The organism is Flagellimonas sp. 389 (genome assembly GCF_018449435.1).
GTDB lineage: Bacteria > Bacteroidota > Bacteroidia > Flavobacteriales > Flavobacteriaceae > Flagellimonas.
The window spans coordinates 57,672-115,342 of sequence record NZ_JAHCMU010000001.1; the positions used below are offsets into that span (position 1 = coordinate 57,672).

At 38.8% G+C, this 57,671-nt stretch carries 49 protein-coding genes and 1 tRNA gene (2 of these 50 cut by a window edge); 22 read left to right on the forward strand and 28 right to left on the reverse strand.

Translation table 11 applies throughout. From position 1 onward, the window contains the following. Window positions 1–843, forward strand: the 3' portion of a protein-coding gene (locus KIM67_RS00240) for an acyl-CoA dehydrogenase (protein WP_213829374.1). The gene continues 1,425 nt to the left of window position 1, outside the view; the window shows 843 of its 2,268 coding nt (coding positions 1,426–2,268); its start codon lies beyond the left edge, outside the window; the stop codon is at window positions 841–843. A gap of 78 nt (window positions 844–921) precedes the next feature. On the opposite strand, the gene KIM67_RS00245 is transcribed toward KIM67_RS00240, so the two are convergent. The 9 genes from KIM67_RS00245 to KIM67_RS00285 form a co-directional block, all read right to left on the reverse strand. After that, window positions 922–1,746, reverse strand: coding sequence for a GIN domain-containing protein (locus KIM67_RS00245; RefSeq protein WP_213829375.1), 825 nt, complete (start codon window positions 1,744–1,746; stop codon window positions 922–924). A gap of 125 nt (window positions 1,747–1,871) precedes the next feature. Then, the gene (locus KIM67_RS00250; protein WP_213829376.1) at window positions 1,872–3,701 is read right to left on the reverse strand and encodes a cbb3-type cytochrome c oxidase subunit I; all 1,830 of its coding nucleotides are present in this window, start codon (window positions 3,699–3,701) and stop codon (window positions 1,872–1,874) included. A 43-nt stretch (window positions 3,702–3,744) separates the two neighbouring features. After that, window positions 3,745–4,899, reverse strand: a complete 1,155-nt coding sequence (locus KIM67_RS00255; RefSeq protein ID WP_213829377.1) for a cytochrome c oxidase subunit II — start codon at window positions 4,897–4,899, stop codon at window positions 3,745–3,747. A gap of 27 nt (window positions 4,900–4,926) precedes the next feature. Then, window positions 4,927–6,270 carry a quinol:cytochrome C oxidoreductase gene (locus tag KIM67_RS00260; protein ID WP_213829378.1) on the reverse strand — a complete coding sequence of 448 codons (1,344 nt, stop codon included), beginning with the start codon at window positions 6,268–6,270 and terminating at the stop codon, window positions 4,927–4,929. 17 nt (window positions 6,271–6,287) lie between these two features. Further along, window positions 6,288–6,857 (reverse strand): c-type cytochrome, encoded by a 570-nt coding sequence (locus KIM67_RS00265; protein ID WP_213829379.1) that lies wholly within the window; start codon window positions 6,855–6,857, stop codon window positions 6,288–6,290. A gap of 4 nt (window positions 6,858–6,861) precedes the next feature. Further along, entirely contained in the window at window positions 6,862–7,389 is a 528-nt protein-coding gene (locus tag KIM67_RS00270) for a DUF3341 domain-containing protein (RefSeq protein ID WP_213829380.1), read from the reverse strand. A gap of 2 nt (window positions 7,390–7,391) precedes the next feature. Then, window positions 7,392–9,134: an NrfD/PsrC family molybdoenzyme membrane anchor subunit gene (nrfD, locus tag KIM67_RS00275; RefSeq protein ID WP_213829381.1), complete on the reverse strand. Its 1,743-nt coding sequence runs from the start codon at window positions 9,132–9,134 to the stop codon at window positions 7,392–7,394. Window positions 9,135–9,167: 33 nt separating this feature from the next. Further along, window positions 9,168–12,299 carry a TAT-variant-translocated molybdopterin oxidoreductase gene (locus tag KIM67_RS00280; protein ID WP_213829382.1) on the reverse strand — a complete coding sequence of 1,044 codons (3,132 nt, stop codon included), beginning with the start codon at window positions 12,297–12,299 and terminating at the stop codon, window positions 9,168–9,170. Between the two features lie 32 nt (window positions 12,300–12,331). Next, window positions 12,332–13,696 carry a cytochrome c3 family protein gene (locus KIM67_RS00285; protein WP_213829383.1) on the reverse strand — a complete coding sequence of 455 codons (1,365 nt, stop codon included), beginning with the start codon at window positions 13,694–13,696 and terminating at the stop codon, window positions 12,332–12,334. A 236-nt stretch (window positions 13,697–13,932) separates the two neighbouring features. Here KIM67_RS00285 and KIM67_RS00290 point away from each other — a divergent pair, with 236 nt between their 5' ends. Next, window positions 13,933–14,304 carry an SPOR domain-containing protein gene (locus tag KIM67_RS00290; protein WP_213829384.1) on the forward strand — a complete coding sequence of 124 codons (372 nt, stop codon included), beginning with the start codon at window positions 13,933–13,935 and terminating at the stop codon, window positions 14,302–14,304. Window positions 14,305–14,359: 55 nt separating this feature from the next. Here the strand turns inward: KIM67_RS00290 and infB are convergent, their stop codons facing one another. The 4 genes from infB to KIM67_RS00310 form a co-directional block, all read right to left on the reverse strand. Then, window positions 14,360–17,146 (reverse strand): translation initiation factor IF-2, encoded by a 2,787-nt coding sequence (gene infB, locus KIM67_RS00295; protein ID WP_213829385.1) that lies wholly within the window; start codon window positions 17,144–17,146, stop codon window positions 14,360–14,362. Between the two features lie 44 nt (window positions 17,147–17,190). Then, window positions 17,191–18,423, reverse strand: coding sequence for a transcription termination factor NusA (nusA, locus tag KIM67_RS00300; RefSeq protein ID WP_213829386.1), 1,233 nt, complete (start codon window positions 18,421–18,423; stop codon window positions 17,191–17,193). Window positions 18,424–18,436: 13 nt separating this feature from the next. Beyond that, entirely contained in the window at window positions 18,437–18,898 is a 462-nt protein-coding gene (gene rimP / locus KIM67_RS00305) for a ribosome assembly cofactor RimP (protein WP_213829387.1), read from the reverse strand. 159 nt (window positions 18,899–19,057) lie between these two features. After that, window positions 19,058–19,129 (reverse strand) — tRNA-Gln (locus KIM67_RS00310). Window positions 19,130–19,298: 169 nt separating this feature from the next. On the opposite strand from KIM67_RS00310, the gene KIM67_RS00315 reads away from it, so the two are divergent. Then, entirely contained in the window at window positions 19,299–22,625 is a 3,327-nt protein-coding gene (locus KIM67_RS00315) for a DUF2723 domain-containing protein (protein ID WP_213829388.1), read from the forward strand. Between the two features lie 166 nt (window positions 22,626–22,791). Continuing rightward, on the forward strand, window positions 22,792–23,271 hold the full coding sequence (locus KIM67_RS00320; RefSeq protein WP_250149107.1) for a peroxiredoxin-like family protein: 480 nt from the start codon (window positions 22,792–22,794) through the stop codon (window positions 23,269–23,271). 135 nt (window positions 23,272–23,406) lie between these two features. Here KIM67_RS00320 and KIM67_RS00325 read toward each other — a convergent pair whose 3' ends face one another. The 3 genes from KIM67_RS00325 to KIM67_RS00335 form a co-directional block, all read right to left on the reverse strand. Beyond that, window positions 23,407–23,703, reverse strand: coding sequence for a co-chaperone YbbN (locus tag KIM67_RS00325; RefSeq protein ID WP_097046517.1), 297 nt, complete (start codon window positions 23,701–23,703; stop codon window positions 23,407–23,409). A gap of 92 nt (window positions 23,704–23,795) precedes the next feature. Then, on the reverse strand, window positions 23,796–25,022 hold the full coding sequence (locus KIM67_RS00330) for a metallophosphoesterase (RefSeq protein WP_213829389.1): 1,227 nt from the start codon (window positions 25,020–25,022) through the stop codon (window positions 23,796–23,798). A gap of 49 nt (window positions 25,023–25,071) precedes the next feature. Continuing rightward, window positions 25,072–26,292, reverse strand: coding sequence for a metallophosphoesterase (locus KIM67_RS00335; protein ID WP_213829390.1), 1,221 nt, complete (start codon window positions 26,290–26,292; stop codon window positions 25,072–25,074). Window positions 26,293–26,440: 148 nt separating this feature from the next. On the opposite strand from KIM67_RS00335, the gene polA reads away from it, so the two are divergent. From polA to KIM67_RS00350, 3 genes are all read left to right on the forward strand, one after another. Then, window positions 26,441–29,275 (forward strand): DNA polymerase I, encoded by a 2,835-nt coding sequence (gene polA / locus KIM67_RS00340; RefSeq protein WP_213829391.1) that lies wholly within the window; start codon window positions 26,441–26,443, stop codon window positions 29,273–29,275. Between the two features lie 483 nt (window positions 29,276–29,758). Beyond that, on the forward strand, window positions 29,759–29,986 hold the full coding sequence (locus tag KIM67_RS00345; RefSeq protein WP_213829392.1) for a hypothetical protein: 228 nt from the start codon (window positions 29,759–29,761) through the stop codon (window positions 29,984–29,986). Continuing rightward, entirely contained in the window at window positions 29,986–30,783 is a 798-nt protein-coding gene (locus KIM67_RS00350; RefSeq protein ID WP_213829393.1) for a hypothetical protein, read from the forward strand. Before KIM67_RS00345 ends, KIM67_RS00350 begins: the two co-directional genes overlap by 1 nt. Before the next feature lies 1 nt (window position 30,784). Here KIM67_RS00350 and KIM67_RS00355 read toward each other — a convergent pair whose 3' ends face one another. After that, window positions 30,785–31,228, reverse strand: coding sequence for a MarR family winged helix-turn-helix transcriptional regulator (locus KIM67_RS00355; RefSeq protein ID WP_213829394.1), 444 nt, complete (start codon window positions 31,226–31,228; stop codon window positions 30,785–30,787). A gap of 176 nt (window positions 31,229–31,404) precedes the next feature. Between KIM67_RS00355 and hppD the strand changes: the two genes are divergently transcribed. The 5 genes from hppD (at window position 31,405) to hisC (ending at window position 37,129) form a co-directional block, all read left to right on the forward strand. Further along, window positions 31,405–32,538, forward strand: coding sequence for a 4-hydroxyphenylpyruvate dioxygenase (hppD, locus tag KIM67_RS00360; protein WP_163416540.1), 1,134 nt, complete (start codon window positions 31,405–31,407; stop codon window positions 32,536–32,538). Window positions 32,539–32,616: 78 nt separating this feature from the next. Further along, window positions 32,617–33,774 (forward strand): homogentisate 1,2-dioxygenase, encoded by a 1,158-nt coding sequence (locus KIM67_RS00365; RefSeq protein WP_213829395.1) that lies wholly within the window; start codon window positions 32,617–32,619, stop codon window positions 33,772–33,774. Between the two features lie 98 nt (window positions 33,775–33,872). Beyond that, the gene (gene fahA, locus KIM67_RS00370) at window positions 33,873–35,093 is read left to right on the forward strand and encodes a fumarylacetoacetase (protein WP_213829396.1); all 1,221 of its coding nucleotides are present in this window, start codon (window positions 33,873–33,875) and stop codon (window positions 35,091–35,093) included. Between the two features lie 33 nt (window positions 35,094–35,126). Beyond that, complete coding sequence (locus tag KIM67_RS00375) at window positions 35,127–36,038, forward strand: flavin reductase family protein (RefSeq protein ID WP_213829397.1); 912 nt, start codon at window positions 35,127–35,129, stop codon at window positions 36,036–36,038. Beyond that, window positions 36,038–37,129, forward strand: coding sequence for a histidinol-phosphate transaminase (gene hisC / locus KIM67_RS00380; RefSeq protein ID WP_213829398.1), 1,092 nt, complete (start codon window positions 36,038–36,040; stop codon window positions 37,127–37,129). The genes KIM67_RS00375 and hisC overlap by 1 nt, the downstream gene beginning before the upstream one ends. 61 nt (window positions 37,130–37,190) lie before the next feature. Here hisC and KIM67_RS00385 read toward each other — a convergent pair whose 3' ends face one another. Together KIM67_RS00385 and KIM67_RS00390 are read right to left on the reverse strand one after the other, a co-directional pair. After that, window positions 37,191–37,703, reverse strand: a complete 513-nt coding sequence (locus KIM67_RS00385) for a lipocalin family protein (protein ID WP_213829399.1) — start codon at window positions 37,701–37,703, stop codon at window positions 37,191–37,193. Between the two features lie 75 nt (window positions 37,704–37,778). After that, window positions 37,779–40,430, reverse strand: coding sequence for a DUF5916 domain-containing protein (locus KIM67_RS00390; protein WP_298866309.1), 2,652 nt, complete (start codon window positions 40,428–40,430; stop codon window positions 37,779–37,781). A 249-nt stretch (window positions 40,431–40,679) separates the two neighbouring features. Here KIM67_RS00390 and rplM point away from each other — a divergent pair, with 249 nt between their 5' ends. From rplM to tsf, 4 genes are all read left to right on the forward strand, one after another. Further along, window positions 40,680–41,135, forward strand: a complete 456-nt coding sequence (rplM, locus tag KIM67_RS00395; RefSeq protein ID WP_213829400.1) for a 50S ribosomal protein L13 — start codon at window positions 40,680–40,682, stop codon at window positions 41,133–41,135. Further along, window positions 41,135–41,521, forward strand: a complete 387-nt coding sequence (gene rpsI, locus KIM67_RS00400; protein ID WP_213829401.1) for a 30S ribosomal protein S9 — start codon at window positions 41,135–41,137, stop codon at window positions 41,519–41,521. The genes rplM and rpsI overlap by 1 nt, the downstream gene beginning before the upstream one ends. A 241-nt stretch (window positions 41,522–41,762) precedes the next feature. Beyond that, window positions 41,763–42,953 (forward strand): 30S ribosomal protein S2, encoded by a 1,191-nt coding sequence (gene rpsB, locus KIM67_RS00405; protein WP_213829402.1) that lies wholly within the window; start codon window positions 41,763–41,765, stop codon window positions 42,951–42,953. A gap of 83 nt (window positions 42,954–43,036) precedes the next feature. Beyond that, window positions 43,037–44,002 carry a translation elongation factor Ts gene (gene tsf / locus KIM67_RS00410; RefSeq protein ID WP_213829403.1) on the forward strand — a complete coding sequence of 322 codons (966 nt, stop codon included), beginning with the start codon at window positions 43,037–43,039 and terminating at the stop codon, window positions 44,000–44,002. Between the two features lie 77 nt (window positions 44,003–44,079). Here the strand turns inward: tsf and KIM67_RS00415 are convergent, their stop codons facing one another. From KIM67_RS00415 to KIM67_RS00430, 4 genes are all read right to left on the reverse strand, one after another. Next, a complete protein-coding gene (locus KIM67_RS00415; protein ID WP_213829404.1) occupies window positions 44,080–44,895 on the reverse strand; it encodes a DUF4097 family beta strand repeat-containing protein in 816 nt (271 codons plus the stop codon). A 4-nt stretch (window positions 44,896–44,899) separates the two neighbouring features. Next, window positions 44,900–45,757: a DUF4097 family beta strand repeat-containing protein gene (locus tag KIM67_RS00420; protein ID WP_213829405.1), complete on the reverse strand. Its 858-nt coding sequence runs from the start codon at window positions 45,755–45,757 to the stop codon at window positions 44,900–44,902. Between the two features lie 88 nt (window positions 45,758–45,845). After that, the gene (locus KIM67_RS00425) at window positions 45,846–46,643 is read right to left on the reverse strand and encodes a HEAT repeat domain-containing protein (RefSeq protein ID WP_213829406.1); all 798 of its coding nucleotides are present in this window, start codon (window positions 46,641–46,643) and stop codon (window positions 45,846–45,848) included. Between the two features lies 1 nt (window position 46,644). Continuing rightward, the gene (locus KIM67_RS00430; RefSeq protein WP_213829407.1) at window positions 46,645–47,199 is read right to left on the reverse strand and encodes an RNA polymerase sigma factor; all 555 of its coding nucleotides are present in this window, start codon (window positions 47,197–47,199) and stop codon (window positions 46,645–46,647) included. Window positions 47,200–47,367: 168 nt separating this feature from the next. On the opposite strand from KIM67_RS00430, the gene pyrH reads away from it, so the two are divergent. From pyrH to KIM67_RS00460, 6 genes are all read left to right on the forward strand, one after another. Further along, a complete protein-coding gene (gene pyrH / locus KIM67_RS00435) occupies window positions 47,368–48,075 on the forward strand; it encodes a UMP kinase (RefSeq protein WP_213829408.1) in 708 nt (235 codons plus the stop codon). 41 nt (window positions 48,076–48,116) lie between these two features. Beyond that, on the forward strand, window positions 48,117–48,671 hold the full coding sequence (gene frr / locus KIM67_RS00440) for a ribosome recycling factor (protein WP_213829409.1): 555 nt from the start codon (window positions 48,117–48,119) through the stop codon (window positions 48,669–48,671). A gap of 77 nt (window positions 48,672–48,748) precedes the next feature. Then, complete coding sequence (locus KIM67_RS00445) at window positions 48,749–51,145, forward strand: RND family transporter (RefSeq protein WP_213829410.1); 2,397 nt, start codon at window positions 48,749–48,751, stop codon at window positions 51,143–51,145. 90 nt (window positions 51,146–51,235) lie between these two features. Further along, a complete protein-coding gene (asnS, locus tag KIM67_RS00450) occupies window positions 51,236–52,669 on the forward strand; it encodes an asparagine--tRNA ligase (protein WP_213829411.1) in 1,434 nt (477 codons plus the stop codon). A 43-nt stretch (window positions 52,670–52,712) separates the two neighbouring features. After that, complete coding sequence (gene rpoN / locus KIM67_RS00455; RefSeq protein WP_213829412.1) at window positions 52,713–54,170, forward strand: RNA polymerase factor sigma-54; 1,458 nt, start codon at window positions 52,713–52,715, stop codon at window positions 54,168–54,170. Next, window positions 54,170–54,775 carry a hypothetical protein gene (locus KIM67_RS00460; RefSeq protein WP_213829413.1) on the forward strand — a complete coding sequence of 202 codons (606 nt, stop codon included), beginning with the start codon at window positions 54,170–54,172 and terminating at the stop codon, window positions 54,773–54,775. Before rpoN ends, KIM67_RS00460 begins: the two co-directional genes overlap by 1 nt. On the opposite strand, the gene KIM67_RS00465 is transcribed toward KIM67_RS00460, so the two are convergent. The 5 genes from KIM67_RS00465 to KIM67_RS00485 form a co-directional block, all read right to left on the reverse strand. Then, window positions 54,770–55,444, reverse strand: a complete 675-nt coding sequence (locus KIM67_RS00465; protein WP_213829414.1) for a porin family protein — start codon at window positions 55,442–55,444, stop codon at window positions 54,770–54,772. The two genes, KIM67_RS00460 and KIM67_RS00465, sit on opposite strands and share 6 nt — an antisense overlap. 110 nt (window positions 55,445–55,554) lie before the next feature. Next, window positions 55,555–56,037: a biopolymer transporter ExbD gene (locus KIM67_RS00470; RefSeq protein WP_213829415.1), complete on the reverse strand. Its 483-nt coding sequence runs from the start codon at window positions 56,035–56,037 to the stop codon at window positions 55,555–55,557. 12 nt (window positions 56,038–56,049) lie between these two features. Continuing rightward, on the reverse strand, window positions 56,050–56,655 hold the full coding sequence (locus KIM67_RS00475) for a biopolymer transporter ExbD (protein ID WP_213829416.1): 606 nt from the start codon (window positions 56,653–56,655) through the stop codon (window positions 56,050–56,052). A gap of 11 nt (window positions 56,656–56,666) precedes the next feature. After that, on the reverse strand, window positions 56,667–57,113 hold the full coding sequence (locus tag KIM67_RS00480; protein ID WP_213829417.1) for a hypothetical protein: 447 nt from the start codon (window positions 57,111–57,113) through the stop codon (window positions 56,667–56,669). Between the two features lie 27 nt (window positions 57,114–57,140). Next, on the reverse strand, window positions 57,141–57,671 hold the 3' portion of the coding sequence (locus KIM67_RS00485) for a MotA/TolQ/ExbB proton channel family protein (RefSeq protein WP_213829418.1). The gene runs 204 nt beyond the window's last position; only the last 531 of its 735 coding nucleotides appear in the window; its start codon lies off the right edge, out of view — the gene reads right to left on this strand; the stop codon is at window positions 57,141–57,143.

A 57,671-nucleotide genomic window follows, 5' to 3' on the forward strand; every position in this document is an offset into this window, starting at 1 on the left:
GTCTACCACGTTACTTTAGAGGAACTCATGAAGCGCTATAGTGATACTTCCCAACTGGATAAAAGAGAAATAGAAACTCAGGTAGCTGGTTTAAAATCGGTGATTACTTGGTTTGCCAGTAATACGATTCAAGAATGTAGGGAGGCTTGTGGCGGAAAAGGGTATTTGCTAGAAAATAGAATCGCTGATTTAAAAGGCGATGTGGACATTTTTACCACTTTTGAAGGTGATAACAACGTTCTTTTACAATTGGCCGCAAAAGGAGTTCTTTCAGACTTTAAAGCTGAATTCAATAGTGCTGGTTTTACCTCGGTACTTAAATTGTTGCGAAGCCAACTTGCGGATAAATTAAGTACAATCAATCCTGCATACTCTAACAAAGTCGATAAGGAACATCTATACAACCCAAAATTTCACAAGCACGCTTTTAGTTACAGAACCAGAAGGCTCACATACACTTTAGCTATGCGAATTCGCAATTATATTAAAAAGGGGATTCCATCGTACCAAGCCTTTTTAAAAGTACAGACCCATTTGTTGGGATTAGGGAAAGCGTACAGTGTGGAATTGGCTTATGAAATATTCAACGAGTTTTGTACTACTGTTTCCGATGAAGAACATAGGACGCTATTGGAAAAATTGGGAACGCTGTATGCACTACACGAAATTAGAACAAACGCAGAATGGTATTTAGAGCAGGGATATATTGGCGGAACAAAGTCTAAAGCGATACGACAACGGGTAGAACGTTTATCCACAGAGCTCAGACCACATATTGAGGTTCTTGTAGATGGATTTGGGATTCCAAAACACTGCTTGACAGCTCCTATCGCTAAACAGTAGTTCGGATTTTTGGATAATTAGATTTTTGGGCTCTTGGAGTGTCAGACTGTATTGGTTTTCCTAATTAAAATCAACAACTCACTCTACTTTTTTAATTAGCTGAGTGGTATCCGTAAATTCCGTTATGGTAATTTTTGGATTTCCAAAGAGATAAATCCTCGAACTACCTTTTGCCGATAGTTCTAAATCACGATAAGCATATAGTCTTGCGTTTGCAGTACCTTTCAGGCTTGCTTTTATTGAAGCTGCTTCCATTTTTTCACCCTTAAATTTTGTATTGGAAGTTAGATTGATTACCATACGCTCAGCTGTTCCTTCGAGTGTCAATGAAGAATTTCCTTCCAAATCCACCATACTTGTTTCATTTACCGCATACATATAAACTTCTGCCCTATTGTTTATACTAATGTTCAACGAATCTACATCTACGTTAAAATCACCCCTACTATTATCTTCCAAGTTGATGTCCATTATGGCTGCACTTGCCTTTAAGTTCAACTTGGCATCTTCAAAGGCATCTACAAACAATTCGTCACTGTTTATGATATCGTTTGTCATAATGCTACCTTCTTTTAAAGTAATTGCCTTTAGCTCGGTATAATTCACCGTAATATCCAGTTGCTTTTTCGCTGTAATATCATAAAAAGAACTTACTATTAAGGTACTGTCCTTTACTTCAAATTTTAAAACATCGATGAGGTTATCGTCGGCCACTATTTCATAACCAGGACCAAATGATTTTTTTAATACAATGTTCAAATTGTCATTGAGCTGTACTGCATTAAAGCCTGGAAGCTCCTCGTTGACTTCCGTTACTATTCGACTTCCCTTTATTTTGGGTTTACGCTGTGCCAGCAAACCAAGGTGACACAATACTAAGAGGAGTAGGATACAATTTCTCACGACATTTCTTTAAAAGATGATTAAAGATATTACAATTACGGCAAATACTGTTTTAAGCAAAATGCAATGAAACAAAAAACCCATCCTGTCAGGATGGGTTTTCTATAGTTCTATTTAAACACCCATTAATGATTGAGCTCTTCTTCGTTCTCCTGCAATGGCGTATTCTGTGGAACAAAATCCTGTCCGGGAATAATGTATTCTCCGTTTTCATACGTTTTGCTATAATCATAGGCCCACCTGTGCACATGTGGTATTTCACCAGGCCAGTTACCATGCATATGCTTTTGTGGCGTAGTCCATTCCAACGTATTCGATTTCCATGGATTTACTTCTCCCCTTTTTCCGTAGAATATACTTCTTATAAAATTGTATACAAATACTAGTTGAGCCGCTCCTGCAATAATCGCAAAAACCGTCATTAAGATTTGTACATTGGTCAGCTCATCAAACATTGGGAAGGCTGTATTTTGGTAATAACGCCTTGGCACTCCTGCCATACCTACAAAGTGCATGGGGAAGAAAACACCATAAGCACATATTGCAGTTATCCAAAAGTGCACATAGCCTAGATTTTTATTCATCATTCTACCCTGGAACATTTTTGGGAACCAGTGGTATACCCCGGCAAATAGTCCGTACAATGCGGAAATACCCATAACCAAGTGGAAGTGAGCTACCACAAAATACGTGTCATGTACATTGATATCGAGCGTACTATCTCCAAGAATAATACCTGTAAGACCCCCTGTTATAAATGTTGAAACCAAACCTATGGAAAACAACATCGCAGGATTCAGTTGCAGGTTTCCTTTCCAGAGTGTCGTTATATAATTAAATGCTTTTACCGCTGATGGGATGGCAATCAATAGTGTTGTAAATGTAAATACAGAGCCCAAGAATGGATTCATCCCTGAAATGAACATATGGTGACCCCATACGATAGTTGATAGAAATGCAATTGCCAAAATGGAAGCTACCATAGCTCGATAACCAAAAATTGGTTTTCTTGCATTGGTAGACATTACTTCAGATGTAATCCCTAGTGCTGGTAATAATACGATATAAACTTCAGGGTGACCCAAGAACCAAAATAAATGCTCATATAATACTGGAGAACCACCTTGGTAATGCAGTACTTCCCCTTGAATAAAAATATCAGAAAGGAAGAAAGAAGTTCCAAAACTTCTATCCATTATCAACAAAAGTGCTGCAGACAACAATACTGGAAAAGAAATTACACCAATGATAGCAGTAACAAAAAACGCCCAAATCGTTAAAGGTAAGCGAGTCATTGACATCCCTTTTGTTCTTAGATTGATTACTGTTACAATATAGTTTAACGAACCTAAAAGCGATGATGCAATAAATATTGCCATGGATACCAACCACAGTGTCATACCAGCTCCTGAACCTGGCTGTGCCATAGGAAGTGCACTTAATGGAGGATATATCGTCCAACCCGCTGCTGCCGGCCCTGCCTCAACAAATAATGAAACAATCATTATAAATGAAGAAATAAAGAACATCCAGTAGGATAACATGTTCAAAAATCCTGATGCCATATCCCTTGCCCCAATTTGCAAAGGAATCAAAAGGTTACTAAATGTTCCGCTCAAACCAGCTGTTAGAACAAAAAACACCATTATGGTTCCGTGAATGGTAACCAACGCCAAATAAATATCCGCATCCATTACACCATCAGGAGCCCACTTCCCTAGTACTGCTTCAAAAATTGGAAAGGATTCTCCCGGCCATGCCAGTTGCATCCTGAATAATAGGGACATAGCAATCCCTATGAATCCCATAATAAGGCCAGTGATAAGATATTGCTTGGCAATCATCTTATGGTCTTGGCTAAAGATATACTTGGTTACAAATGTTTCTTTGTGGTGGTGTCCATGGTCATGGGCATGATCATCTACGTTTGCTGGTGCATGTGCTGTTACAGACATAACCTTAATTTTTAATATTTATATTTCTTTTTTATAGCCTATTTTATTCCATCGGATTATCTTCAACAGCAACTTCTGTTTCAGTTTTCAATGCTTCTTCTACAACAACATCAACAGTATTTGGTTCCTGCTCCATAGTATCCCCAGACATTACAGTCTCTTTGAACGTTGTTTGTTCTGCAATCCATTTATTGTATTCTTCTTCTGTTTCTACGATAATTTTCATCTGCATATTGTAATGCGACTTTCCACAAATCTTATTACAAAGTAACACATAATCAAATTCCCATGGGTCCGAATTTGGTTCACCCGCTGCAGCTTTTTTTGCTCTTATTTTATTGGTCCGCTTTACTTTATCCACAACATCCGGATTCAAACGTATCTCTTCAGTGGTAATTGTGGGTGTAAAAGAAAACTGAGTAATCATTCCCGGCACACAGTTCATTTGTGCTCTAAAATGAGGCATGTAAGCAGAATGTAAAACGTCTTGCGAACGCATCATAAAGTTAACCTTACGTCCTACCGGCAAATGCAACTCCTTTACAATTATATCATCCGAAGCATTTGGGTCGGATTCATCCAGACCAAGTACATTGGCACGGTTTATATCGATCAAACGTACACTTGCATCTCCAAGAACATTATCCTCTCCTCCGTAACGCGCAGTCCAATTGAACTGTTGTGCATACAACTCCACAATAAGAGGGTCATCTTCATCATTAACATCCATTATGTTTGTCCAGGTGTAGAGACCCCAAAGAATCAATCCTGCAAGAACGATTACCGGGATTATAGTCCAAATAAATTCCAATCGATCATTGTCTGCAAAGAACAACGCTTTCTTACCTTTTTCACCACGGTACTTGTATCCAAAATAATGTAAAAGTGCTTGGGTAATGGTTTGAACAAAAAAGATAATGGCGAAAGAAACCCACATTAATTGATCATACTCTCCACCATGTTCAGAAGCAGCTTCTGGCAAAAGTACTTTTGTGTATTTAGCAAAACTGAAAATAGTTATACCGTATATAAAAATAAGGAATGCGAACAGCAGGTATCCGTTGTACTTGTTATCAGAGTCAGTCGCGACCTCAGAGGAGCTTTCCGTTTTTAACTGGGACAATTCGAAAATCTTGGTCATCTGCCAGATTGCGATTGCTACCAGTACTAAAACAGTCAATGTTAATAATGCAGTCATTGTATATCTTTCTAAGACTTAATCGTATTAATAATGAAATTGTCTACTTTCTTCAATAAATGGGTTACGCTTTGGTTGTAATGGTGCTTTTGTAAGGGCATTGAACACCCAGTACACAAACAATCCTCCAAAGAATAGTATTCCTCCAATCTCTGGCAACCCAATATACCATTGATCACCCACAGTAGCTGGCATAATCATATTGAAAACATCTAGATAATGCCCTAGAAGTACTACAATACCTGCCATTATAACAAACCAGTTCACCCTTTTGTAATCGCTGTTCATGAGCACCAACAACGGGAATATAAAATTCATGGCAAGCATTCCAAAGAATGGCAACTTGTAATCTTCTATTCTTGTAACAAAGTACGTTACTTCTTCAGGGATATTGGCATACCAAATCAACATAAACTGTGCAAACCAAAGATAAGTCCAGAAAATGCTGATACCAAACATAAATTTGGCCAAATCATGCAAGTGGCTATCATTAACATCTTCTAAATATCCTCTTGATTTCAAATAGATAGTAATCATAGCGATTACCGTTATTCCTGAAACGAACATACTTGCAAATACATACCAGCCAAACAGTGTACTGAACCAGTGTGGATCAACACTCATAATCCAATCCCAAGACATCATGGATTCTGTTATTAGATAGAATACCAAAAATGCAGCGGACCATCTAAAGTTTTTGATAAAGTTTGAATTATCGTCGGATTCATCTTGCGCCAAGGATAACTTTCTTGAGTATTGTCTATAGAAAATCCATCCGCCTAAAAAGATAGCTGCTCTTATTAAAAAGAAGGTAGGATTCAAATATCCCGCTTTTCCTTGAAGCAATTTGTCATGGGCCACAACATCGGCATCCATCCAAACAAACATATGGTTCATATGTAGTACACAAAGTACCAAGATAACGAACACTATAATTCCTCCAGGCACTAAGTAAGAGGTGATTCCTTCCATAACACGGAACAGTAATGGCGACCATCCCGCCTGTGCGGCGCGTTGTATTGCATAAAATGCCAAAACACCAAGTGATATCATAAAAAAGAAAAAAGCAGCTACATAAAGTGCAGACCAAGGTCTATTTTGCAACTGATGCAATACATGCTCATCATGCGATGCATCGTGCTCTCCTACATGTGCAGCGGCTTCTCCATGGGTGTCTTTTTCAGCATGCCCGCTAGCCTTATCGCCGTGTGCAACTTCTCCTCCATGGTCATCACCGTGTGCAGAAGCAACCATAGCTTTAGCTTCTTCCACTGTGCTGGGAGCACTTAAAAAACCTGTTGCTAAACAAATCAATCCAACTGCCATTGCAATGAAAGATCCTATTCTAAGTTTATTTGAAAACGTGTACATAGTATACTCTTATCCAATTATTTTGTTAGGTCTTCCTTTAATTTCATAACGTACTCGGCCACTTGCCAAAGTTCTTCCTCATTATTCATCTGTGACGCATAAGAACCCATTGAGTTTAATCCATAGTACATTGTATGATAGGTGCTTCCTACTGTAATATTACGCGCTGCATCATCGTAGCTAGGAACTCCCAATATTTTTTCTCGCTTTACCAAAGTGCCTTGACCTTTACCGTTTGCACCGTGACATATAGCACAGTATATATCATAAAGTTCTTTACCTGTAGCCAAATTAGCTCCACTCTGAAGAGAATCTAGGGGACTTGGTTGTAATCTTGCCAATTCTTTCCCCTCAGGAGTGTTTTCAAAATCATAAGGCATGTACCCTCTTGAAATTGTATTTTCTACAGGAAGCATAGCTTCAGTTCCACTGGGGAACAATCCGTTATCTACTTTTTCGTATGTTTCATAACCCACAGACTCATACATGTTTGGCATGTATTGATAGTTTGGGCTGTTCTTATCTGCGCATGCTGCAACGGACAGAACCAAAACCAAAACGACAACTATTTTACCTAAATGCTTCATATTTTTATGACTCCTTTTCTGTAACATTTATCTCTACTGCTCCCGTATCCCACAACAATTCTTTCAATTCTTTTTCATTGTCATGAACACCTATTTCCATTAAAAAATGGTCGTCAGTTGTTCTTACATCAGGGTTTTCAGCTTTTTTGAAGGGCCACATCCTACTTCTTAAATAAAATGTGATAACCATTAAATGCGCTGCAAAAAATACCGTCAATTCAAACATAATAGGTACAAAAGCGGGCATGTTTTCCAAATAACTGAAACTTGGTTTTCCACCTATATCTTGCGGCCAGTCTTCAATCATGATGTAATTCATCATAACTATGGCAACCGTAAGGCCCAAACAGCCATACATGAAAGAAGTTATCGCTATCCTGGTATCTGCCAATCCCATCGCTTTATCCAATCCGTGAACGGGAAAAGGTGTATACACTTCTTCGATATGATGGTGCTCTGCCCTTACTTTTTTAACGGCATGCATCAATATATCATCGTCTGTGTAAAGTGCCTGTATTACTTTTGATGCCATTATTACTTTTTATCGTTTAATACTTTAGCTTGTCCGGCCCAATCGTCTCTTTGCGCACGACCGGGGAATTTTCCAGTTATTGAATCCAATAAATCATATTCCTTACTGGTCATTCGACTAACCTGTGCAAATGTGTAAATTCCTATTTCATTCAAGACACGTTCCATTTCTGGTCCAACACCTTTTATCTTTTTCAGATCATCCGGTGTTTCTTTGGTTGCATCAAATGTTCCAATAGCACTCAGTAACTCATTTACACCCACCTTATCGTCAACAGCTGGAACAACTTCATCCATAAGAACGTCATCAGTAACCGATTCTTCAACTACTTTTCCCCGTTTGGGCATTTCATATAAAGGTTTTCCAGCCTCACGTAGTTTCTTATATTTTGATCCGGAAGCCTTTAAAATAGACTTTACTTCTGCCTGTGCTATTACAGGGAAGGTTCTAGAGTACAATAAGAACAATACAAAGAAGAATCCTATGGTTCCTATAAAAATTCCGATATCTACAAATGTAGGAGAGAACATTGTCCAGGAAGATGGCAAATAATCCCTGTGCAATGAGGTAACAATAATTACAAAACGTTCAAACCACATTCCAATATTTACCACAATAGAAATTATAAAAGATACCATAATACTGGTTCTCACTTTTTTAAACCACATTACTTGTGGAGTAATGACGTTGCAGGTCATCATGGACCAATAAGCCCACCAATATGGCCCAGTAGCTCTATTTAAGAAAGCATACTGTTCATATTCCACACCAGAATACCAAGCTACAAACAACTCTGTAATGTAAGCACAGCCTACAATAGAACCCGTAATCATGATTACAATATTCATTAACTCGATATGCTGTACCGTAATGTAGGCTTCAAGACTACAAACCTTTCGCATAATGATAAGCAGTGTGTTTACCATTGCAAATCCAGAGAAAATAGCCCCTGCAACAAAATATGGAGGAAAAATGGTCGTGTGCCATCCCGGAATTACTGAAGTAGCAAAGTCAAAAGATACAATAGTGTGAACCGAAAGTACAAGAGGAGTAGCTAGACCAGCCAAAACCAAAGAAACCTCTTCAAAACGTTGCCAATCTTTAGCCCTACCTGTCCAACCAAAACTTAACAGGCTATATATTTTTTTCTGAAACGGCTTTACCGCCCTGTCCCGGATCATGGCAAAATCAGGTAGAAGACCTGTCCACCAGAATACCAAAGAAACCGATAAATATGTTGAGATTGCAAATACGTCCCAAAGCAACGGAGAATTAAAGTTCACCCATAGCGAACCAAACTGGTTAGGTATTGGAAGTACCCAATAGGCCAACCAAGGACGACCCATGTGAATGATCGGGAAAAGTCCAGCCTGTATAACCGAAAATATGGTCATTGCCTCTGCAGAACGGTTGATAGCCATTCTCCACTTCTGCCTGAACAAAAGCAATACAGCAGAAATCAATGTTCCCGCGTGACCGATACCTACCCACCAAACAAAGTTTGTAATATCCCAAGCCCAGTTAACCGTCTTATTAAGACCCCAAACTCCGATACCCGTGGAAACGGTATAAATGATACATCCTAGACCCCAGAGAAATGCAACTAATGCAATGGTAAATACAATCCACCAATGTTTGTTGGCCTTCCCCTCTACAGGAGCAGCGATATCCACGGTAACGTCATGGTATCCTTTATCTCCAATAACTAAGGGCTTTCGAATAGGTGCTTCGTAATGCGACGCCATAATTTATCTTCTAGTTACTTCTTATTATATTGATTAAGCCTCGTTGGTATTCCTTACTTTGACATGATAGAACACATTAGGTTTTGTACCTACATGCTCCAATAAGTGATACATTCTATCATCTTCCTTCAGTTCCGCCACTTTACTTTCCTTATCATTGATATCACCAAAAACCATAGCCCCACTACCACAAGCAGCTGAACAAGCTGTCTGGAATTCCCCATCCTTGATAACACGTCCATCACGTTTTGCATCCAAAATGGTCTTCTGTGTCATTTGTATACACATAGAACATTTTTCCATAACCCCCCTAGAACGAACATTGACATCTGGGTTGATAACCATCTTACCAAGGTCGTTGTTCATATTGTAATCGAACTCATCGTTATCATGATATAGGAACCAATTGAACCTACGCACCTTGTATGGACAGTTGTTTGCACAATACCTTGTACCTACACAACGGTTATAAGCCATATGGTTTTGTCCTTGTCGACTATGCGCCGTTGCTGCAACTGGGCATACCGTTTCGCACGGAGCATGATTACAATGCTGACACATTACAGGCTGAAAAGCTACCTCTGGATTTGCCGAAGCATCCTCCATTTCACCAAATCCGCCCAGAGAACCATTATCTCCAAAAAGACCGTCAAGTCCTTCTTTCTTCTCATTATCTCCTTCAAAAGTATCTTCTGAAGAGTAATACCTATCAATTCGCAACCAATGCATATCCCTTGATTTACGAATCTCCTCTTTTCCAACAACAGGAACATTATTTTCCGCATGACAAGCAATAACACAAGCACCACAACCGGTACAAGCATTCAAATCAATGGATAAATTGAAATGATGCCCTATGGATCGATCGAACTCATCCCATAAATCAACATCTGGTGAGGTAACCGGAGTTTCCTGATGATTCAAAGAAACCTGAGGCATATGATTCCACTCGTGATGATCTTTTGTATTAAAGATTTCAAGCGTGGTCTCTTTAATGATATCACCCCTACCCATTAATGTCTTATGCAATTGAACGCATGCGAATTCATGGGTTCCTGATGATTTCTCAACAGAAACGGACTGAACATTGGAAAAATTATTATATAAGGTATACGCATTGACACCGGTAGCCATTTCTGACTTCATTCCAGCCTTTTTGCCGTACCCAAAAGATAAACCTATTGTATTTTTTGCTTGACCTGGCTGAATGATTACTGGAACATTGTCCAAAACCGCACCATCAACCGTTAGTTTAGCGTAACTACCGTTTAAGCCTCCATCAGCTACGTTATAATTTTCCATTTCCAACGCTTCCGCATCGGCTTTGGAAATTGTAAGATAATTGTCCCAAGAAACTCTAGTGATTGGGTCTGGAAATTCTTGTAACCATGGATTGTTAGCCTGACGACCATCTCCCATACCCACTTTTGGATACAGAACCATTTCCATCCCAGTGGTGTTGGTATTCACCAAAGAACGAATTGCCGAGGCAATTGGAACTATACTTTCTTGAACTTCTTCCGTTTCGTCACCTGCTTCTTCCGCCAATGGCTGTTCATCGGATTCTGCAACCATCACAGGAGCGGTAAAGACACCATCCTGTAAAGCCTGGTTCCATTTTGCCTCTCCTAAAACAAAAGTCTCCCATGTTTCTTTAATATACTCGTAGTACGTTTTTTCAGCACCCATCCAAGTCAATAAAGCAGTTTGAAACTGTCGTGTATCAAAAAGCTCCCTTATGGTGGGTTGCATTAGACTGTAATGTCCTTTTTTAAACTGTGCATCACCCCAAGATTCTAAATAATGGGAAGCTGCTGCAACATATTTTGAAGCTTGTGCGGTTTCATCGTTATTGAAAGAAAAGGAAACAGAAAGGTCAACCTTTTCAAGACCGGACACAAATTCTGTAGCATTTGGCAGTGTGTATGCAGGATTGACACCATCCATCAATAAAGCTCCCACACGTCCCGAGTTCATGTCGGAAACCAACTTATTTACTTTTGCCACATTACCCTGACGAACATACTTTGGTTCGTTTGTATCAAAAGCTTCACTTGACAATAATTTATTTATAGCCAGCACAATAGTTTGTGCATTTACATCATTAAGACCAGAAACCACAACAGCTTTATTTCCAGCTTTCTTGATTTGCGCGGCAACACTTTCTACAGCTTCATCCACACCTGAAGTTCCTCCCCCAACGTTAGAACCATTTAGCTTTCCGTACAATTTGGCCAATGCTATTTTCTGTTGCGTAGGCGTCATAGGATATCGCTTATCCGCATTAGCACCTGTCAAAGACATATTGGATTCCAATTGAATATGCTTGGACATTTTTCCATTCTTAGGAATTCGTCCCTTCGCATATCCTGCGTCATATCCTCCACCTTGCCAATCTCCCAAGAAATCAGCACCAAAAGACACTATTACGTCTGCTTTTTCAAAATTATAATCAGCAAAAGCACGCTCACCATAAGCCGTATTGAAAGCATTAAGCGCAGCATCTTCAGAAATAGCATCATAGACTACATGGCTCACATTTTCACCGTAGGCAGCCTTGAACTCAGCAATCAATCTATCCGTAGAAGGACTTGCATACGTTTGGGTCAATAAAACAATCTGCTTATTGGAATTTTTCAGACTTCCCAATTTAGCTTTAACCGATGCATCCAATACCTTCCACTCAATTGGCTCACCATCTGCAGTTGGACCTTGAATCCTCGTGCTATCATATAAGGACAAAACCGAAGCTTGCACTCTTGCATTTGCCCCTCCATTTACATCAGCATCCGTATTGTTTTCTATTTTTATCGGCCTACCTTCCCTGGTTTTCACCAAAACACTGGCAAAATCAAAACCATCTGCTATTGTAGTTGCATAAAAATTGGCAACCCCAGGCACAATTCTATCCGGTTGAACTACGTAAGGAATAGATTTATGCACAGGACCCTCACAAGCAGCAACCGTAGCGGCCGCGGTACTAAATCCTACATATTTTAGAAAATCCCTTCTATTGGTAGTGGTGGCCGACAAATTCTCTTTGTCACCCAAAAACTCATCAACAGGGATTTGTTCCGCAAATTCATTTTGTTTTAGCGCCTCAACAATGGAATCGTTCGGATTTAACTCCGCTTCGCTTTTCCAATATTTTTTGTTTGATGCCATACGATATATCTGAGATTATCTTCTTTTAATTCTTAATAGTGACACTTACCACATTCCAAACCGCCCATCATAGCAGCTGTTAGCTCCTGCACACCATATTTTTTGGAAAGTTCGTCGTGAATAGCTTCGTAATATTCGTTACCCTCAACCTTTACATTGGTTTCACGGTGACAATTGATACACCAACCCATAGTTAATGGAGAATATTGATACATGATTTCCATTTCCTCGACCGGTCCATGACAAGTCTGACATTCAATTCCCGCAACAGAAACGTGTTGAGAGTGGTTGAAATATGCAAAATCTGGAAGATTATGTATCCTAACCCATTCTACAGGCTTGGTTTCGCCCGTGTACTTTTGATTCTCCTCATCCCATCCCACAGCTTTGTACAATTTCTTTATTTCTCCAGTATAGAATTCATTGGTGTAGCCGTTCGCCAAATCCTCAGCACTTGGCCCTTCTGGATTTCCTTTATACTCGTAAATGGATTTATGGCAGTTCATACAGACATTCAAGGATGGTATTCCAGAATGTTTGGAAACCCTCGCAGAAGAGTGACAGTACTTACATTCAATTTTATTGTCACCTGCGTGTATTTTGTGCGAATAATGAATGGGCTGAATGGGCTCATATCCCTGATCAACACCAATCTGCATCATCCACCCATAAGCAAAGTAAGCACTCCCCAAAAGAAGAAAAATAACACTTACCAAAACCAAAAACTGGTTTTGGGCAAATGCCTTCCAAATCGGCGTACGTTTTTCGGCTTTTTCTTTTTCCAATACCACACCATTGGCCTCCGCAATTCTTCGCAGTGTATTGTTGACCAAAAACAACATGATTACCAAAAGACCAAACACCAACGTTAAAGCTCCTAAAATGATTTCATTGGATATACCTCCTGAAGTACCAGTGGCACCGCCATCCGTTGGAACAGCTGCATTAGTTGCAGCGGCGGCAGGCGGAGGGGCAGCAGTGTATGCCAAAATATCATCAATATCCGCATTTGATAATGTAGGGAAAGCTGTCATCGCAGCCTGATTATACTCTGCATAAATTTTGTTAGCGTAAGCATCTCCCGCCTTGATCATTGCGGAACTATTCTTTATCCAAGAATAAAGCCATTCCTTATCCAATCCCTCTTCTTCAGCCAATCGTGTTTCCACATTTGCCAATGCAGGACCTGTCATTTTACGATTCAATGCGTGACAAGCAGCACAATTCTGATTGAACAACTGTTTACCCTTGGCAGCGTCGCCGCCTGTGGCAGCGGCTTCTTCAGCAACGACTTCGGTAGCAGCAGTCTCTTCTTGCGCATAAAATGAAGTGGAAAAAACTAGGAGGGAGAAACCTAAAACTTTAGAAAATAGATGGCGGTATAAAACCTTTTTCATATTAACGAAATTTCTATCGAAATTTTTGGCACAATTGTTACTATACTGATACTTATCATAGTAGCTCGAACATGCTCAAAATTGGACACAAATGTACGACATGGACTCATTTTTTGAAATGTTAAGGGATCGATAATAACTAATTTATAAGAATTCTAAATAAGATGTTCCCACCTTGTTTAATTCATAAAAAATTACATTTGTATTAACACTAAGAAAAAAAAGACACCCACATCATGAAATCCCTTGTATCTATTATACTCACCGCTGGTTTAACAGCATCACTATCAGCACAAGAAGGTAGCATTACTATTGAACAGGACCCTCGTATCGATGAATTGGTAAAACGATATAGTGAAGTGAATTCCAAGACGGATTTTTACCAAATTCAAGTCGGTTTTGGCAGCTATCAGAAGGCTAAAAACCTAAAGGCAAAAGTGGATATCGATTTCCCAACTTGGTATTCAAAAATTGAATTTGAATCTCCTACGTATCGAGTTCGATTGGGTAAATTCAAAACAAAATTAGAAGCGGAACGAAAATACTTGGAAGTACGAAAAAAGTATCCGGATGCCATGCTTTTAAAACCCGAAAATGATTCCAGATAAGACAATAAAAAATCCCGCCAAGGCGGGATTTTTTAGTTAAAGCTTAGTTTTTACTTTAAAGCTTTTTCTTAACGGCAACTTCTTGGAATGCTTCCACGATATCACCTTCCTTTATATCATTGTAATTCTTAATCTGCAATCCACAATCATATCCTTTGGACACTTCCTTTACATCGTCCTTAAAACGTTTTAAAGAGGCTAGCTCACCTGTGTAGACTACCACGCCTTCACGAATAAGCCTGATTCTGGAATTTCTGAATATCTTACCACTGGTCACCATACAACCGGCAATAGTTCCGATCTTAGAAATCTTGAAGGTTTCCCTGATTTCGGCATTACCCGTTATCTCCTCTTTCATTTCTGGGGACAACATACCTTCCATGGCATCCTTCAGGTCGTTGATGGCATCATAGATGATGGAATACATTCTAATATCTATTTCCTCTTTATCAGCTACCATGCGGGCATTGCCCATAGGCCTAACATTAAATCCGATGATTATAGCATCCGAAGCACTTGCGAGCAACACATCAGATTCAGTAATGGCCCCAACTCCTTTATGAATAATATTTACCTGAATTTCATCAGTAGATAATTTCTGGAATGAATCCGTTAACGCTTCTACAGAACCGTCCACATCACCTTTAAGGATAATATTGAGCTCTTGGAAATCACCTAAGGCAATTCTTCTTCCAATTTCATCCAAAGTAATGTGTCTCTGCGTACGAACGGATTGTTCACGTTGCAACTGCGAACGCTTGGTTGCAATCTGCTTCGCTTCACGCTCATCTTCAAGTACACTAAATTTATCTCCTGCCTGTGGCGCTCCATCCAAACCTAGAATTGAGATCGGCGTAGCAGGCCCAGCTTTTTTGATATCATTACCACGTTCATCTTGCATGGCTTTTACTTTACCACTACAAGTTCCCGCCAAAACATAATCCCCTATCTCAAGTGTTCCTGTCTGGACCAAAATAGTGGATACATACCCTCTACCTTTATCCAAGAAAGCTTCAACTACCGTTCCCGAAGCCAATCGGTCAGGATTGGCCTTTAATTCCAATAATTCAGCTTCCAACAACACTTTTTCCAAAAGCTCATTGACACCTTGGCCTGTTTTTGCCGAAATATCGTGGGACTGAATTTTACCTCCCCAATCTTCCACTAGCAAGTTCATGCCCGCCAAACCTTCTTTAATCTTATCTGGATTGGCCGTAGGCCTATCAATCTTATTTATAGCAAATACGATTGGCACACTTGCTGCTTGAGCATGACTAATGGCCTCCTTGGTCTGTGGCATAATATCATCATCCGCTGCAACAACAATAATAGCGATATCCGTTACTTGGGCACCACGTGCACGCATGGCCGTAAAGGCTTCGTGACCTGGTGTATCCAAGAATGTTATTTTTTGACCGTCTTTTAACGATACTCCATAGGCACCAATATGCTGTGTAATTCCACCGCTTTCTCCTGCAATAACATTTTCTTCTCTTACATAATCCAGCAATGATGTTTTACCATGATCAACGTGACCCATTACAGTGACGATAGGTGCTCTTGGTTTTAAATCTTCTGGCGCGTCCACCTCTTCTTCTATGGCTTCTTCAATATCCGCCGTAACGAACTCTACTTCATATCCAAATTCTTCCGCTACTATAGAAAGTGTTTCAGCATCTAATCGCTGGTTCATGGTCACCATGATTCCCAAGGACATACAAGCGGATATAATTTGGGTAGATGAAACATTCATCATAGTGGCCACTTCATTTACGGTAACAAACTCCGTAACCTTAAGCACTTTGCTCTCCAATTCCTGAAGCTCAAGATCTTTCTCCGTCTGCTGACGATGTTGATCTCTTTTCTCCCTACGATATTTTGCACCTTTACCCTTACTGGATTTACCCTGAAGTTTTTCCAAGGTTTCCCGTACTTGTTTTTGTACTTCTTCTTCTGTTGGCTCTACTTTTGGAGCAGATGTACGTTGATTACCCCTTCTGCCCGGACCACTATTGTTTCCTCCCCTGTTGTTTGGACGGTTTCCGCCTCCATTTTGGGATGGGTTTTTACTGATAATACGCTTACGGCGTTTTCTTCTATCCGCATTACTATCCGAAGATGAAGCAGCTGGTTTTTTAGGTTCTTCCTTCTTTTTCTTGGGTTTGTTAAATTGGGAGAGATCTATTTTGTCACCGGTTATTTTTGGCCCACTAAGCTTTTTATACTGTGTTTGTATTGCTTCAGGTTCTTTAGGCTCATCATCCTCTTTCTCCGACTTCACAACTTTCTGTGGCTCAACGGCCTTCTTAGGCTCTTCTTTTACCTCTGCTTCTACTTTTTCTACCTGAGCAACTTGTTTTTCTTCTTCTTTTTGTACGGTAACTGGTACCTCCTCAACCTTTTCCTCTTCTTTTTGCACAACAACCGGTGCCTCCTCAACTACTTCAGGCTTTTCTTCGACTTTAGGGGATTCAGGTTTTTTATCCAAGTCTATTTTACCCACCGTTTTAGGGCCGGATAGTTCCACCTTGGCCTTAATGACCTGCTGAGCATTTCTTTTTTCTCTGGCAAGTCTTCGTTCCTCTTGTTCTTGTTCAATTTGGACTCTCAGCGCTTCTTTTTCTTTGCGCTTTTCTTCACCAACTTCTTTTGAAGCTACCTTTTTGCTCTTATCTGTCTGGAACTCATCCAACAGCACTTGATACACCTCATCCGTAATCTTTGTTGTAGGCCTTGCCTCAACCTCGTGCCCTACGGAAGAAAGGTGGTCCACAGCCCTATCCAGTGAAATGTTCAATTCCCTGAGAACTTTATTAAGCCTTATTGTTGGGTTTCCTGCCATAAATTGTATTTCCTTGCCCTAAAAATTCGCTGCTAATATATAGTTTAATCTTCAAATTCCTCTTTGAGGATGCGCACTACATTCTGAACGGTCTCGTCTTCCAAATCCGTACGCTTTATCAAATCATTGACATCTTGTTCCAAAACACTTCTTGCTGTGTCCAAACCAATCTTCTTAAACTCATCAATGACCCATGCTTCTATTTCATCTGAGAACTCCGTTAATTCCACATCCTCTTCAACACCTTCACGGAACACATCTATCTCATATCCAGTTAATTGTCCTGCCAATCGAATATTGTGACCGCCTCTACCTATCGCTTTTGAAACTTCCTCTGGCTTTAAGTATACTTGGGCCGTTTTCTTCTCGTCATTGAGTTTAACAGATGATACTCTTGCAGGACTCAATGCACGGGTTACCATTAATTGGGAATTGTTGGTCCAATTGATAACATCAATATTTTCATTGCCCAATTCCCTAACGATACCATGAATACGAGAACCTTTCATACCCACACAGGCACCAACAGGATCAATTCTATCATCGTACGAGTCCACAGCTACCTTGGCCTTCTCACCGGGTATTCTCACTGCTTTCTTAATTGTAATCAATCCATCAAAAACCTCTGGTATCTCTTGGAAAAATAATTGTTCCAAGAAAATAGGCGAAGTTCTGGACATTATGATTGCTGGTTTGTTCCCCTTCAGATCAACACTTTCAATTACGCCCCTTACATTGTCTCCTTTTCTAAAAAAGTCGGAAGGAATCTGTTTTTCCTTTGGAAGTATGATTTCATTTCCTTCATCATCCAACAAAATAATCGCTTTATGACGAATATGGTGTACTTCCGCAGTATAAATTTCCCCTTCAAGATCTTTAAACTGCTTGTAAATGGTTGTATTGTCATGTTCATGAATCTTGGAAATCAGGTTTTGACGTAACGCCAAAATCGCTCTTCTTCCCAAGTCCATTAATTTTACTTCTTCGGATACATCTTCTCCAACTTCAAAATCCGGTTCGATCTTCCTAGCTTCCGACAGCGAAATTTCCTCATTGGGCTCTTCTACTTCGCCATCCTCTACCACTACACGGTTTCTCCAAATCTCTAAATCTCCTTTATCTGGGTTGATAATGATGTCAAAATTCTCATCAGAACCAAACTTTTTCTTAAGTGCATTTCGGAAAACGTCTTCCAAAATTGCCATAAGCGTTACCCTATCTATAAACTTATCGTCCTTGAATTCCGAAAAGGATTCGATGAGCGCTAGGTTTTCCATTTTTGAACTACAATTAAAATTTTAATATAACTTTTGCTTCATGGATATCAGAAAACGCAATTTCTCGCTTTTTCTGCACCGTAACTTTTCCTTTACCAACGGGCTTGGGCTCTCTTGCCTTCCACTCCAAGGTAATTTTATCTTCTGTTGCTTGGGTCAAGTTTCCTTCCAGTTCTTCGTCCGCTATCTTCACCATGAGCTTTCTTCCAATATTTTTTTTATACTGACGCGGCAGCTCTAATGGTGAAGCAGCCCCGGCAGAGGTCACTTCCAAAGAAAAATCTTCTTCTTCGCGGTCCAAGTTATGCTCAATGGCTCTACTGACATCCATACAATCCTGAAGGTCAACCCCCTCATCTCCATCCAAAACAACTCGGATCGTATTATTGTTTTCAACCGTAAAATCAATCAAAAATAAAGATGGTTTTTCCTCCAGTGCTTTATCTAATAATGATGTTACCTTTTCCTTAAACATAAAATTAAACAATAAAAGAGGGGACTCGAAGTCCCCTCATGAATACCATTTTATTCGTTCAGTGGTGCAAATATACAACAATTATTACTGTATTTGCAACTGGACATTTTATAAAAAATCCCAGCTTCAGATGAAACTGGGATTTCCATTCGCTTTTTGTTGACCCACTAGGACTCGAACCTAGAACGACTGGACCAAAACCAGCTGTGTTGCCAATTACACCATGGGTCATTATCAATAAGAGCGTGCAAATTTAAAACAAACTTTGGTTTCGACAAATATTTTGGGTAAGATTCCAAACTATTTTTCATGAATGGTACCTGTTAAAGCTTTTCCAAAAATGAACGACCTTCTCTACTATATTTACTAAATTCGCCCCAACTTGGTAAACACCAATTTTATGTTTGCAAATGACTTCAAGAAATGGGATACCATATTAGGATGGTGCTCCTTTGCCATAGCTTTTATTGTTTATGCATTGACCGTAGAACCTACGGGCAGTTTTTGGGATGCAGGTGAATACATCACCACTTCGGCAAAATTACAGGTAGGACACCCTCCAGGCGCTCCACTTTTACAGATGATAGGGGCCTTCTTTTCCATATTTGCTTTTGGAGACACCTCTAAAATAGCTTTAATGGTAAATGCAGTTTCCATTGTTTCAAGTGCTTTTGCCGTACTGTTTACTTTTTGGACAATTACCAATCTGACCCGTAAACTTATATCCAATAAAAAATCCATTACCAACAGTAAGGCTATTGCCATTTTTGGAAGTGGTCTAGTTGGCGCCTTGGCCTTTACTTTTTCAGATAGCTTTTGGTTCAATGCCGTGGAAACAGAAGTATATGCCATGGCAAGTTTAATTATGGCCTTATTATTATGGCTTGGCCTAAAGTGGACGGACAATCTTGAAGAACCTAGAGGTAACAGATGGTTATTACTTATCTGTTTTTTAGTCGGTCTAACCTTTGGGATTCAATTTATGGGATTCTTGGCCATACCATCAATAGGACTTTTATATTACTTTAAAAAGTACAAGGAAACGACGGTCAAGAATTTTCTTTTGGCCAATATAATAGTTGTAGCCTTATTGATGTTGGTCTACAAATTTTCTTTGACCTATGTACTTCAACTTTTTGGATGGGGCGAGGTATTTTTTATTAATAATATTGGACTGCCATTCAATTCTGGTTCTATAATAATAGGACTGTTATTTATAGCCGCATTTTATTTTGGCCTACGATATACAAGAAAAAACAATTTTCAAACGGCAAATACCATTGTTTTATGTTTAATGTTTCTCTTTTTGGGATTCTCTTCGTGGCTTATGCTGCCCATTAGGGCAAATGCCAAAACTGTTGTAAATGAAAATGACCCTTCAGATGCCCGATCACTACTGGCATATTACAATAGGGAACAATATCCTGGAGTGGAAAGCCCTTTTTACGGAGCCTATTATTCAGACAGCTTTGCACCGGCCGGAGAGGATATTGATGATCGCCCTAAATATGAGAGAGATGAAAAACTGGGCAAGTATATCATCGTTAACAACTATAAGGATGCTATCCAAGGCCCAAATAAAGACCATGTTGGTTTTCTTCCGAGATTGTGGAGCGACCAGCACGCAGAGAACTATATGCGTCATTTTGGGGTATTGGAGTTCAGAATAAAATCGGAATACATCTCTAACAATGAGCTAAGACAGGCAGTATCCCAATTTAAAAGTGCCTATTCCCAAGGTGAACTGGACACGGAACAGTATATGCGATTTTTACGTGAGTTTAGTGAATATATCGAAGTTGAACCACCTACATTGGGACAAAACCTAAAATATCTTTTTCAATTTCAATTTGGTTACATGTACATGCGCTATTTCATGTGGAATTTTACAGGTCGACAGAATGATATTCAAGGAAGGTATGATGAAAACGGAAATTGGTTAAGCGGCATTGGATTTATAGACAGTCTTCGTTTAGGCTCCCAAAACAACCTACCGGACGATTGGAAAAACAACAAAGGAAGAAACACCTATTTCTTTTTGCCCTTGTTATTGGGGATTATTGGAATCGTCTTTCAAGTTTCAAAAAACCCCAAACATTTTTGGGTGCTTCTGGTGTTTTTCTTGTTTACCGGGCTTGCCATACAATTCTATACCAATCCCTATATTTTTCAGCCTAGGGAACGTGACTACTCACTAGTGGGGTCTTTTTATGTTTTTTGCATATGGATAGGTATTGGGGTATATGGCCTTTTTGATGAGTTCAAAAAACTACTCTCGGCAAAAATAGCAGCTCCTGTAATTACCATCTTGTGTCTTTTGGCAGTACCATTTTTGATGGCATTTCAGAATTGGGATGATCATGACCGCTCAAATCGTTACACAGCCAATTCGACTGCAAAAGCGTATTTAGATTCCACTAAAGAAGATGCAGGGGCCATTTTATTTACAATTGGTGACAATGACACTTTTCCGTTATGGTACGCACAAGAAATTGAAGGCCATAGAACAGATGTTCGTATAGTGAACACAAGTCTTTTCGCAACAGATTGGTATATTGACCAAATGAAGCGCAAAGCTTATGAAAGCGACCCCATCCCATCCCAACTCACACACGATAAGTATCGATATGGTTCCAGGGATGCTGTTTATTACCAAGGGGTCACTGAAAACCGCTGGAACATCAAAGACTTTGTAAATTGGATCGGTAGCGATAAGCCTCAAACAAAGTTCAAGTACCTATTGGAAAAACAAGGTGCGGATCTTAGTGCTTATTCCGAAAGCAATCTAGATATTGTATATTACCCAACAAATAAGTTAAGAATCCCTGTCAACAAGGAGAATGTTTTAAAGAGCGGACTGGTCAAAGAAAAGGATTCCGCTTTAATTGTTGATTATATTGATATTGATTTACCTCAAAGTGCGCTTCCCAAAAATAGAATTTTAATGTTGGACCTGATTGCCAATAACGATTGGAAAAGACCTATCTATTTTTCTGGGGGCAGCTTTGATAATGCCGAATATATTTGGATGAAGGATTATCTTCAGCTGGATGGATTAGTATACAAATTGGTACCGATCAAAACCAAAAATAGAAACTCTTTCGAAATGGGACGTATCGACAGTGATCTAATGTACGATATCGTCAAAAAGTGGGATTGGGGAAATTCTGGTGGTGATATCTACCATGACACCCAAACACGCTCCCAGGGATTATCGTTCAGGAGTAATTTGGCAAGATTGATGGAAACATTGATTGCAGAGAACAAAATTGAAAAGGCAAAAGATGTCATTGATATCGCAATGACCAATATACCAGTTGAGCACTTCTATTTCTATGCCTTTGTTGAGCCTTTTGTAGATGGGTATTACAAAGTAGGTGAAACGGAAAAGGCCAGAGCTCTTTTTGAAAAATTAAAATCAGTATATCAAGACCGTTTAGAGTATTATTCGGGGATTCCTCTGGATGAGCAGTATGAAAAAATTGATGATATTTTAGCTGACATGCAGGCCTATCGTAGGAATATAGATATTCTTATCGAGAATCAAGATAGAGAACTTGCGGAGTCAGAAACATTGATATTCAATGAATACATTGATAAGTTTTCTCAATTTATAGGTGAAGAAGAGGAAGTTTTTGAAGAACCCATACCGGACCCCGATTTGCAGGACTCCGTTCTATTGGATAGCATGCAACTTATGGACACCATTTCTAAAATAAATCAATAATATTTCCCTTTAAGAAACTTTTGTTAAAAGCGGAAAGCTTTTAATGAAAACTCGACTATGGTTTAAATTTAAAAATAATCATAGCGATGACACTTAACTTACAGAAGAACTTACAAAAAAACGAAAAAACTCATCAAAGGCTATACCCCAAGATAAGTACGCCGTAATGCAACAAAGCAAGGAAGAATTGTTGAATGCGAATATTTCAGATAAGGCTATAAAGGCAGATGATATTCTCCCAGACTTTCAACTGCCAGATGAGCATGGAAATCCAGTTTCACTAAATGAAATACTTCAAAATGAGTATCTGATCATATCTTTTTATCGCGGAGGTTGGTGCCCTTATTGTAATTTGGAGCTTGGCGCTTTACAACAACATTTGGAAGAATTTAAACAACTTGGAGCTGACTTGGTGGCCATTTCACCAGAAACTCCAGATAATTCATTAACTACTTCTGAAAAAAATGAGTTGCAATTTAAAATACTCAGCGACATTAATAATACGTATGCAAAAAAGTTAAACCTAGTCTTTCAAATGCCAGAAAATCTAAGGGATGTTTATGATTCTTTTGGACTTCATGTAGATAAGCATAATGGTAACACAGATTATGAACTTCCCATACCAGCCACCTACGGTCATCTGTAGGAACAAAACCGTTGTTCACCATTTCGTCTCCGAAGATTACACGTTAAGACTAGACCCCAAAAGTATTTTGGATTTTTTGAAGAACAAATAATGAAAAGGAAATTAAATACCGTCTAGAACTTCTAGGCGGTATTTTTAAATATATTCGTTGAGGATACCTATTAATGTATTGGCATCTTGTTCCCCACTTTGTCTCCAAACCATTTCACCTTTTTTGTAAATCATCAAAGTAGGCAATCCTTTTATACGCAAGGCCTGTGAAAGTTCTTTGTTTTTGTCAACGTCGATTTTAATCACTTTTCCTTTATCGCCAAGTGCAGCTGCTACATCTCGCAGTACGGGGTGCATGGAGGTAGATTGATCATTCCATTCTGCATAAAAGTCCAGCAATACTGGTACTTTTAAATCTATAAGTTCACCAAATTTAGACATATTGAGTTCTTCGGTTTACCAATCAAAAGTAAGAAAATTTGTTAAAATTTAGCTTTGTGTACGATTCTACGAAGAAGGATTAGGCGTTAAATTCACGTTAAACCTTTCTTTTTAAGGGTAATCACAGAAATCTCGGGCCAAATACCAACACGACCTGGATAACCAAGAAAACCAAAACCACGGTTAACATTGATAAACTGTCCAAGTTCCTCATAAATTCCAGCCCAATATTTGTAACGCCATTTTACAGGACTCCATTTTATCCAACCTGGAATCTCCACACCAAATTGCATTCCGTGTGTGTGTCCACTTAAAGTTAAGTGATAATGGTAGTCGTCATTGATGACAACATCCTCCCAATGTGAAGGATCATGGCTCATTAAAATTTTAAAATCATCTTTGGAAATTCCCTTTTTGGCTTTTTCCAGGTCCCCTGCTTTTTTAAATCCGCCCCGGCCCCAATTTTCAACACCGAGCAGCGCAATCCTTTCTCCATCTTTTTCCAAATATCTGTGCGAATCCAACAATAGATCAAAACCCATTTCTTTTTGAAGATTTTTTAAATCTTCTAGGTTCTTCGCTTTTTCTGCTTCAGAATCCCAAGCGACGTAATCACCATAATCATGGTTCCCTAAAACGGAGTAAACCCCATCTTTAGCATGCAGCGTAGAAAACAAATCTGCCCATGGCAGCATCTCTTCGGTTTTATTGTTTACCATATCTCCGGTGAACAGAATGACATCGCTTTGTTGCTTATTGATCAAATCAACTCCGTAAGTAACCATTTTTCGATTGTCAAAACTACCACTGTGCACATCTGAAATTTGGGTGATTTGATACCCATCAAAAGCAGCAGGGAGATCATCAAACTCAAGTTGATATTTTAGCACTTTATAATTGTACTTGCCCTTATACATTCCCATGAGCAAAGCACCAAACGGCAAAGCGGCAACGCCAAGGGCGATCAAACTTAAAAATCTTCTTCTGGATGGTATGCTAAACTCTTTTTGAGTACTGAACACTTTTTGATAAATACCTAAAAGAAGCCTGAAAATATCTTCACTGAATAAAAATATGATCGTAATAATCTGAAAAGAAAGCATAGCCAATAGAAAACCAAAAGCATAACTTTTTGGTCTACTTAAGACCCGACCACCATCGGTGCCCATAAATTGATACAGAAAATTAGCAATGACCAATATATATAATGTTATAAATAGATAATGTACCCATGGATATCGAGAAGCAGTTTTAACAGCTTGAAAAGAGTAAAAGCCAAGAACCAAGTAGATACTTATAAAAATGACCCAACGAAGCATAGTAGTTTTTTTACGAATTTATTTGTTTCAACTAAGAAACCGGTCATTTCTAGCCATTAAGAATTTGTTTTTTTAGTGTAAATACGGAGATTTCGGGCCAAATGCCTACTCTACCGGGAAATCCTGTATATCCAAACCCTCTGTTCACATTCAAGTATTGGTCTTTTTCTTTGTACAGACCTGCCCAGTATTTGAATCCATGTCTTATTGGCGTCCACTGGAATTCGCCTGGAACTTCTAGACCAAACTGCGTACCATGTGTATGGCCACAGAGTGTAAGCGGCACACTTTCTTCATGATCAAGAACTCTATATTGCCAATGTGTAGGGTCATGCGTCATCAATATCTTAAAACTATTCTCTTTTATATTTGAAAAAGCTTTGTCCAAATCACCATTTCTCTTAAGACTGTTATAACCCCAATACTCAACGCCTACAAAAGAAAGGCTTTTACCATTTCTTGTTAGTGACCTGTTTTCATTACAAAGCAAATCAAAACCCATTTCTTTTTGATGTTGTTTTAATAGTTCAAAATCTGCTTCTTTCTCCTTTTGAGAAGGCCAATGAACATAATCCCCATAATCATGGTTGCCAAGAATAGAGTATTTACCGTCTTTTGCTGTTAAAGAAGAAAACAATGTCTTCCATTCGTCTATTTCGTTCGCACGTCTATCTACAAAATCCCCTGTAAACAAGATAACATCCGCTTGCTGTTGATTTATAAGTTTAACGGCATCGCTAACCTCATCGTAGTTATCCAATCCGCCACAATGAAAATCAGATATATGGACAATTTTATAACTGTCAAAGGCTTCCGGCAAATCTTGAAAATCAAGAACATAATCAAATACCCTAAAATTATATCTTCCTTTGTAAATGCTATAAATCAAAGTTGCAAACGGAATAGCGCCAATACCAAGTGCCAATTTTGAAATAAAGCCCCGTCTGGATGGCATCTTTGAAGAATCTTTTTTCTTCCTGTTGAAAACATAGCTTCCAAAGCGAAAGACATCCTCAAAGAACAGTAAACCGCTGGCGAGCATTAGAAAAAGATAAAAAGCAAAAAAGAGCGCAAATCCTACTAATTTTTCAGGAACTACAAACACATTGGAAATGTCCAGGGCTATTTCAAAAATAAAATAAAGTGCAGTAGCACCGATGAGTACCCAATACACAATTCGTATTATTCCATTCTTGCTCAACTTCTTAAAAGCCTGAAAAGCATAGAATGCGAAAAACAAGAACGTAGTCAGAACAAAAAGACGCGTCATCTTTTTTTGCAAAGATATCTCATAAGTTTTTTAGGTTAAGGATTTAAGACCTTATTAACGGAATGCATAATTTCATGTTTGAATTAAAGCTTTCAAAACAAACTTTGTACTTTTAAAACTTTCAACTTAAAATTAGCAAATCAATAATATGCCAGACCAAAAACGTCTTTTTCTACTAGATGCCTACGCTTTGATTTTTCGCGGATACTACGCACTCATCAAAAATCCAAGAATCAATTCCAAAGGCATGGATACTTCAGCGATCATGGGATTCATGAATTCACTTTTTGATGTCATCAAACGGGAAAAACCTGACCATTTAGCAGTTTGTTTTGATAAAGGTGGAAGTGTGGAACGCACAGAGATGTACGAAGCCTACAAAGCCAATCGTGATGAGACGCCAGATGCCATACGGATTGCTATTCCTTACATTCAAAATATTTTGAATGCCATGCAAATTCCAGTAGTGGAATTGGAAGGTTTTGAAGCAGACGATATTATTGGAACATTGGCAAAACAAGCGGAAAAAGAGGATTACAAAGTATTCATGGTAACTCCAGACAAGGACTTTGGACAGTTGGTTTCCGAAAATATCTTTATGTACCGTCCAGCACGGATGGGCAATGGTATCGAAATTTGGGGTATTCCAGAAGTACAGAAACGTTTTGGCGTGCAAAGGCCCGAGCAAGTAATCGATTATTTGGGGATGATGGGAGATGCTAGTGATAATATCCCTGGTCTTCCCGGTGTTGGTGATAAGACTGCCAAAAAGTTCATTGCCGATTTTGATTCTATGGAAGGGCTTCTGGCCAATACCGATAAGTTGAAGGGTAAAATGAAGGAGAAGGTAGAACAAAATGCCGAATTGGGCAGATTATCCCGTAAACTAGCTGAAATCAATATTAATTGTGAGGTAACCTTCGATGCCAAAGATTATGAAATGTCCGAGCCAAACAGTCCAAAAGTGCAGGAGATTTTTGAGGAATTGGAATTTCGTCGCCTAAAGGACCAATTTATAAAGATTTTCTCAGGAGAAGTGGAACAAACCACACAAGTGTCCAGCACGGAAACCGCCAAAAAAGAAGCAAAGGTAGCAGGTAGCGGACAGTTCACATTATTTGGGGGAAGTCCCACAGATGCACCCGCCACCATCAAAGATGAGAACAGTAGAAATACCGTAACTACTGTTCCCCATTTTTACCAGAGTATTGAACCTGGTTTAGGAATGCAGCTCTTTATGAAAAAAATGATGAAGCAAAGTTCGGTCTGTTTTGATACGGAAACAACCTCATTAAATGCACTTGAAGCCGAATTAGTGGGCATTGCCTTTAGCTGGGAAGCAAAAAAAGGATTTTACATCCCTATCCCCGAAAATAAAGACACCGCATTAGAAATTTTAGAACAACTTCGACCTTTCTTTGAATCTGAAACCATAGAAAAAATTGGACAAAACCTGAAATACGATATCAAAGTGATGAAAAATTACGGTATCGAAGTAAAGGGAAAATTGTTCGACACCATGTTGGCACATTATCTCATCAATCCAGATATGCGACACAATATGGATGTATTGGCCGAGACGTACCTCAACTATACACCAGTTTCCATTACTGAACTCATTGGCAAAAAAGGAAAGAACCAGTTGAGTATGCGGCAAGTTGCTTTGGACAAACAAACCGAATACGCATCCGAAGATGCTGATATCACGTTTCAATTGGCACAACATTTTAGACCAGAACTTTCAGAAGCAAAGACCGAAGAACTCTTTGAAAGCATTGAAATTCCCTTGCTTAGGGTTTTGGCAGATATGGAGACCGAAGGAATCAATCTTAACGAGGATTTTCTTAATGAGCTTTCAACCGTTCTTGATGTAGATATCAAAAATCTAGAACAAAAAATCTATGAAGCTGCCGGAGAGGAATTTAATATCGCATCGCCAAAACAATTGGGTGAAATCCTGTTCAATAAGCTAAAGTTGGTAGACAAACCTAAAAAGACAAAGACAGGGCAGTATTCCACTGCGGAAGACGTACTTTCCTATTTGGCCAAAGACCATGAAATCATTCGGAATGTATTGGACTACAGGGGTCTTGCCAAGTTAAAAAGCACTTATGTGGATGCACTCCCTAACGAGGTACAGCAACATAGCGGTCGGGTGCATACCGATTACATGCAAACCGTTGCCGCTACTGGACGACTCAGCAGCAATAATCCAAATCTACAGAATATCCCCATTAGAACGGAACGTGGCCGACAGGTTCGAAAAGCTTTTATACCAAGGGATGAAAACTACACCTTGCTAGCGGCTGATTATTCCCAAATAGAGTTACGGATCATTGCAGCTTTGAGCGAAGAAGATACTATGATTGAAGCTTTTAAAAATGGTGAGGATATTCATGCCTCTACAGCTTCAAGGGTATTCAACGTTCCCATTGAAGAAGTCACACGCGAGCAACGAAGCAACGCCAAAACGGTGAATTTTGGAATCATTTATGGTGTTTCGGCGTTTGGGCTGAGCAACCAAACAGATTTGACACGTGCCGAATCCAAGGAACTGATAGAAACCTATTACAAGACGTATCCCAAGCTTAGAAATTATATGGGCGAACAGGTAGATTTTGCCCGGGACAATGGCTATGTACAGACTGTCCTGGGAAGGCGTAGGTATTTAAAGGACATCAATGGCAGCAATGCTGTAGTACGAGGTGCAGCAGAACGAAATGCGGTAAACGCGCCCATTCAAGGAAGCGCAGCGGATATCATTAAAATCGCCATGATCAACATCCACAAAAAGCTTTCTGAAGGAGACTACAAAACAAAAATGTTGTTACAGGTACATGATGAATTGGTTTTTGATGCCTACAAACCGGAATTGGAAGAAGTAAAAACCATGATAAAAACCGAAATGGAAAATGCTTACACGCTTGCTGTTCCTTTAGATGTGGAAGTGGGCATCGGAGATAATTGGCTGGAAGCGCATTAGAACACTGCCCGAGAAGAAAATTGGTCCATAAGCTAGGCCTACCAACCAAACTAGGTATCTAATGCGTATTCTGAACGTTCTTACTATTATTATCCTTATCGCATTGCTTATTAGTTCTGTGTTCTTTATAACACTAGACTCGTTAGTAGCATTAGTTGGTATTGCCACTGGCATTCTTTTCGTTTATTACCTTTTACTTTTTATCATCTTAAAAGTAATATCCGCTAAAAAGCTTCGTCCTAAAAATGCACAAATACTTTTGTGGGTATTTTTCTTGATTCCCATAATTTGGGCCTTAATAAATCCAGAAGGTTTATTTGAACTTTTAATGTCAAATGTTTGACTCGACATGAGATAACTAATTTAACATTAACTTGATTTTAGAGCTATTTGGATGGTAATAGCTTGAAAGTGCAACGACTAATCCTATAATTTTCATTAAATTATATCAATCAATAAGAATTTTGTTCTAATTTTACATAGATGTCGAACAATAAAGAACAAATAGATAAAAGGAACATTTCCTTTTGGAACACAGACTCCCCTTTGACCAGCAGGAGGGTAAGCATCATTTTGAACAGTCCCAAGGATTCCAAGAAATTAGCGGACGCTGTCAGGGCACTTCGTCATAATGAACATTCCACCATAAAATTATCCAAGGAAACAAAAGATAGGATACATGCAGAGGCCGAAAAGCTGAAAAGTGCTTAATGAGTATTGCCCTATCTACGCTAGTCCTGTTTTTCTTACTTATTCCCGGAATCTTATTTAGAAGGTTTTACTATACCGAGGAATTTTCACGAGAATACTTTAAGGAAACTTTCTTTGCGATATTCATAGCAACCATTCTGCCAAGCCTGTTCTTTCAATTTCTCTGGTATTTTTCCGCAAAATTTATTGGCTTCCATGTTGACCTTTATACATTGGGCGACATCGTATCTTCCAACCCTTCTGAAGGATCTTTTCAAAATTTGGAGAACAGCGCCGTAGGAGTTTTGGTGTACAATCTATCCATGTTCCTAGTCGCAAGTTTTTCCGGCTACCTTATAAAACGATTGGTACGAAGTAGAAGGTGGGATAGAAAATTTAAGTTCTTTCGGTTCCAAAACTCGTGGCACTATATTTTAAAAGGGGAATTTTTTGACTTTCCCAGAACAGAAATCATCTTGGAAGAAGACCACGTTGAGGATATTGAGTTTGTTTTTATCGACGCTGTTCTGGAGCTAAATGGAAATGCCTATCTATACGATGGTATTTTGGTCGATTATGAGCTAAGCAGTGATGGTGGGCTCGAAACCATAAGCATAACCAACGCACAGCGAAGAAATCTGTTCGATGACAGCGAAATTTCGAAAAATGGCAAGAAGAAAGATAATAGCTCAAAATATTATCCGATTACAGGACATATTCTAGTACTCAAATATGCAGAATTAAAAAATCTGAACTTTACCTACTACACCTTGGACTTTGATAAAAATGAAGAGCTGATTCCTCGATTGGTAAAGTAACTTACTCCTCATAGTTCTCCCCTATCCTATCCAAGACTTTTAAAAAAGTGTCAAATTCAAAAGTGTCCAACCCTTCAATAGCCTTTTTACGGAGTATATCGGCGTGAGGTTCAATCTGAAGGATAATAGCACGTCCTTCTGCAGTCAACTCCAACTTAAAACGTTTTAAATCCCCATCAAACCGAGTCTTGGTTATCCAACCCTTACGCTCTAAACCACCTATAACTCTTGAAGTGGTGGCACGATTACGAAAATTTGATTTTACAATATCGGACTGTGAAACATCTTCGCCTAATTGGTAAATACGATATAAAATCACCCATTGCTCAATGGTAAGTTCAATATCCAATTCCTTGAACTTTCTTAAATAGGCATCCTGAACTTTACGAAGCACCATGTCCAAATGCAATCCTATTCCCGATATTTCATCTATTTGATTGAGCATACTTGTCGTTCCCGTGCAGGCGAGAATCTATTTATTCATGAAATTAGGTGTCAAATACGAAACGACCACTAATTTTTACCTAAAATTTTCTTGTCAAAGTGATTTCGTATGTCAAAATTACTATTTTTGTTGCATAAGCAACAATATTTTTGAATCACTCTTAAATTAAATCTACAATGTCAACTTCTACGTTACCAAAAATACACGATACCGCCAAAGATTTTATGCCCATCAATGGTACTGACTATTTGGAGCTCTATGTTAGCAATTCCAAACAAGCTGCACATTTTTACAAGACTGCTTTTGGTTTTCAATCTTTGGCCTACGCAGGATTGGAAACAGGATTAAAAGACAGGGAGAGTTATGTGGTGATACAGGATAAAATTCGCCTAGTACTGACTTCACCTTTAAAAAGCGGTACTGATATTGGAAGACATATTGACCAACATGGTGATGGCGTTAAAGTTGTTGCCTTATGGGTAGATGATGCTACTTATGCATACAATACAGCGATAGAACGTGGTGCTAAATCGTATATGGAGCCAAAAACTGAAGAGGACAGCACCGGAAAAATTGTTCGTTCTGGAATTTATACTTATGGTGAGACCGTGCACATCTTTGTGGAACGAAAAGATTATAACGGTACGTTTATGCCTGGTTTTAAAAAATGGGAAACACCAGACTATAATCCAGTGCCAACAGGTTTAAAATATGTGGATCACATGGTTGGAAACGTAGGTTGGAACCGAATGAACGAATGGGTGAATTTCTATGAAAACGTAATGGGCTTTACCCAAATCCTTTCTTTTGATGATAAAGATATCTCTACCGATTACACCGCATTAATGAGCAAGGTGATGAGCAACGGAAACGGCCGAATCAAATTTCCGATAAACGAACCTGCGGAAGGAAAGAAAAAGTCACAAGTTGAAGAATATTTGGATTTTTATGAAGGTGAAGGCGTGCAACATATTGCCGTAGCTACGGATAACATTATCCAAACCGTTAGAGATTTAAAAAGTCGTGGTGTGGAATTCCTGAAAGTGCCCGAAACCTATTATGATGTAGTACTCGACCGTGTGGGAGAAATCGATGAGGATATAGCACCATTGAAAGAATTGGGGATTTTAGTAGATCGTGATGACGAAGGGTATCTATTGCAGATTTTTACACGACCTGTAGAACCAAGGCCCACTATGTTTTTTGAAATCATTCAGAGAAAAGGTGCACAATCATTTGGAAAAGGTAACTTTAAAGCATTGTTCGAAGCCATAGAGCGTGAGCAAGAGCTTAGAGGAACATTACATTAAAATACAAGTTCAAAGTTTCAAGTTCAAAGTTCGCAGTTTTGAACTTGATTCTTGAATTTGAACTTTAAAACAGTATTTATGCCTGTATACCATAAATTAGGGAAATATCCACAAAAGCGACATACGCAGTTCGAAAAACCAGATGGCAGCCTGTATTACGAACAATTGTTCGGCACCATTGGTTTTGACGGAATGTCATCCTTGCTGTACCATGTGCATAGACCCACCCAAATAAAGGAAATCAAAGAGTCCATTGATCTTAGCCCTAAAATAGCGGAGGCCAAGCATATTAAATCACGAAAGCTCATTGGTTTTAATGTTGCCCCCAAGGACGATTTTCTTGAAGCACGCGAACCCATGCTGGTCAACAACGATGTCCATATTGGTTTGGCAGCACCTAAAAAATCGCTAACGGAGTATTTTTATAAAAATTCTGATGCCGATGAAATGCTTTTTATTCACAGGGGAACGGGAACGTTGAAAACGTTTTTAGGGAATATTCCTTTTGAATATGGAGATTATCTTATCATTCCAAGAGGGATGATTTATCAGATTGAATTTGATACGCAAGACAATCGCATTTTATATGCCGAGTCGTTTCATCCTATCTATACCCCTAAACGTTATCGTAACTGGTTTGGCCAACTATTGGAACACTCTCCTTTCTGCGAGCGCGATTACAAACTACCACAGGATTTGCAGACATACGACGAAAAAGGGGAGTTTATCATGAAAGTAAAAAAACAGGGCATGCTGCACCATCTTGTTTATGCAACACATCCTTTTGATGTTGTGGGATGGGATGGCTATAATTTTCCCTACGGATTCTCAATCCATAATTTTGAACCGATTACAGGTAGGGTACACCAACCGCCACCAGTGCATCAAACTTTTGAAACGGGGGCATTTGTTATCTGTTCGTTCTGCCCAAGATTGTACGACTATCATCCCAAATCCATTCCGGCACCATATAACCATTCCAATATCGATTCCGATGAGGTTCTGTATTACGTGGATGGTGATTTTATGAGCAGAACGGGAATAGGGCCAGGTTATATTTCCCTACATCCTGCGGGCATTCCGCATGGGCCGCACCCCGGAACCTACGAGGCAAGTATTGGCAAGACCAAGACCGAAGAATTGGCCGTGATGATAGATACCTTCAAACCTTTGCAGGTCACGGAAAATGCCTTAAAAATCGACGACGGAAAGTATTATAAATCTTGGTTAGAGTAAAAAACTAGAATTTAGACATTAGATTTTAGAAGTGAGATTAGTTATAATGTTTAATTTATCTCAAATCTATTTTCTCAAATCTCATAGCTATTTAAATAATGATTATAAACATACCTGAAAATTCAGATTTTTCAATTCACAATATCCCTTTTGGAATTTTTTCGACCGCAGACAGAAGCCCTCGTGCAGGGGTTGCCATAGGTGACCATATTCTGGACTTGGCAGCCGTAGCCGAACTGGATGTATTTGATTTTAATACAGCAGTACTGGAAAAAGATACCCTTAACGATTTTATATCATTGGGAAAAGCCATTACCAAAAAGGTACGGGTTGATATTCAACACTGGTTGAAAGACGAAGCTTCCATTCTGGCAGGTAAGCCAGAGCTTTTTGTACTGCAGTCTGAAGCCAATATGCATATGCCGGTCGCGATAGGGGATTATACCGACTTTTATTCTAGTATTGAGCATGCCACTAATGTTGGGAAAATGTTCCGTGATCCCGAAAATGCGTTGTTACCCAACTGGAAGCACATTCCGGTAGGCTATCATGGAAGGGCAAGTTCGATCATAGTGAGTGGCGAACCTATTCACAGACCAAAAGGACAAGTTTTGCCAAGAGATGCTTCAACTCCGGTTTTTCAAGCATCGGCACGATTGGATTTTGAACTGGAAATGGGCTTTATTACAGGAAGGAACACCGCAATTGGAGAATCCATAGCAACAAAGGATGCTGAGGATTATATTTTTGGCATGGTATTGTTGAACGATTGGTCGGCACGCGACATTCAAAAATGGGAGTATGTTCCATTGGGACCTTTTTTAGCAAAAAACTTTGCATCACATATTTCTCCTTGGATAGTTACATTGGAAGCTTTTGAACCTTTTAGGGTATCAGGACCTCAACAAGAACCCAAAGTACTGCCTTATTTGGAATACGAAGGAAATAAAAACTATGACATCCAACTCGAAGTTGATATAACTCCAGAAGGCAGTGAGGAAAAAACGGTTTGCCGTTCCAATTTTAAATATATGTATTGGAATATGGTACAGCAATTGGCACATCATTCAGTAAATGGCTGTAATATCAATGTTGGGGATCTTTATGGTTCCGGGACGATTTCGGGCAAAGATGAAAACTCATACGGTTCTATGTTGGAACTTGCTTGGATGGGTACAAAACCCATCAAAATGAAAGATGGAACGGAACGTAAATTTATCAATGACGGAGATACTGTAACGATGAGGGGGTATTCAGAAAAAGATGGTATTCGCATAGGGTTTGGAGAAGTTTCAGCTAAAATTCTTCCAGCGAAATAGATGTTTATCTTCGCATAAACTAAAGCCAAAACAATGTCCATTGTAAAAACCATTGACCCCAGTACAATATCGCAACCAGAACTACATTCCTATTTGCTTAATGCAGTGGCCCCAAGGCCTATTTGTTTTGCCAGCACCATTGATTTAGGAGGAAATGTCAACTTGAGTCCCTTCAGTTTTTTTAATGTGTTCAGTTCCAATCCTCCGGTAATGATTTTCTCTCCGGCACGGAGCGGTCGGGACAATTCATTAAAGCACTCGCATCAAAATATAAAAGAAGTACCGGAAGTAGTTATTAATATTGTGGACTTCCCAATTGTTGAACAAATGTCTTTGTCCAGCACTGCCTATAAAAAAGGTGTGAACGAATTTATAAAATCCGGGTTAACAGAAATTCCAAGTGAGAAGGTAAAACCTCCTCGCGTTGCGGAAGCTCCGGTTTCTTTTGAGTGTACTGTTAGTCAAGTTATAGAATTGGCCGACACCCCAGGTGCCGGAAATCTCATCTTGGCAAAAGTAGAGCTCATTCACATCAATGAAAAGCATTTAGACGAATTAGGAAAGTTAGACCCTCTCAAATTGGATTTAGTGGGACGAATGGGGGGAAGTTGGTATACAAGAGCCAGCGGGAGTTCCCTTTTTGAGATTCCAAAACCGATTCGAAATAAAGGCATAGGTGTTGACCAACTCCCGGAAAGCATTCGAAATAGCACAATTCTCACAGGGAACAATCTAGGTAGACTGGGGAATTTGGAAAAACTTCCTTCCTTAGAAGAAGTAGAACAAATTGGCAATGACGATGAAATACGAATGCTCGAGAAAAAACTGAATGGAAAACCAGAAAAACTAAAGAAGGAGCTCCACTGGATGTCAAAACAAATGCTGGAAAGCAACGAAACAAAAAAAGCACTAGCAACATTGATGTATGCTGAAAAAGTAGGATAATGAACAAAGGAATAGAGTCCATTTTCAAGCCGTACCTTGAGCCAAAGGAAGTATACAAAGGCGGAAAGAACATACCGGTTTCCAATAAAAAAATCTATAAACTTTCCTCAAACGAAAACCCTTTGGGTGCTTCTCCAAAGGCAGTTACAGCGCTACAAAAGGCTGCAGAAATTGTGGATGTTTATCCCGATCAAACAGATATTCGGTTACGGGAAGCTTTGGTGAATGATTTTGATGGGCAACTGGCAGTAGACCAATTTATTTGCGGGAACAGTGGTTCCGAAATTATAGATATGTTGTTGAGAGCATTTATCAATGAGGAGGATGAGGTAATTTATTCCAATCCTTGTTTTCTTCCTTACGCGGTGTTTTCTAGATGGTACGGGGCAAAACAAGTAGATGTTCCTCTTTTGGCACCGAATTATGATTTGGACGTAGAAGGCATGCTATCTTCCATTACCGATAAAACCAAGGTCATTTTCTTGACCAGTCCAAACAATCCAACGGGCACCTATATCCCAAAGCCAGTTCTTGAGGATTTTTTACACCGTATCCCAAAAAATATTATCGTAGTTTTTGATGAAGTCTATCGCCATTTTGCCGATGCAGAAGATTATGTGACAGCTTTACCTTATGTTAGAGAAGGACACAATGTGGTCGCCATCAATAGTTTTTCAAAAACATACGGATTGGCAGGTCAACGTATAGGATATTGCTATACGACCGCCACTATTGCAAATTACATGCGGCAGATTCACAAGCCTTTTTTGCTCCCCATCACATCCATAGAAGCGGCAATAGGTGCATTGAACGATTCTCTGTTCATTGAAAAAACAGTAAAAACTGTTCAAGACGGCAGAAAATACCTCATCGAATCCTTCACGTCTCTAGGGATTAAGTACTGGCCCACACAAGGAAATTTCTTTATTATAGATCCGCCTATTCCCGAATTCGATTTTACAGATAAACTAATGCGACAAGGTGTTATGGTACGACCTGTTTCACAATTTGGTGCTCCAGGTCTTGTAAGAATAACTGTTGGAACCCAAGAAGCAAATGAAGCTTTGGTAACAGCCCTTAAAAAAATATAACTGGTTTAATTTTGGATATCATACAAACTTCGACAGACCCAGTTTGACTATGAAGGTTAATTTACTGTCTCGTGAAAACACCGTCAGCTCCGGTATAATTATCGGCATTAATGTCCTCACCAGCGATAATCAAAGTGTTTTCATCCTCCAAAACAACGGTAATAACCTCCTCTTCCATATTACTGTCCACAAAAGTCAATTGATCACCATCCAATGACCATGTCGTTGTTTCAGTCACACTTTCACTTGGACAATCAACAGATAAACCTCCAGCACCTACGTTTATATTTTCAGCTATAAAATTCACTTTGTTTTCTGATACTGCGGTACCATCACCTCTAAAAGTGAATATCACAATATCACAATCAGATGATTTGAAATTATCCAAAATCTGTTTCGCAAAATTAAGGTCATCATCGTTCGTGTTTTCATCAATACGCAGGTCGGTAAGCACCCATGTCCCAACTAAATCGACAGTGGCATCATTCATTGTCTCATCCTCTTTATTGTCTGTTGAACATGAAATAACTAGGGAAATTATCAAGAAAAAGAATACAATATTTTTTTTCATCATACTTGGTTTTGTGTTGTTTGGTTGAGCAAATAACGAAAAAAAACCTAAAATAGTACAGTAAACACCTTAGAGGTCTTAAAGCACAAACCTATACGTTGCCTTTAATAAGAAAATATTTTGTGGTTTCTGATTAAAGATATTATCTCCCAAACTAGATAGCAATCCTTCTGATGGATTTCCATCGCGTGATACATCCTGTGACCAAACCAGGAAGATTTCCGATCCCGGAATATATTCCCATCGTATGACCAGATTGGAACGGAATTGCACAAATGAAAAATCGGGGTCATCAAAGCTAAAGTCCTCGACCCCATCCAAATTCTCATCAATGGAATACGTATCATCGGCCAATGAGACCTGATTCCCTTCGTACTGTACAAACCTATCCTCAAAACGTTCTGCTGTTGCTGTCGTAACGTGCTTAAAATTTGAATATCGACCCCTCGAAATAAATGGCTGCCCCCAATATTGAATGGTTAAATTAGGGTTTATGGTATAGTTTAAACGAAAGGACATACTAAGTGTTCGCTGTTGAATCTCTCCATTAAGATACCTTGGAGAACCATTTACATCATCAAAATTGTCAATAAACTGTAGCTTATCCTGATTAATACTCAACGATGGAAATGCGGAAATACGCAGTGCATTTATAGGCTGGTACGTAAACCCACCTTCAACAAAATAGGACCTATAGGAGTTGTCCACAGCTTTTTCCCCTCTGTGAAAAACACTGAGGGTGAATTTCTTCCTATCATCAGTACTGACACGGTTCCAAAAACTTATTTCTGGGGACAATCGTAACCGTGGACCGCCCCTAAGCGCAAAATTTGAATACTGAAAGGGCGCATAATTGAACCCAACGTTGGAAAACCAGTTGTTGGCCCAGTTTTGCCAGCTGTTGGTGTTAAAGCGCAAACTATTGTGGTTCCCCTTAAAATCCCAAGTACTCCAATGGTTATAGTTTATACCTACCCTTCTAAATGTACTGTCCGGTTTTAAGGTTTGATATCCAATCCAAGTGTAGTGACGAATATCATCGGATTGTCGTTGAAATCCAATATCATTGAGTTCCAGTTCTGGCGATCGCCAAGTTCCTCCTGTTTCGAACCGCCAATGACCACTTCCAATTTTTCCAATTTGAACATTGCCACCAGTACCCGACAGTGTAGTCCTGGTAGAGTCTACAGCCACATGGTCAGCATCTACCCGTTGGAAAAGATGGGTGATGGATTCTTGGGTATTCTTGATTGCTTCTTCGCTTCCCGTAACGTGGCTCACTATGACATTCCCTTCAACATACCAATCCCTATTATGCCATTGGTGCTTAAAATCAACACCTCCGGTATAAGCCGATTTATGAAGAAAATCAAGCTCCTGTGTTAAATTATCCCTATTGGTGGCAGTTAAAATTCCGCCGATATACGAATTACGGTCGTTAAAATCTTTCTGAAGCCTTCCCACGAAATAATTTGTCAAAGGTTCGACCACTTCTTTTCTGCGCGTCCCATCCTCTTCACTGATTACCGCATACCTTTTTGCAGTAACACTTTCCAAAACCCCTATTGCCAATCCGTTCTTGGTTTTACCACTAAACTTAGCAGCGCCAATAATGGGTGTATTATCTGGCTGGTCTACGAATTCATTATCGCTTATATCTGGGGATCCCTGTGGACTTCTACCTATTCGTCTTGAGTAAAAAACATTATCAAACCCAAAGGTATTTCCCGCTTCGGATTCTGAAACATTAAAGTCAAAAATATTTTTGTTTTCTACAAAAAAGGGGCGTTGTTCCCTAAAGAAAATCTGAAAACCATCCAAGGCTATTGCAGAAGGGTCTGCTTCGACCTGTCCAAAATCTGGATTTACGGTTAGGTCAACTGTCAAGTCATTGGTAATCCCAATCTTTGCATCTAGCCCGCCCGTTATATCACTTTCGCTTCCGTCCCTAAACGGATTTCCTTCTTCCGCTTCGTACGTTTCTGTGCTCGCTACGGTATATGGCTGTATTTCCAATTGTTTTTGAGGTTCTACTTTTTTCAGTCCGTGCAATTCGCCAAACTCACTTACCCAACCTGGCTGGTCTATTGGTTTTCGTTGCCAGGTTGAGCGTTCCGCTTCTCTAAAAAACATTCGTGTAGATTGCAGTCCCCAGACTTGTTCTTCAGCATCCCCAAACTTTAACTGACTTAACGGGATTCTTATTTCGGCTGTCCAGCCTTCTTCATCAATATTTGTCCTTGTGTACCAAATTGGGTTCCAGCTACTGTCCCAATTATTTCCATTGTTTGAAACAAATTCATCCCCTTTTACGCCAGCTGCTGTAACGGTAAAAGAAAAAGCGGTACGCTTGTCATGATAACTGTCAATATTGAATTCTACCCAATCTCCCTCAAAACCATCTCGCCTGGATAATCGCTTTTCAATCTTATCTGGATCTGTATCATAGCATCGCACTCCTATATATAGGTTCTTACTATCATAAACTATTTTGAACTTGGTCTGTTCGCTCGGCGGCGTATTTTCATCGGGTTGAAGTTCAATATAATCCCCTCCCCATTCAACAAAGTTCCAGGCTATATCGTTCAGCAGACCATCTATTTCTGGCGGTGGTGATTGCCCAATGGCCTTTGTAACATAAATCTTCTTGGTCACAACCTGTGTAGAATCTTGGGCATTTAAATAAATAGAAAATAAAAGTAGGGTGCAGCATATGATCAGTTTTCTCACTGTGTTGGTCTTTTGATTTGATAAGTTGCTTTAAAGACCAGCATAAATCAAGATAGTTACAGTTTGCTTAAATTTAATAGTGCTTTTTAACAAAAAACAATCAAGATGGCAGTGCAATCATTTCATCAGATACGACAGAGTAGAAAAAGTAAAAAATATTCCCAATCAACCATTTGTAATTCAATCTAATAATTGTACATTTGCAGCCCGTTAATCGGGATAGATTTTTAAATCAATAATATTCTAGAAGTGGATACATTAAGTTATAAGACTATTTCTGCCAACAAAGCTACTGTTAACAAAGAGTGGTTATTGGTTGATGCTGAAGGAGAAACGTTAGGGAGATTGGCGTCAAAAGTAGCAAAGTTACTCAGAGGAAAACATAAGCCAAATTTTACACCTCATGTTGACTGTGGTGACAACATCATTGTTATAAATGCTGAGAAAATAACCATGAGCGGAAACAAGTGGGAAGAAAAAACCTATTTGCGATATACAGGTTATCCTGGAGGGCAACGCTCTACAACTGCTCAAGAATTGTTGGAGAAACATCCTGAAAGGATTATTGAAAAATCTGTCAAGGGTATGCTTCCTAAAAACAAGTTAGGTGCTGAATTGTTCAGAAACCTAAAAGTATATGTTGGAACAGAACACGGTCAAGAAGCACAAAAACCCAAGGCAATAAACTTAAACGACTACAAATAATGGAAGTGGTTCATAAGATTGGTAGAAGAAAAACTGCCGTTGCAAGAGTATATGTTTCTGAAGGAAAGGGAAACATAACCATAAACAAGAAAGATTTAAAAGAGTATTTTACTACAGCGACTTTACAATATAAGGTAAATCAGCCTTTCGCACTTACCGAAACCGAAGGTAACTATGACGTTAAGGTAAATGTATATGGTGGTGGAATAACTGGTCAGGCCGAAGCTATTCGTTTGGCATTATCTAGAGTAATGTGTGAAATAGACGAAGAGAACAGAACTGTTCTTAAGCCTGAAGGATTGTTGACAAGGGATCCGAGAATGGTGGAAAGAAAGAAATTCGGTCAGAAAAAAGCCCGTAAGAAATTCCAGTTCTCTAAACGTTAATTGTATGATGCTGAATTTGTTTTCAGTATCTCATTATAAAATATCCTGAATTAATCAAGGATAAAGTTCATTGAAAACCCTGAAAAGATTTCAGGGTTAATTTTTAACCAAGTTGTCGTTGTTCCAAAGAGCAAAAATCGACTTTTTGGAATTTAGTTTAGCATCTAAATGATTAGGGCGAACATTTTTGTGACCACCTATTCATTGCTACTACAACGGAACGTAAACTAATTACAAAAAAATGGCAAGTAACATTGAAGTCAAAGACTTATTAGAAGCAGGTGTGCATTTTGGACACCTTACAAGAAAGTGGAACCCTAACATGGCGCCCTATATCTACATGGAGCGTAACGGGATTCACGTTATCAATCTCTACAAAACAGTTGCAAAACTTGATGAAGCGAACGAAGCACTCAAGAAAATTGCAGCATCAGGAAGAAAAATTCTTTTCGTAGCTACAAAAAAGCAAGCTAAAGATATTGTTGCTGAAAAAGTATCTAACGTAAACATGCCTTACATCACTGAAAGATGGCCAGGTGGTATGTTGACCAATTTTGTAACGATTCGTAAAGCTGTTAAAAAAATGGCTTCTATAGATCGTATGAAAAAAGATGGTACGTTCAACACACTTTCCAAAAAAGAACGTCTACAAGTTGACCGTCTAAGAGCCAAATTGGAGAAAAACCTAGGTTCTATCTCCGAAATGACCAGACTTCCCGGAGCTATTTTCATTGTTGACACGATGAGAGAGCACATTGCTGTAAAAGAAGCGCAGAAATTGAACATTCCAATTTTTGCAATGATCGATACCAACTCTGACCCTAGACCAATCGATTACGTAATTCCTGCAAATGACGATGCCGGAAAATCCATTGAGGTTATTATGACAGAAGTTACGAAGGCTGTCGCCGAGGGATTGTCTGAACGTAAAAACGATAAGCAAGAAGGAAAAGCCGCAACTAAGGAAGCTCCTGCAGCTAAAGAAGAAAAAACTGTAGAAGCAAAGAAACCTGAAGTAAAACAAGAAAGTGCTCCCGCTGAGGAAACAGTCAAAAAGGAACCTGTTGCCGAAGAGAAAAGTGCTCCTGTAAAAGAAGCCAAGGAGGAACCTGTTGCTGAAAAAGAGGTCGAAGCTAAAGTAACAGAAAAGCCAGAAGCTAAAAAAGCCGAAGCTACCGAAACAGAAGATTTAACCAAAATTGAAGGTATTGGTCCAAAAGCAGCCGAAGCATTGACCAATAACGGTATTACAACATATGCTGCACTTTCTGAAGCCGATCCGGAAAAAGTTAAGGAGATTTTGACCGAGGCAAGTTCAAGAATGGCTCATCTCGACCCTACAACATGGCCAAAACAAGCAAAAATGGCTGCTGACGGGAAGTGGGACGAATTAAAGGAATGGCAAGACAACGCCAAAGGAGGAGTTGAATAATCAAGAATAGTAATTTAACGTTCACCTAAAACAAGGCACTTAAATAGTGTTTTACTTTACATAAATTTTTAAATAGAAAAGAAATGGCAAAGATTACCGCCGCTGAAGTAAATAAATTAAGGAAAGCTACCGGAGCCGGAATGATGGATTGTAAAAATGCATTGGTCGAAGCAGAAGGTGACTTTGATAAAGCAATTGAGATTCTTCGTAAGAAAGGACAGAAGATAGCTGCCAAAAGAGCCGACAGAGATTCTTCTGAAGGTGCTGCAATAGCAAAAGTAAATGCCGATAAGACTGTTGGTGTTGCTATTGTATTGGGTTGCGAAACAGATTTTGTTGGAAAAAACGAAAATTTTATAGCACTAGCTAACGAATTAGCGGAAAAAGCATTGGACTACGCCACAAAAGAAGAATTTTTAGCTTCTGATTTTGGAGGGATGACCGTAACGGACAAGTTAATAGAACAAACTGGTGTTATTGGCGAAAAATTAGGCATTACCGCTTTTGAAAAGTTGGAAGCTCCTTACGTTGGCAGTTATGTACACATTAATAAGATTGCTGCTTTAGTTGGTTTGTCTGCTGCTGTGGACACTGCTGATGTACTTGCAAAAGATCTTTCTATGCAGGTTGCTTCTATGGGCGCCACAACGTTGTCCTATAAAGATTTTGACGCTGATTTTGTTGCCGCGGAAACAGAAGCTAGAATTGCCGTAATTGAAAAAGACAACATTGAACTTGGCCGTTTAGGAAAAACATTGAAAAATGTTCCACAATACATTTCAAGGGCACAATTGACCGATGAAGTTCTTGCCAAGGCTGAAGAAGATGCAAAAGCACAATTAAAGGCAGAAGGAAAACCTGAGCAGATTTGGGATAAAATCCTTCCAGGTAAGATGGAAAGATTTATTTCTGACAACACTACTTTGGATCAAGAACAATGTCTTTTAGACCAGAATTTTATCAAAGATGAAAAAATCAATGTTGCAAAATACGTTGAATCTCATGGAGACGTTTCAGTAACAGGTTTTAAACGTGCTACTGTAGGATAACATCCTAAATCATAAAATTCAAAAAGCCGGTTCTCTTAAGAAAACCGGCTTTTTGTTTATAGTATATATAGCCTTTCCTATTTTGACTTTATTAGAATATCGCCATTAAAAGTTTTGAACAACATTTCGGGGCCACCACCATTTATTTTACCCCTAACCCATTGTTCTATCTTTACTTTATAGGAACCAGAAGAATTGTTTTTGTTCACTTCTGGTTTATTTGCCGAAACCTGCATGTCAAAATCAGTGAAAATCTCCCCCATATCGGACTTTGCTTTAACATCTGCTTTTAAAGAATTTGGAAAAGTAATCGCCACATCACCATTAAGACTACTGAATGCCATATTTGCATCTTTAGTAATACTCACAAAGTCAATCTTTATATCTCCATTCACTGTATCGGTCGACGCCGAACCGCTTACACCCTTCAATGTAATCTCTCCGTTCACATTACTGATCTCCATTTCGCCATTCACGCCATTCACGGAAATATTGCCATCATTTACCGTAGACAACTTCAATGAAAAGTTCTTTGGAACCTTTACCTCTAGATTTGTAACCTTGTTCCATTGTTCATTGATTACCTGTACTACATTATTTTTTTCCTCGGCACTTATAGCCAATGAAGTATTGGAAATGCGCTTCATGCCATTGTTGTTTCCGTCATCCTTATAGTGTCTTTTTTCACTCCCAAAAGAAGCTTTTATTACAACCTCTTTACCTTCATAAGCTTCAACATGAATTGACCCTGCTATTTGGTCTACCACTAATTTACCCGGGCTATTGGGGCTACTTAAAGGGACCGAAAACAAATCGATACTTTTTTCTTGGGCCGATGATATACCTACCATCAGCAATGCTACTATAATTGTTATTAATTTGAAGTTTCTCATGTCGTTATATTTTTTTGATGAATACATTTCCGTTTAGCGTTTCAAAGTCAAAATCAACCTGACCGCTACCAATTTGGACCACAGGTTTGGCCTCGTATTTATATTTTGCCTTATCCCCAGTTTCCTTGTTTGTTTCCATGAACTGTTTATTGATATTGAAATCGGTGAATAGTTCCCCGTTCATGCTTTTAAATGAAATATTAGCGGAAAGTGCTTTTTGATATGAAATATTAATATCGCCGTTTAACGCATAGTATTTCGACGAACTTTTGGGATTATCGGCATAGGATATGTTCACCGGACCGTTGATGCAGTTCACATCCGTTTTTCCAGTAATATTGGTCAATGCAATCCCACCGTTGATGTTTTCTGCTTTCACAGAATTACCATTGGTATTTTCTACAAGAACTTCTCCATCATTTACGGTACTAACATCAATTTGAATTGATTTGGGAACCTTTACCGTAAAGTTTAGCCGATGCTCGTATGGAGGTTCTTCGTTTTTATTGCACCAATTGTACCTCAGGTTCTCTTTATCGAACTCAACATAAGGTGCATCAGGATGTAGAATAACTAAGTTTTCTTCTTGAACGATTTTTAGATTGAGTTCTTTTTTTCCCAATTCCAAATCTTTGGCATTATCAGCAGAAATAATTTTTTCCACTTCGACCAACACCTTGTTTCCACTGTACCCTTCAACCGCTATGGATCCAAAAACATTTTTGATGACCAATCGGTTTTCAACACCATTGGAAAGCGGTACTTCCTTTTTTATTTGTTCTTTGTGTTTTTTTTGCTGCGCATTGCAACTTTGCATTCCCAAAAACGAGATGAGGAATACCATTAAAATTAACTGTTTCATCTTTTAAAAATTTGACTGTTCGTGATTTGATTGAATCCCGATTTTTGGGATGATTGACCCTTCGACTTAGCTCAGGGCGAGTGATAAACTAAATGATTGATTCAATAGAATTCTTTATTTTTTTCTTTACCGTCGTATCCAATTCCTTATGTTTCATCAACCGTTTGAAAGGTTCAACTGACGTTTTTTCCTGTAGAGCAACCATCAAATTAGCCAAGGTAACTTGAACCATAGGCGATTCTTGATTTGGAATGGACTGCACCAAACCCTGTCTAACCAGAGGGTTGTCCACATAATTGGTCAAAGATTCGATAGCGGCCAATCGTACGTTAACATTGGAATCACTATTTAAAGTCTTCAATAATGCTTTCACTATGGTTTCATCCACATTTTCAATTTTATTCGCTTCGCTAACACCTTGTAGTCGCTGGTTTGCAGATGGTTGCTCTAATAATGTGAGCACAAGTTTTTGTCTAATGCTCTCCGTCTCCTTATTGATAACAATCGCATCCTCGCTGATTCCATCATTTGGAGCATTCATATAATAGCCTATCCCGAGACCAACACCCAATAAAAGAAGCCCATATACCAACTGTGGTTTGAAAATTGTAGCAAGAGTCTCTAAAAAGATGGTTGATCTGGCTTTCTTCTTTGTTTTTGCCGTTTCATCGGAAAGCATTGTAAAAAAGGCTTGATCCATTTTTTCAGAGGGTGCGGGAGCATTCAAAGCGTCCACCATTTGCCATGTGTCCACTAAGTCTTGATATTGCAAATCATATTCTGGATTCTTGGCAAGAAAATCTTCAAAAGCCTTCTTTTTATTTAAGGGCATTGTTCCCATCATGTAATCCATCACCTGTACTTCAAACTTTTCTTTATGTATCATCTTACACAATTTCTAGTTGTAAAAAAATAGTTTTTAACTCCTTGAGCGCCCTATGCACCCTTACTTTCGCAGCACCTTCCGTACAACCAACAATTTCTGCTATTTCGCTAAACTTTAGCTCTCTATATTTACTTAAGACCAAAAGTTCTTTCTTTTCTTTTGGAAGCATTTCCAATGCTTGCTTCACTAAGGCCTTGTTGCCATCCGTTTCAATAGCATCGTTTAAATAATCTTCAGCTTTTCCTTTGATATCTTCAGGCGAAACATTCCTAGAAATTTTTTCGCTCGAAGACTTTTTGTGGTAATCGTAATTTACATTTCTAGCCATACTGAACATCCAAGCCGCAAAAATTCCCTCTCCAGAATACGATCCCTTATACTTTAAAATTCTAACAAATACGTTCTGAACCAAATCTTGACTCACCGAAGGATTGTTTCCTAGATTGTAGAAAAACCCAAACAATTTTTTTTTGTGTCGCTCATAAAGCAACCCCAACTTATCCAAGTCGCCATTTTTCACTTTTAGCATGAGCGTATTATCAGTTAAATCTTGCAATTTGATATTGTTTTTTTGGCTCGTTGAAGGGTATACTTTAGTTTTTTAAAAAGGTTACAGAATGTATGGATTTTTTTATTGATTTTAATTCTCACATCTTCTCTTTTTAAGGTGATTCGCCATAAATAATTTTGATTATTTTTGTCCGGACTTCAACAGACCTTATAAATGCAATACAAAAGAATTTTATTAAAATTAAGCGGTGAGGCCCTAATGGGCGAACAGCAATACGGCATAGATGCACAACGCTTAGCCGAGTATGCAGAAGACATTAAAGCTGTAATTGCCAAAGGGGTTGAAGTAGCCATAGTTATTGGTGGCGGCAATATTTTCAGGGGACTCTCTGGAGCAGGCCAAGGAATGGATCGCGTTCAAGGAGACCATATGGGCATGTTGGCAACGGTAATCAACGGACTTGCCCTACAAAGTGCATTGGAGCTTCAAGGGGTAGAGACCAGGCTACAATCCGCTATAAAAATTAACGAAGTGGCAGAACCTTTTATAAGAAGAAGGGCCATGCGCCATCTCGAAAAAGGCAGGGTGGTCATTTTTGGTGGAGGCACGGGAAATCCTTATTTCACAACAGATTCAGCGGCGGTACTGAGAGCTATCGAAATAAAAGCGGATGTTATCTTAAAAGGAACCCGCGTAGACGGCATTTACTCCTCCGATCCCGAGAAAGACAAAACTGCTACAAAATTTGATTCCATTTCTTTTAAAGATGTCCTTTCTAAAGGTCTCAAGGTAATGGACACAACAGCATTTACATTAAGTCAAGAAAACGAGCTTCCCATTGTTGTTTTTGATATGAACACTAGAGGAAATCTTATGAAAATAGTTTCTGGTGAAAACATTGGAACCGTAGTCAATGTCTAAAATGGCATAGGCTTTGATTTCAATTCTAAAATTTTAAAATTATGAACGAAGAAGTAACATTTGTACTTGATAGCGCCAAAGAGAGCATGGACGGAAGTATTTCCCATTTGGAAAAAGCTTTGATCAAGATACGTGCTGGAAAAGCAAGCCCGGTAATGTTATCAACGGTTATGGTGGAATATTATGGTTCCATAACCCCGCTTTCACAAGTATCCAATATCAACACTCCGGATGCCCGAACCATTTCTGTACAGCCATGGGAAAAAAGCATCCTTGCAGATATTGAGACCGCTATCATGAACTCGAATTTAGGTTTCAATCCCATGAACAATGGTGAAATGATCATCATTAATGTGCCACCATTGACAGAGGAACGAAGAATACAGTTGGTAAAGCAGGCCAAATCCGAAGCTGAGGATGCCAAAGTAAGTATACGTAGTGCCCGACAAGAAGCGAATAAGGAACTAAAAGCTTTAGATATATCGGAAGATTTGTTAAAAAACGCTGAAGTGGATGTACAGGAACTTACCGATACTTACAGCAAAAAAGTGGATGCCATTCTTTCCGTAAAAGAAGCGGAAATCATGAAGGTTTAAGAATACTAGTATTATCAGTTTACTTTACTTAGGAACACAGCCAATCATTTTTTACCTTTGCGCCGAATAAAATCAATATGGTAGCTAAGCTTACTAAAGGATTTTGGGCAAAGGTGTCAAGAATCATACTACGCAACAGAATTCTTATTCTACTTGGAGTTGCAGCCTTTACAGTTTTTTTGGGAATGCAATGGAAGAATATGCAATTTTCCAATACGGAAGCGAATATCCTCCCAGATGATCACCCTGCGACTATTCAGTACATTGCATTTAAGAACATATTTGGCGAAGAAGGAAATGCCATTGTTCTAGCCATTAGGGATTCCTCGCTGTTTACCCCAAGTAAATTTAATAGGTGGAATAAACTAAGCAAACAACTCGAGGCTTTTCCCGAAATTGATTTTGTAGTATCCACCGACAATCTTAAAATTTTGGTCAAGGACAATGACAAGCAAGAATTTGTCATGGAACCTTTTATTAAAGAAGCGCCAAAAACTACCCAAGAAATAAAAGAACTGAAAAACCAGCTTTTTAACGAGCTTCCATTTTATGATAATTTAATTTATAATCCAGAGAGTGGGACCATCCAAACTATCGCCTATTTGGATAAGGACATCATGAACACCGCTGTTAGGAATGAATTCATTCTTAATGATCTGGCCGACATTGTAAAACGCTTTGAAGAAGAAACCAATCTTGATGTAAGGGTATCGGGAATGCCCTATATACGTACATGGAACACAAAGTCGATTGTAGATGAAATTGGTATATTCATAGGAGCCGCCTTATTGGTAACATCTATTATTTTCTTCTTCTTTTTTAGGAGCTTCAGGGCTACCTTCATCTCTATGTTCGTGGTTATAATCGGCGTAATGTGGTCCTTTGGCATACTCGGCTTGCTACGGTATGAAATTACCATTCTTACCGCATTGATTCCCCCACTGATTATTGTGATTGGAATCCCCAACTGTGTATTCCTTATCAATAAATACCAGCAAGAAGTAAAAAAACATGGTAATCAAGCCCTGTCGTTACAACGTGTTATTTCCAAAATTGGGAATGCCACCTTAATGACAAATATTACGACCGCTTCAGGATTTGCAACCTTCATTATTCTGGACAGCGATCTGCTCAAAGAATTTGGTATTGTAGCATCTATTAATATTATTGGGATTTTCATTTTATCACTTTTGATTATTCCCATCGTCTACAGTTTTATGCCGCTTCCCAAGACCAAGCACCTAAAACACTTGAACAAAAAATGGATAGATATTTTTGTGAACTGGATGGAACGCATGGTACGGGATTACAGAATTGGTGTCTATATCACTTCCATTATTGTTTTGATTTTGAGTATCATCGGCATATATCAAATTGAGATTACGGGTAGCCGAATTGAAGATTTACCCAAAAACACCCATTACTTCAAGGACATTCGTTTTTTTGAAGAAGAGTTTGATGGTATTATGCCCATGGAAATCGTGGTAGATACCAAACGAAAAAATGGTGCCATAAAACCTGCAACGTTAAGACGGATTGACCAATTAAGTAACGTAATAGAGGAAACACCAGAACTCTCCAGACCAATATCCGTTGTCGATTTGGTGAAATATTCCAAACAAGCCTTTTATAATGGAATTCCAAAATATTACCAGCTGCCCACTTCCCAAGAAAACACATTTATCATGGATGTGGCCAGAAAGTCTTCTGATGATGGGGACCTTCTCGAAAGTTTTGTGGATAGCACGGGCCAAACCGCTCGTGTAACAACTTTTATGCGCGATGTAAAGATTGATCGCATGGAAGAAATCGAGAAGAGCATGCTACAATCTATAGACAAATTCTTTCCCAGTGAACGCTACAATGTATTTATGACAGGGAAAGCATTGTTGTTTTTAAAGGGAACCAAATACCTCGTTAAGAACCTCCTACTCTCCTTGGCATTGGCAATAGGACTCATTTCCCTTTTCATGGCCTACCTGTTCCGTTCGTTCAGGATGATTATAATTTCGCTGGTCCCCAATCTTTTGCCATTGGTCATCACAGCTGGTTTAATGGGTTATTTGGGCGTTCCCATAAAACCTTCCACCATTCTTGTATTTAGCATCGCATTTGGTATTTCCGTGGATGATACGATTCACTTTTTGGCCAAATACCGACAGGAACTTGCCGCCAATCGCTGGCAAATCAAAAAATCGGTGTATGCTGCTTTGCGCGAAACTGGGGTGAGCATGTTCTATACTTCCATAGTTTTGTTCTTTGGATTTTCTGTTTTTACCATTTCCAGTTTTGGCGGAACAAAAGCGTTGGGTGGATTGGTTTCGGCCACATTGCTCTTTGCTATGTTGGCCAACCTTATCTTACTTCCATCACTTTTGCTTTCCCTTGAAAGAAGTATTGCAAACAAGGAAGTACTTAAAAAACCACAAATAGACATCTTACCAAAAGATGAAATCAACATAAAGGATAAATAACCCTCTAATCGTGTAATAAATATACCCTGTCTATTGCTATCGTTTTTTATCAAAAACCTATCTTTACCGCTTAATTTACGATAGCTTACAATGAATTCTTATTCAATAAAAGAACTGCTTAACAAGCAACCTGTTGGAGACACGGTTGAAATAAACGGATGGGTAAAAACATTTAGAAGTAACCGATTTATCGCTTTAAATGATGGTTCTACCATACATAATTTACAATGTGTCGTAGATTTTGAAAACTTTGACGATAACTTGCTAAAACAGATTTCAACTGGTGCAGCGCTTAAGATTTTAGGAACACTGGTAGAAAGTCAAGGAAGAGGACAAAGTGTAGAAATTCAAGCTACCGATGTTTTTGTTCACGGTACAGCAGATGCGGAAACCTACCCTATACAACCAAAAAAACATTCTCTAGAGTTTTTAAGGGAGAAGGCTCACCTTAGGGTGCGTACCAATACATTTTCGGCGGTCATGCGTGTTCGTTCGGCATTATCATTTGCAATTCATAGTTATTTTCAGCAAAATGGCTTTTACTATATGCACGCTCCCGTTGTAACGGGCTCAGATGCCGAAGGTGCAGGTGAAATGTTCAGGGTAACTACTTTGGACATTAAAAACCCACCATTGAGCGATAACGGTGAAGTAGACTATACCCAAGACTTTTTTGGAAAGGAAACCAATCTTACGGTATCTGGACAATTGGAAGCAGAGACCTATGCCATGGGATTGGGAAAGGTATATACATTTGGCCCTACGTTTAGAGCCGAAAACTCGAATACTTCAAGGCACTTGGCCGAATTTTGGATGATCGAACCAGAAATGGCCTTCTATGATTTGGATGCCAACATGGACCTATCCGAAGATTTTATCAAATGGATATTGCAATATGTTTTGGACAATTGCCTAGATGATCTTGAATTCTTGGAAAAACGTCTTTTGGATGAGGAAAAATCCAAACCTCAAAACGAACGGTCAGAAATGGCACTGATAGAAAAACTCAAGTTTGTTGTAGACAATAATTTCAAAAGAGTTTCATATACCGAGGCAATAGATATTCTTAAGAACAGTAAGCCCAACAAAAAGAAAAAATTTCAATTCCCTGTAAACGAATGGGGAGTGGACTTACAAAGCGAACACGAACGTTTTCTTGTTGAAAAACATTTTAAATGTCCTGTTATCCTTTTTGATTATCCTGCAAAAATCAAAGCGTTCTATATGCGGTTGAACGAAGATAAAAAGACCGTTCGGGCGATGGATGTACTCTTTCCCGGAATTGGTGAAATTGCTGGAGGATCACAACGCGAGGAGCGTTTGGAAGTTCTTCAACAAAAAATCAAGGAATTGGATATTGACGAGAAAGAACTTTGGTGGTATTTGGATCTAAGGCGATTTGGAACAGCTGTCCATAGTGGTTTTGGGCTTGGGCTGGAACGTTTGGTTCAGTTCTCAACCGGGATGGGAAACATTAGAGACGTTATCCCCTACCCTAGAACCCCTCAAAATGCAGAGTTTTAATTATGAATCCTTAAATTTATAAGGAAGGAAGACCAAAAACTTTATGCTAAAACAACATCTACAGTTTAAGCTTTCCCAGAAACTGTCTCCCCAACAGATTCAGCTCATGAAATTGATCCAATTGCCCACACAGGCTTTTGAACAACGTTTGAAGCAGGAACTGGAGGAAAATCCCGCTCTTGAAAGTGGTAAAGCTGAAAACGAAACGATAGATGATGGATTTGAGGACACTTACGATGATTCTGCGGATAGTGAAACCATCGCTGCCGAAGAAATCAATATTGATGATTACTTAAGCGATGATGAAATTCCGGATTACAGAACCCAGACAAGTAATTATAGTCCAGATGATGACGAAAAAAGTATTCCATATGCATCCGGTACTTCGTTCAACCAATACCTGATAAATCAACTCAACACCATTTATCTTAACGATGAGGAGTGGGCCATTGCCGAATTTTTGGTGGGCAGTGTGGACGAAAGTGGTTATATAAGAAGGCCGTTAACGGATATTATGGATGATTTGGCTTTTACCCAAAACATTTATGCAGAAGAAGAACAAATTGAAGGTGTTTTAAAAATAGTACAGAATCTTGATCCTGCCGGTGTTGCAGCAAGGTCCTTGGAAGAGTGCCTTATCATTCAGCTAAAACGAAAGAGCAAAAGTCCTGCCGTTGAACTGGCGATTTCAATTCTAGAAAGGTCCTTTGAACAGTTTACCAAAAAGCATTATTCAAAACTGATGCAAAAGCATCATATTTCGGAAGAAGAGCTCAAAGATGCGATTTCTGAAATTGAAAAATTGAACCCAAAGCCTGGTGGCTCTTATGCTGGGAACACTAGAATAATTGAGCATATTGTTCCTGACTTTTCAATTAAAATAGTAGAAAGTGAATTGGAATTGACCTTAAATGGACGAAATGCCCCAGAGCTTCATGTTTCTAGGGATTATAATAATATGCTCGAAGGGTATAAAAACGCCAAGGAAAAATCCAAGTCCCAAAAAGATACGGTGCTCTTCATAAAGCAAAAATTAGATGCGGCCAAGTGGTTTATAGATGCCATTAAACAAAGACAGCAGACGCTCTATGTGACCATGAGCACTATTATGAACTACCAGCGTGAATATTTCTTAACTGGAGACGAGCGAAAGCTACGCCCTATGATATTAAAAGACATAGCTGACCAGATTCATATGGACGTATCCACTGTTTCTAGAGTTGCGAATAGCAAGTATGTGGACACCCCTTATGGAACCAAACTCATCAAAGAATACTTTTCCGAGTCTATGAAAAATGAACAAGGAGAAGACGTATCAACCAAAGAGATAAAAAAGATATTGGAAACTGTTATTGGAGAAGAAGAAAAGAAAAAGCCTTTAACAGACGATAAGTTAGCGAAGATTCTTAAGGAACGGGGGTACCCTATTGCACGAAGAACTGTTGCTAAATATAGAGAGCAGTTGGGAATACCCGTAGCTAGGTTAAGAAAGCAAATCTAATGCGCCAATTCTTAAATATTGTATCCTACATTTTCCATCCGCTCTTCATTCCTGTTGGTGGAACCAGTTTATATTTTTTGGTAACACCAAAATACAGTTCATTAGAATTACAAAGTGGCAATATTCTTCCCATTTTTATCCTTACGGTAATCATACCAATTATTTTCTTTCTTATCCTTAAAAATATGGGATTCATTAATTCTATATTCTTACCTACTATTAAAGAACGTAAATACCCTCTATACATAAGCTGTGTGCTTCTTTTAATGATACTCTATAAGGTAATTCCAAATAATTATGTTCATGAACTTTTCTATTTTTTTACTGGACTTTTAACGGCTACCTGTACAGCACTTATTCTATTATTTTTAAAGTTTAAGACCAGTCTTCATCTTTTGGGAATGGGCAGCATATTAATGTTCATGATAGGTCTAAGCATACACTTTGAGATAAATATAACTCTGGCCATAAGCGTTTTTACATTAATGACCGGGCTTGTAGCTACTTCAAGGCTTTATCTTAAAGCACATAATAGATCTGAATTATTGATAGGTCTATTGATAGGATTATGTTCCCAACTTATTATTCTGAAGTACTGGCTATAAAATGTAGAAGATAACGCCAATACGAAATACTCTTGCATTTATCGGGTCACCATTTTCTAAGGAGATGTTGTCTTTTAAAAGTGGGTTTAAACTGTAGTGCGCATGTATGTTCCATGTGTTATATCCAAAATTCAACACCAAGCCATATTGAAAATTTTGGATATCTCCATTGGAAAATCCGTTAGAACCATCTTCTGTTACCAATTTTGACCTTCCAGAAAACACATAACCCAATTTGACCCCTGCATAGATTCGCCAAAACTTATATTCATCTATGGTAGAGGTACGCCATCTCAATTCCAAAGGCATTTCAATGGCATGAGTTTCGAACTTACTTCTCTGAAAATCTGCTGTACTGGTAATGCTATAGGTTATTAAACCATCAACCTCGTTCGCTACAATATTATTGTAATACGAATTCGCTGCATACCCCAGGCCAAGTCCAAAACCAAAGTTTCTTCTAGTATTTATAGGAATGTCCTTTATAAAGCCAACTTGTAAATTATAGGATAAATTTCTTAGAATAACATCGGTAGGTTTGTCCAGTAAAAAATTATATCCCAACCCAGCATAAAATTGATCCTCAAGATATCTGCCCGACGACTTGTAGTTTATACTGTCCCTATTGGATTGTGCACTCATATGGACAGTCATTACGATGAATCCCATACTGGCAAAACATTTTAAAACATTACTAGACATTATCATACCTACTTCTAAAATAAAAAACGCTCCAAATTATAAAATTTGGAGCGTTTCCACTAAATCTAAGTTATTGTCTACTGCAGATTGTTAAAAGCGTTTCCTTCATAGGTTGTATAATTAACCTTTAAGGCATTTACTTTTCTGAGTTGCTGCTTAATATCGGTGATAAGACCCATATTTGCATTTTTATCTACTTTCAAAGCAGTAGTCAATACATTTTGTATTTCTGGTGGTTTTTTGGCACGCTCCGCGAGAATATAGGAACCTACCTCATCTACACTTGCAAACTTATCGTTCAATTGAATTTTTGGCTCTGTTCCAAAAACCTTCTGATATTCTTGCGTGGGCTTACCTACATAGATATAGATAACCCTATCCTTTTTCTCCAACTTCTTTATTTCAGTTGCGTTAGGGAGTGTATTATCAACCAACAATGAACTATCTTTCATAGTTGTTACCGTCATAAAAAAGAACAGTAACATAAAGACGATATCGGGTAATGAAGCGGTTGAAACCGCTGGCAAATCCCCATCCTTCTTTTTTGCAAATTTTGCCATACTATTGTTAGTTTAATTAGTTGATGTTTCAGCCTCCGATAGCTTCTGTGGAAACATATCTTGAATCCGCTTAACCTTGTCCTTTAAACCATCTCTGACACTCTTCGGTGTTTCTGGATTTAAATACTCAGACTCCATTTTGGTAAAGTCCTGGCCAAAAAGGCGTTGGGCTTCTCTATTACGTAAATCATTATATGCACCAACAAGCTCGTTCTGTACCGTTATGTATGTACTATATTTGGTCTCCCTGTCGTTTTTCAGTGATATAATCGCTTTTACAGGATTGTCCGATGATGCCGGATCTCTTCTCCCTTTACAATAATCACAAGACCCATCAGCACCATTTTCTAAGAAAGCAGTAGCTGCGGTTCTTAATTCCGTTAATTGCATAAGGTTATCCTCAACCAACAATTGACCATTCTTATTGATATTTACCGTAAAAATGTTCTTCTGCTTAATGATAGGAGGGTTTTCTGGCGGCTCCATTGGTGGCAACATACGATCTAATCCAGCATCTGTTTCTATGGTAGTGGTTACCAAGAAAAAGATAAGCAATAAGAAAGCTATGTCTGCCATAGAACCGGCATTCACTTCTGGTGCTCCTTTTCTTCTAGGCATAATTCTATATTTTATTTAACAAACATTTTTTTCAATCCAGGCAATACCATTAAGAGTACAGCTACCAATGTAAGGATAAAGAATACATTTAGTCCCATCCCAATTGTTTTTACGGTACTTTCTGTCGCCTCAAGGTTTGGATTGCTCGCAAACGTATCTACAACAGCTTTCGCTTCTTCAGAAGAAGAAAGTCCATAGGATACCGCAACGACCAAAGCCAATCCACCAATGGCAAAAAGTGCTTTTTTTATACTTGCCGGTGAGGAAAATAGCTTTCCAAATCCAAAGAACACTGTGGTTATAATCGCAATGGCCAATAAAATGTACATTATAATGAACATAAAGTTCATTGCTCCATTGTTGATGGCATCCGGATCGTCAGCAGATGGCATTAAGAACCACAATCCCGCTGCAACGAGCCCAATGACAATGAGCACTATTTTTACTAATTTATTCATGATTCTCGATAGTTTAAATTTTCGTAATTACTTTTTGTGAGCTGCCAACATATCTATTAGCGCTATGGACGAATCTTCCATATCATTTACGATACTATCGATTTTTGCAATAATATAGTTGTAAAAAATTTGAAGGATAATCGCTGTAATCAAACCAAATACGGTTGTCAATAAAGCTACCTGAATATCCCCTGCAATCAAAGATGCACTTAAGTTACCAACGGCCGCAATTTTCTGGAATGCCGCAATCATACCGATTACCGTACCCATAAAACCAAGCATTGGCGCAATAGCGATAAATAAAGACAACCAAGAAACGTTCTTCTCCAATTGTCCCATTTGAACTCCACCATAAGCAACAACAGCTTTCTCAGCTGCATCAAGACCTTCTGTTGAACGATCTAGTCCTTGGTAGTAAATAGAGGCAACAGGACCTTTTGTATTTCTACAAACTTCTTTTGCCGCTTCTATACCTCCAGAAGCCAAAGCATCTTCAACTTGTTGTCTAAGCTTGGCGGAATTAGTGCTTGCTAAGTTTAGATAAATAATTCTTTCGAT

What these genes read in the sequence shown, in the direction of transcription:
- KIM67_RS00250 (WP_213829376.1), bottom strand. Translation starts at nt 3,701, where the DNA reads ATGTCTGTAACAGCACATGCACCAGCAAACGTAGATGATCATGCCCAT.
- KIM67_RS00255 (WP_213829377.1), bottom strand. Translation starts at nt 4,899, where the DNA reads ATGACTGCATTATTAACATTGACTGTTTTAGTACTGGTAGCAATCGCA.
- KIM67_RS00260 (WP_213829378.1), bottom strand. Translation starts at nt 6,270, where the DNA reads ATGTACACGTTTTCAAATAAACTTAGAATAGGATCTTTCATTGCAATG.
- KIM67_RS00265 (WP_213829379.1), bottom strand. Translation starts at nt 6,857, where the DNA reads ATGAAGCATTTAGGTAAAATAGTTGTCGTTTTGGTTTTGGTTCTGTCC.
- KIM67_RS00270 (WP_213829380.1), bottom strand. Translation starts at nt 7,389, where the DNA reads ATGGCATCAAAAGTAATACAGGCACTTTACACAGACGATGATATATTG.
- nrfD (WP_213829381.1), bottom strand. Translation starts at nt 9,134, where the DNA reads ATGGCGTCGCATTACGAAGCACCTATTCGAAAGCCCTTAGTTATTGGA.
- KIM67_RS00280 (WP_213829382.1), bottom strand. Translation starts at nt 12,299, where the DNA reads ATGGCATCAAACAAAAAATATTGGAAAAGCGAAGCGGAGTTAAATCCG.
- KIM67_RS00285 (WP_213829383.1), bottom strand. Translation starts at nt 13,696, where the DNA reads ATGAAAAAGGTTTTATACCGCCATCTATTTTCTAAAGTTTTAGGTTTC.
- KIM67_RS00290 (WP_213829384.1), top strand. Translation starts at nt 13,933, where the DNA reads ATGAAATCCCTTGTATCTATTATACTCACCGCTGGTTTAACAGCATCA.
- infB (WP_213829385.1), bottom strand. Translation starts at nt 17,146, where the DNA reads ATGGCAGGAAACCCAACAATAAGGCTTAATAAAGTTCTCAGGGAATTG.
- nusA (WP_213829386.1), bottom strand. Translation starts at nt 18,423, where the DNA reads ATGGAAAACCTAGCGCTCATCGAATCCTTTTCGGAATTCAAGGACGAT.
- rimP (WP_213829387.1), bottom strand. Translation starts at nt 18,898, where the DNA reads ATGTTTAAGGAAAAGGTAACATCATTATTAGATAAAGCACTGGAGGAA.
- KIM67_RS00315 (WP_213829388.1), top strand. Translation starts at nt 19,299, where the DNA reads ATGTTTGCAAATGACTTCAAGAAATGGGATACCATATTAGGATGGTGC.
- KIM67_RS00320 (WP_250149107.1), top strand. Translation starts at nt 22,792, where the DNA reads ATGCAACAAAGCAAGGAAGAATTGTTGAATGCGAATATTTCAGATAAG.
- KIM67_RS00325 (WP_097046517.1), bottom strand. Translation starts at nt 23,703, where the DNA reads ATGTCTAAATTTGGTGAACTTATAGATTTAAAAGTACCAGTATTGCTG.
- KIM67_RS00330 (WP_213829389.1), bottom strand. Translation starts at nt 25,022, where the DNA reads ATGCTTCGTTGGGTCATTTTTATAAGTATCTACTTGGTTCTTGGCTTT.
- KIM67_RS00335 (WP_213829390.1), bottom strand. Translation starts at nt 26,292, where the DNA reads ATGACGCGTCTTTTTGTTCTGACTACGTTCTTGTTTTTCGCATTCTAT.
- polA (WP_213829391.1), top strand. Translation starts at nt 26,441, where the DNA reads ATGCCAGACCAAAAACGTCTTTTTCTACTAGATGCCTACGCTTTGATT.
- KIM67_RS00345 (WP_213829392.1), top strand. Translation starts at nt 29,759, where the DNA reads ATGTCGAACAATAAAGAACAAATAGATAAAAGGAACATTTCCTTTTGG.
- KIM67_RS00350 (WP_213829393.1), top strand. Translation starts at nt 29,986, where the DNA reads ATGAGTATTGCCCTATCTACGCTAGTCCTGTTTTTCTTACTTATTCCC.
- KIM67_RS00355 (WP_213829394.1), bottom strand. Translation starts at nt 31,228, where the DNA reads ATGCTCAATCAAATAGATGAAATATCGGGAATAGGATTGCATTTGGAC.
- hppD (WP_163416540.1), top strand. Translation starts at nt 31,405, where the DNA reads ATGTCAACTTCTACGTTACCAAAAATACACGATACCGCCAAAGATTTT.
- KIM67_RS00365 (WP_213829395.1), top strand. Translation starts at nt 32,617, where the DNA reads ATGCCTGTATACCATAAATTAGGGAAATATCCACAAAAGCGACATACG.
- fahA (WP_213829396.1), top strand. Translation starts at nt 33,873, where the DNA reads ATGATTATAAACATACCTGAAAATTCAGATTTTTCAATTCACAATATC.
- KIM67_RS00375 (WP_213829397.1), top strand. Translation starts at nt 35,127, where the DNA reads ATGTCCATTGTAAAAACCATTGACCCCAGTACAATATCGCAACCAGAA.
- hisC (WP_213829398.1), top strand. Translation starts at nt 36,038, where the DNA reads ATGAACAAAGGAATAGAGTCCATTTTCAAGCCGTACCTTGAGCCAAAG.
- KIM67_RS00385 (WP_213829399.1), bottom strand. Translation starts at nt 37,703, where the DNA reads ATGATGAAAAAAAATATTGTATTCTTTTTCTTGATAATTTCCCTAGTT.
- rpsI (WP_213829401.1), top strand. Translation starts at nt 41,135, where the DNA reads ATGGAAGTGGTTCATAAGATTGGTAGAAGAAAAACTGCCGTTGCAAGA.
- rpsB (WP_213829402.1), top strand. Translation starts at nt 41,763, where the DNA reads ATGGCAAGTAACATTGAAGTCAAAGACTTATTAGAAGCAGGTGTGCAT.
- tsf (WP_213829403.1), top strand. Translation starts at nt 43,037, where the DNA reads ATGGCAAAGATTACCGCCGCTGAAGTAAATAAATTAAGGAAAGCTACC.
- KIM67_RS00415 (WP_213829404.1), bottom strand. Translation starts at nt 44,895, where the DNA reads ATGAGAAACTTCAAATTAATAACAATTATAGTAGCATTGCTGATGGTA.
- KIM67_RS00420 (WP_213829405.1), bottom strand. Translation starts at nt 45,757, where the DNA reads ATGAAACAGTTAATTTTAATGGTATTCCTCATCTCGTTTTTGGGAATG.
- KIM67_RS00425 (WP_213829406.1), bottom strand. Translation starts at nt 46,643, where the DNA reads ATGATACATAAAGAAAAGTTTGAAGTACAGGTGATGGATTACATGATG.
- pyrH (WP_213829408.1), top strand. Translation starts at nt 47,368, where the DNA reads ATGCAATACAAAAGAATTTTATTAAAATTAAGCGGTGAGGCCCTAATG.
- frr (WP_213829409.1), top strand. Translation starts at nt 48,117, where the DNA reads ATGAACGAAGAAGTAACATTTGTACTTGATAGCGCCAAAGAGAGCATG.
- KIM67_RS00445 (WP_213829410.1), top strand. Translation starts at nt 48,749, where the DNA reads ATGGTAGCTAAGCTTACTAAAGGATTTTGGGCAAAGGTGTCAAGAATC.
- asnS (WP_213829411.1), top strand. Translation starts at nt 51,236, where the DNA reads ATGAATTCTTATTCAATAAAAGAACTGCTTAACAAGCAACCTGTTGGA.
- rpoN (WP_213829412.1), top strand. Translation starts at nt 52,713, where the DNA reads ATGCTAAAACAACATCTACAGTTTAAGCTTTCCCAGAAACTGTCTCCC.
- KIM67_RS00460 (WP_213829413.1), top strand. Translation starts at nt 54,170, where the DNA reads ATGCGCCAATTCTTAAATATTGTATCCTACATTTTCCATCCGCTCTTC.
- KIM67_RS00465 (WP_213829414.1), bottom strand. Translation starts at nt 55,444, where the DNA reads ATGGGATTCATCGTAATGACTGTCCATATGAGTGCACAATCCAATAGG.
- KIM67_RS00470 (WP_213829415.1), bottom strand. Translation starts at nt 56,037, where the DNA reads ATGGCAAAATTTGCAAAAAAGAAGGATGGGGATTTGCCAGCGGTTTCA.
- KIM67_RS00475 (WP_213829416.1), bottom strand. Translation starts at nt 56,655, where the DNA reads ATGCCTAGAAGAAAAGGAGCACCAGAAGTGAATGCCGGTTCTATGGCA.
- KIM67_RS00480 (WP_213829417.1), bottom strand. Translation starts at nt 57,113, where the DNA reads ATGAATAAATTAGTAAAAATAGTGCTCATTGTCATTGGGCTCGTTGCA.